The following is a 57,671-nucleotide window of genomic DNA, read 5'->3' on the forward strand; positions in this document are numbered from 1 at the left end:
ACCTGCATGTGGCCCTGGGGCTGCATGAAACCACCCATCACGCCGAACGGCCCGATAGCCTTGTCGCCACGGGTCAGGAAACCGGGAATGATGGTGTGGAAAGTCCGCTTGCCGGGGGCGAGCACGTTGACGTGGTCCGCGTCGAGACTGAAGCCGTGACCGCGATTCTGCAGCGAGATGCCGGTATCCGGCACCACCACGCCGGAACCGAAGCCGTGATAGTTGCTCTGGATGTAGGAGACCATGTTGCCGTCGCTGTCGGCGGTGGCGAGGTAAACCGTACCACCGGCCTGCGGCTGACCGGGCTCGGGGTCGATGGCGCGCTCGCCGATCAGGCGGCGGCGGGTCGCTGCATACTCGTCGCTCAACAGCGAGGCCACGCTGGTGCGCATGTGTTCCGCCTGAGTGATGTGATGGTGGCCATCGGTATAGGCCAGCTTCATCGCTTCCAGCTGGCGATGCAGCAGTTGCGGGTCGTCGCGTACAGTGACGTCGAACCCTTCCATCATGCGTAGCGCCATCAGCGCGACCATGCCCTGACCGTTGGGTGGGATCTCCCACACGTCATAGCCGCGATAGTTGACCGAGATCGGCTCGACCCACTCGGGCCGATAGTCCGCCAGATCGTCGGCACGAAGATAACCGCCAGTCGCCTGCGAGAAGGCATCGATCTTATTCGCCAGCTCGCCGCGGTAGAAGCTGTCGCAGCGGCTTTCGGCCAGTGCTTCGAGGGTACGCGCCTGAGCCTCGTTGCGATGGAGTTCGCCGGGACGGGGCGCATGCCCGTTGGGCGCAAAGGCGTCGAGCCAAGGCGCGACGGCCGGGTCGTCGGCCTTGGCGCGGAATTCGATCTCGGCACGCTGCCACAGCTGACTGATCACCGGGGAAACCGGAAATCCTTCCCGGGCGATACGGATCGCCGGTGCCAGCAGAGTGGCAAAATCGAGCTTGCCGTGCTGCTTCGAAAGCTCGGCCCAGGCCGCCGGAATGCCGGGCACGGTGACCGGTGTCCAGCCGTGCAGAGGCATCCCGTCATGGCCCGCGGCCTTGACCGCTTCCGGTGTCAGCCGCTTCGGCGCGTGGCCACTGGCATTGAGACCGTGAAGTTTGCCGCCGCCATCGTTGCCCTCGGCCAGCCATACCAGGGCAAAGGCATCGCCACCGATGCCGTTGCCGCTGGGTTCGACCACGGTGAGGACGGCCGCCGTCGCGATCGCGGCATCGATGGCGTTGCCACCTTGCGCCAGCACGTCGCGACCGGCCTGGCTGGCCTGCGGCTGCGAGGCGGCGACCATGCCGCGACTGGCATAGGTAGCGCTACGGCGAGAGGGAAAAGGATTGTTGTGATCGAAAGCGAGGGTCATGAGCGGTTCTCGATTTATTCTTGGCCGGTTCGTGGGATGCCGTAGGTCGTGCGTCGAGGCGGTCTTGCCGTAGGAAAGTCTTACGGTAAATCTATGTGAATCGTTTATATTGTGGAAAATCGATTTTTTACTATTACGTCGATCTTGGCCGCAGGTCAAGCGCTGGCTGGGCAAACCACGTCGGGTCGGCACACGAATCTCCGCCATTGCGAATCTCCGCCACTGGATTAGAAGGTCAGACATTATGGGAGCCGAAGTCTCCTCCGCGAATACGGCCACCAGCCAGTTGTACGTGGCCTTGAAGCGCGACCTGATCAACGGTCGTTTTACCGCCGGTCAGAAATTGGCCATCACCACGCTCAAGCAGCACTACCAGGTTGGGTTGAGCCCGCTGCGCGAGGCTCTCAATCGGCTGGCGGCCTACGGCCTGCTGGAGCAGGAAAATCAGCGTGGTTTCCGTGTTCCCGCGCTGGAGCGAGCGGAACTCGATGATATCGCCGACCTGCGCAGCCGCTTCGAAGGCCAGGCGTTGGAACAGGCGCTAGAAAACGGGGGCGCCGAGTGGGAGGCGGGGCTGCTGGCGGCTTTCCACCGGCTCAAGCGCGCCGATGAAGCGCCGGGGCAGCTCGATCACTGGGAGCAGATGCATCTGCAGTTCCATCGTCATCTGCTCGAACCCTGTGAGTCGGCGTGGTTGCTGCGCTTCATCGAACAGCTGCACGACCAGTTCGACCGCTATCGACGCATGGCCCCCGCCAACGACGCAGTACGCACGATCCTCAACGAGCAGCACGGGCGGCTGGTCGAGCTGGCGTTGGCGCGCGACATCGCGGCCGCGCGGGCACTGCTCGAAGAGCACATTCGGCTCTCCTACGAGGTGGCGCAGGGGGCGTGTCACGAAAGCCGGGTGGGCGAAAGATGAGGGCGGAACCGGAGGTAAGGGAGCCGGCGATCCCGGTGGCGTGATCAGAGACGGGTAAGCGCGCCCTTGAGTCGCTGTTCGAGCAGAGCCAGCGAAACGCTGTCGTCTGCCGGCCAAGCCAGTGTCAGCCGTGGACCGTGGCTATCGTACTCGGCATCGGTGATGGGAATGTCATGTTCCGTCAGCCAGTGGCGGGCTTCGGCCTCGTTGCTGAAATCGACCTGGATCGCCACGACACGCCGTTCGGTGAATTCGCGCCGGGCGAGCGTCTCCAGCGCCTTGAGCACCGCCTGGGTATAGGCGCGCACCAGCCCGCCGGTGCCCAGTTTGGTGCCGCCGAAGTAGCGCGTTACCACAGCGCCGATCTGGCCCATGCCGCTGCCTTCCAGCGCCTGGAACATCGGTCGACCCGCCGTGCCGCCCGGCTCACCGTCATCCGAAAAACCGATCGCGACCTGCTCCCCGGGCGGACCGGCGATGAACGCGGAACAGTGATGGCTGGCATCGGGGTGCACCGTGCGCGCCTCGGCCAGCAGCGCCTCGAAGGCCGCGTTATCGGGCGCATGAGCGATCCAGCAGAGGAACCGACTCTTCTCGATCTCGACACTGTTGGTATGTCGCGCCTGCGGCGCCAGATCGGGAATCGGGTAGCGCATCAGGCGGCTTGTGGCGGATTGCGCATCACGCCCATGACCAGACCGAGCACCTGAACGTCTTCATTTTTCAGAAAAATCGGCGGCATGGTGTCGTTGGCAGGCTGCAGACGAACGCCGGACTTCTCGATGAACAGCTTCTTCAGCGTCACTTCGTGGTTGTTGATCAGCACCACGGCGGTCTCGCCGTTTTCCGCCGATTCATAGCGTTCGATGATGATCACGTCGCCGTCGAAGATATTGCTGTCGATCATCGAGTCGCCACGGACGCGCAGGGCGTAGGTATTGCGTCGGACCAGCTTCGCCGGAACGTGAACGGTGGCATTGTCGAGGCAGGCTTCCATCGGCAGGCCGGCTGCGACCTGGCCGAGCAACGGGATCTCGACCATGTCGGTCGCGTCGATGGGTTCCCAGTTGCCGTCGATCAGCGGCAGATTCGGCTGGCGCTGTAGATAGCTCGGTGCGGCGTTTGTCATCGTCTTCTCCCGAGGTGGTGGCGCCATCATAGCAAGGCAAGCGCCGGCGACAAGTCGATACCTTGCTCCACACCGATATTGCGGTTGGCTATTCCGCGACCCTGGCACTGGATATCGACCACGTGGTGCCTTAGGCTCTGCCGAATCCTGCGTCGAGGCCGCCGTCGTTGGCGGCGCCGACGCCTATCGGATCCAGGAGCTTCACTGACCGCATGCGCCTCAAGTCCATCAAACTGGCCGGTTTCAAGTCGTTCGTCGATCCGGTCACGGTACCGTTCGACGGCAACATGACCGCCATCGTCGGACCCAACGGCTGCGGTAAATCCAACATCATCGATGCGGTGCGCTGGGTCATGGGCGAGTCCTCCGCCAAGACGCTGCGCGGCGAGTCGATGACCGATGTCATCTTCAACGGCTCCACCGGCCGATCACCCATCGGGCAGGCCTCCATCGAACTGGTTTTCGACAATCGCGAGGGGGACCTCGGCGGCGCCTACGCCGGCTACAACGAGATCGCGGTCAAGCGCCTGGTCACTCGCGAGGCGCAGTCCAGCTATTTCCTCAACGGCCAGAAATGCCGCCGTCGCGATATCGCCGACATTTTCCTGGGCACCGGCCTCGGGCCGCGCTCCTACGCGATCATCGGTCAGGGCATGATTTCCCGGCTGGTCGAGGCGCGTCCGGAGGATCTACGTAACACGCTGGAAGAGGCGGCGGGCATCTCCAAGTACAAGGAGCGTCGGCGGGAAACCGAAAACCGTCTGCGGCGTACCCAGGAGAATCTGGAGCGTCTCGACGATATCCGCGAGGAGCTCGACAAGCAGCTCGAACGGCTCAAGCGTCAGGCCGAAGCCGCAAGGCGTTATCGCACCTTGAAAGCGGAAGAGCATCGCCTGCGTGGTGAGCTGGCGCTGCTGCGCGAACGCGCCTTGCGCAGTCAGCAGCGCGAGGAAGAAACGCGCGTGCGCGACTACGAACTCCAGGTGGAGCGCGAGATTCTGGGCCAGCGCCAGTGCGAATCCCGGCTGGCGGAAGGCCGGGAGACGCACGACGTCGTCGCTGCAGAGCTGGAAACCCATCAGGCCGCTTTCTATCAGACCGGCGCCGACATCGCGCGGCTCGAGCAATCACTCGAACATGCCAGGCAGCGTGAACGCCAGCTCTCCGGCGATCTCGACAGCGCCCGGCAGGAGCGCGATGCGCTGGGGCAGCTGGTCGAACAGGACGAGACGCGCCGTGCGGAGCTCGAGACCCGGCTCGAGACGCTGCTGCCCGATGCCGAAATGGCAGACGAGGCGCTACTGACCCTGGAGGCCCAGCTCGAGGACGCCGAGGCCTCGGCTCATGAACGTCAGCAGCAGTGGGAGGCCTTCAGCGAGCGGGATCGAGAAGTCCGCCACCGGGCCGAGCGCGAGCAGGAATCGATCCAGCGCCTTGAACGCCAGCTCGAGCAGTTGACCCACGAGCTCGAGCGGCGCCGGCAGCAGCGAGCGGAACTGCCGGATATCGGCGATCTCGAAATGGAGCGGGACACGGTCGAAGAGACACTGGCGGTGCTGGACGAACGCCGCCAGACACTGGAAATTCGCCGCGACGAGCGCCGTCAATCGCGGGAGCAGGCTCGGGAACGTCAGGCGGAGATACAGGCCGCCCGGGATAGCGAACGCGAGCGCCAGCATCGCTGCCAGGGGGAGATCGCCTCGCTCGAGGCGCTGATCAAGGCGGCACTGAATGACGACGATGCCAGTCTCGCCGAGCACCTCGCCGATCATCCGCTGGCTGACGCACCGCGGGTCGCCGAGCGGCTGGAAGTGGAAGCCGGCTGGGAGCGCACGGTGGCCTGGGTACTGGCGCCGTGGCTCCGGGCGAGGCTGGCGACCCCTGAGAGTGCTCGTGCGCCTCTGGAGTCGCTGTCCAGTGGCGAGCTACCGGTGGTATCGGATCACGCGCCGGATCCGGCGCCCGCGCACTCCCTGGGCGTCAGGGTCAACGGTGCCGGCGCGCTGGCGACGCTGTTGTCGACGATCTACTGCGTCGACGATTCGGCGACAGCCTGGCAGAGGGTGGCCGATCTTCCCGTCGGCCATAGCGTGATTACCCAAGAGGGGCTGTGGCTGGGTCGCGGCTGGGCCAGACGGCTGGGCCGAGACGATGCCAACGCGGATAGCGTCCTGCTTCAGCGCCAACGCCGCGACGCACTGGTCGAGGAGCTGGCATCGCTAGACGATACCCTCGCCGAGCATCAGGCGCAGATCGCCGATTGGCAGTCTCAGGGCGACGCCAGCGACGCGGCGCTGGAAACGCTGCAGCAGGAAGAGCGCGAACTCGCCGAGCAGCGCCAGGCGCAATCGACGCGGCTGGCGACCCTGGCAAGCCGGCTCGAGCACGTTGGCTCGCGGCTTCGAGAGTTCGACGCCGAGCAAGCCCAGGGGCAGGATCGACACGCAACACAGACCCTGGAGCTGGAAAGTACGCGCGAACGCTGGCAGCAGGCGCTCGATCGGATCGAAGCCAACAGCGTCGAGCGTGACACGCTGCAAAGGGCGCGTGAGCAGAGCCAGACCCGACTGGGAGAGCTTCGTCAGCAGCAGCAGCAGACGCGTCAGGCGCAGCAGCAGCTGGCCCTCGAGCGCCAACGTCTTGAAGCACAGGGGGGCGAGCTTCGACAGCAGGCCGAGCGCAGTCGGGAGCAGCTGTCGCGACTCGACGAACGTGTCGAACTGCTGCGGGAACAGATGGGCACCTTGCGAGAACCCGACGGGGATCAGCGCGAACGTCTGGAGCAGTTGCTCGAGACGCGATCGCAGCAGGAGGCCGCGCTCGACCGCTGCCGGGACCGCGCCAACCAGATCGGCGAGACACTGCGTCAGACGGAGATCGACCGCCAGCAGCACGAGCGTCAGCTGGAAGAGTGGCGCCAGCGGTTACAGGAGGCGCGAATGCAGGTGCAGGCGCTGACCCTCAAGGCGGATGCCCAGCGCGAAGCGTTGGCGGAACAGCAGCAGGATGCCCCCGCCCTGGAGGAAAATCTCGATCCCGATGCCACGGAGTCCGCCTGGCAGACTCGCCTGGAAGCGGCCGGTGAGCGCATCCGACGGCTCGGTGCCATCAACCTCGCGGCGATCGAAGAGTACGAGCAGCAGGCCGAACGGCGCGACTACCTCGAAGCCCAGCATGCCGAACTGAGCGAGGCGATCGATACACTGGAGCGGGCGATCAAGCGGATCGATCAGGAGACGCGGGCCCGTTTCAAGCAGACTTTCGAGCAAGTGAACCAGGGTCTGATGGCACTTTTTCCCCGAGTCTTCGGCGGCGGGGCCGCATGGTTGACGCTCACGGGGGAAGATTTGCTGGAGACGGGCGTGGCAATCATGGCACGTCCCCCGGGCAAGAAAAACAGCACCATTCATTTGCTTTCCGGAGGCGAAAAAGCGCTGACGGCACTGTCGTTGGTGTTTGCCATCTTCCAGCTCAATCCGGCCCCTTTTTGCATGCTCGACGAAGTCGATGCGCCACTCGATGATGCGAACGTGGGGCGCTACGCGAAATTGGTCAAGGAAATGTCCGAGAGCGTGCAGTTCATCTTCATCACGCATAATAAAATTGCAATGGAAGCTGCCGAGCGATTGATGGGCGTGACCATGCAGGAGCCGGGCGTCTCTCGTCTGGTATCAGTGGGTGTCGATGAGGCGGCATCGATGGTGGAGGCGTCATGATGTCGTGGAAAATAGCCAAACCGGCTAACGACGTAATAGGATAGGAAAGATGGGATGGAATTGAAGGGTGATTGCTGATGGGCGAAACTTCACTTGACAAAGAAAAAAAGTAGCCCATTTTTGACAAATCACGCTATGCTAGTGCCAACATGCGATAAGCATGTTGTCCTCTTCCAGCATAGTGGCACCGCGAACAGGCAAGACGACCCATGGAACTAAGAGAGTGGCTGATCATCCTGGGGCTGGTTTTGGTGGCGACCATCGTGATCGATGGCTTCCGTCGCCTCCAGCGCCAACGTCGGGTTCCGCGCCTGGATCAGGCGATCGGAGAGCGCGAAACCGACGACGGGTCCGAGGTGGATCCGGAACAGGCGGCCCGTGAGGCCGAGGTCAACTGGGAATTGCCCAATGGAGGGGCACGTGTCTTACGTCCGGCGACGTTCGAGCGCCAGGAGGCGGAGCCGGTCAGGCCTTCCGAGCCCAAACGACAGGAGCGCATTCCGCCCGAGGAGTTGCAGCGCAGCATTCTCGATCGCGGCAATCGGTCCTCGTTCGCTGACATGCAGCACAAGACCGATATGCAGCAGCGAGTCAGGAATGCCGTTCGGGCCGGTGCCAAGCGAGTCAGTGAATCGGCTCAGCGGCTGAGCCACAAGCGCGACGACGCCAGGCGCGACGTCGAAGAATCCCGTCTTCATGATGAGCATCATGACCGGGCGCATCAGGAACCGCGTCTGACACCGCAAGACGCCGAGGCCGCCGACGCGCCGAATCGTCTGCAGATCACCACGCTGGTGCCGCGGGATGGCGAGTGGACATCGGAGCAGCGCGAGCCGGTGGCAGAGCCCGAGCCCCCTCTGTCAACGGATCTGGCGACGCAGTCGCATCGCGAGCCTGCCGTTGCCGTTGACGAGCCGACCCCGGTCGCCGCGTCGGCGGAGGACATCAGCGAGGCCTCGCGTAACGATGTGGTGACCCAGCATCCGGCGGTCGAGCGGGCCAAGCGGCATCATGTCAGCGCCGCGCGTGCCCGTGAGACGCTGGCTCATGCCGAGGAAATCATTGTCATCAGCGTGCTGGCGCGGACCGAGGACGGCTTCGATGGTGCCGACCTACTGAACCTGATGCTGGCGTGTGGATTGCGGTTCAGCGAAATGGGTATTTTCCATCGCTACGAGACCGAATCCGATGACAGCGAGCTGCAGTTCTCGATGGTCAATGTGCTCAAGCCGGGCGTATTCGATCTCGATAACATGCAGGAAATCGTGACGCCGGGCGTCACCTTCCTGATGCCGCTCCCCGGTGCCAACGATACGTCAGTCGCCTTCGAGGCAATGCTGGAAACCGCGATGGTGCTGGTGCGCAATCTCGGCGGTGAGCTCAAGGACGAGAATCACAGCGTGATGACCGCCCAGACCATCGAGTTCGCACGTCAGCGTGTGCAGGAGTTCGAGCGTCGCCATCGGCTGCGTCGTTATCAGGCCAACTGATCCGAACGAGCAGCAGATCCGAGCATAGCGATAGCGAACGACGGGGCCTACGGGCCCCGTCGTCGTTTTCATCTGCAGCATTCTCCTGCATTAGCGCAGCCGAGACCGGCTTCCGCTACAATGCGGGCACACTTTGTGCAGCGATCGAACCGAGCGTCATGAGCCAGATCCCCCAAGCGGTCCGCAAGAGGGCCGATGCCCTGCGCCAGCAGTTGGACGATGCCAACTACCACTATTATGTCGAGGATCAGCCGCAGATCCCAGATGTCGAGTACGACAAGCTGCTGCGCGAGCTGCAGTCGCTCGAGACCGAGCATCCCGAGCTGGTAACGCCGGATTCGCCGACCCAGCGTATCGGCGCGCGCCCGGCCGATCGCTTCCACGAAGTGACGCATGCCGTGCCCATGCTGTCGCTCGACAACGCCTTCAGCGAGGAGGAGCTCGCGGCGTTCGTCAAACGGGTCGCCGACAAACTCGAAAGTGACGGTGAGACGCTCAAGTTCTGCTGCGAACCCAAGCTTGACGGGCTGGCGGTATCGCTGGTTTACGAAAACGGGCAGCTGGTGCAGGGGGCGACCCGCGGCGATGGCCGTACCGGCGAAGACGTCACGATGAATCTGCGCACGCTTCACTCCATTCCGCTCAAGCTTCGCGGCAAGTCGGTACCGTCGCTGATCGAGGTGCGCGGCGAAGTCTACATGCGCCATTCCGGTTTCGAAGCGATGAACGAGCGCGCCCGCGAGAATGGCGACAAGGTCTTCGCCAATCCACGCAATGCCGCTGCCGGTAGTTTGCGTCAGCTGGACTCGTCGATCGCCGCCAAGCGGCCACTGGAATTCTGCGCCTATCAGGTCGCCCGGCTCGAGGGCGACGATGATGCACAGTCGCATTCGGATTATCTGAAGCGGCTGCGCGAGCTGGGTTTTCGCACCAGCCCGCTGCTCGACGTGGTTGAAGGGGCCAGCGGCGTGGTCGAGTTCTGCCATACGTTGGGCGAGCGCCGCGAAGGGCTCGATTACGATATCGACGGGGCGGTACTCAAGGTCGACAGTCTGCGCGACCAGCGTGAGCTGGGCTTCGTCTCCCGCGCGCCGCGTTGGGCCATCGCCTATAAATATCCAGCTCAAGAGCAGACCACGACGCTCAACGACGTGACGTTTCAGGTCGGCCGCGTCGGCACGCTGACGCCGGTGGCCAAGCTGGAACCGGTGCAGGTGGCCGGGGTGACGGTGTCCAATGCCACGCTGCACAACATGGACGAGGTCGAGCGGCTCGGGGTACGTATCGGCGATACCGTGATCGTGCGGCGCGCCGGTGACGTGATTCCCCAGATCGTGGGCGTCGTCGAGTCGCAGCGCCCGAAAGAGACTCGCGCCATTGAAATGCCCACCGAATGCCCGGTCTGCGGTTCGCAGATCGAGCGGCTCGAAGGTGAGGTCGCCGCGCGCTGTTCCGGTGGCCTTTACTGTCCGGCACAGCGCAAGGAGGCGTTGAAACATTTCGCCAGCCGCCGTGCCTTGGATATCGACGGCCTTGGCGAGAAGCTGATCGACCTGCTGGTCGAACGGGAATGGGTCAAGAGCCCGGCGGACCTGTTTCGGCTGAGAGCCGAGCGGCTCGCCGAACTGCCGCGACTGGCGGAAAAATCCGCCAACAATCTCGTCCAGTCGCTCGAGGCGGCCAAGCGAACCACGCTGGCGCGCTTCATCTATGCGATCGGGATCCGTGAAGTGGGCGAAGCGACCGCGGCCAGTCTGGCGCGCCACTTCGGCGCGTTGCAGGCGCTGCGTGATGCGCCATTGGAGGCGTTGACGGCGGTGGACGATGTCGGCCCCGTGGTCGCCCACCATATTCATACGTTCTTTCAACAGGTGCACAACCAGGAGACGCTGGACGATCTGCTGGCGGTGGGCGTCACCTGGGAAGAGGTCGAAATTGCCGAGCGCCCCCAGCCGCTGGACGGGCAGACCTGGGTATTGACCGGTAGCCTGGAAGGTATGACCCGCGACGAGGGCAAGGAGCGTCTGCAGGCACTGGGCGCCAAGGTCGCCGGCAGCGTCTCCAAGAAGACCGCCACCGTCGTCGCCGGGCCTGGCGCCGGCAGCAAGCTGGCCAAGGCCGAGGAGCTGGGAGTCGAAGTGATCGACGAAGCGACGTTCGTCGAGCGCCTTAACGAATGGGAGACAGGAGCATGAGCGGACGTTTTATCGAAATTCCGCCCCGCATGTTGCCCGCGGAAACGCTGGACGCGCTGCTCGAGACGTTCGTCACCCGGCAAGGCTACGACACCACCGATGTGGCGACGGACATGCACGATTGGGTGCGCGATCTCAAACGCCAGCTGGAGCGTGGCGAACTGTTGATCGTCCACGATCTGCAGACCGAGAGTACCGAGGTGATGACGCTGGCCCAATGGCGCGGATTCGGCCGTGATATCGCCGATGACGAGGAAGAGGGCTGAGAACGCGCGTTCGCCAGGGCAGCTGAAGAGACGAAAACGGCGCCCCGTTCGAGAACAGGGCGCCGTTTTACATGGCCATTCGTCTGAACTGGCCGTTGCTGCCGGATCAGGTGAAGAACAGCGGTACCACGATGCTGGAAATCAGCAGAATCAGTGCGCCACCCAGGCGTGACGAGATCTGCGCGAATGGCATCAGCTGCATGCGCTTGGCGGCGGACAGTACCGCCACGTCGCCCGTGCCGCCCATGTTGGCCATGCACAGCCCGGCGGTGATCGCCGACTCGATCGGATAGAAGCCGACCAGCCTGCCGACGAGACCGGCACCGAAGGCGGCTCCGGCGACGACCGCGAGGACGATCAGCACGTAGGTGATGGAGATCGCATCGATCACTTGGCCGAGATCGGTGTAGGCGATGCCGATGCCGAACAGCAGGGCGAAGGTCCAGTTCTTGGCGACGAACTGGAACCACTGCGCTGCGGCTTCATTGACCGATTCCGGCACGATGTTGGTGATCTTGAGCACGGCAACCAGAATGATCATCAATGCATACGGGTGCAGCGGAATCACGCTACCCAGAATCTCACCGGCGACGAAGAAGGTGAGCGCGGCGATGACGCCGATGCCCAGCTTGGAAAGGTCCGGCTTGCTCTCGCGCTCTTCGATCTCGACGCCCGGCATCATCTGGCCGTTGCCGGTCAGGCTCGGCATGCGATTGGCCAGGCCGTTGAGCAGCCCGGCGATGATGATCGCGAAGACGTTACCCAGTGCCAGTGCCGGCACCAGAATCGAGATATAGTAGCTGGCCGGCTGGCCCAGCAGCTGCTCGTAGATCTGGCTCATGGGGACCGCGCCGGCGCCCATGCCACCGCCCATGATCGGCAACGCGATGACGACTACCGCGTCCTGCGGCGAGAAGCCCATCACCCAGCCAACGGCGATGGCGAACAGTGCCGCGAACAGCACGGCGCAGATCAAAGGCAGCGCGTAACGCGAGCCCACCTTGACCAGTACCTTGGAATCCATGCCCAGAATGCTGCCGGTGATCAGCGCGGCGATATAGAAATTGAGGAAGCCGCCGCCCTTCATGAACTGGGTCACGTTGTCGACGACACCGGTCGGCAGCCACTGCACGTAGACCAGTGCCGCGGCGCCGAAGATGGCGAGAATGGCGCCGCCACCCAGATAGCTTTTGACGATCGGCAGCCGATCGCCGATAAAGCCCAGGAGTTCGCCGAAGATCATCATGACCAGCAGGGCGCCGATCATGCCGGTCGGGATCGTGTCCGTCGCGATGGAAAGGATCAGCACCGCGGTGGCGATGGCAAAAAGCGGTAGAGGAATGCCGAAGATCGGCGTCGTTAGCCAGCTTTCTCGGCGGCTAGAATCGGCCGACGCGGTTGGCGTCACGGTTGAAGTCATGGTTGGCTCCCCAAGGATTTTCGCCCAAAGGGCGTAAGCGGTATGTTCGCCCGGTGGGCGGTACGCAGCCGAGGATAGAGGCCTGGTGGTGTCGACCAAGTTTTATGAAATTATTAAAGCCTTTATAAACTATTGAAAGAAATGCAGGGCCAGCCCGCATACCCGCAGACGCCGGGGTATACCACCTTGGTCTAAATTCGCAGTGATTCAGCGGCCACCGACGCCGCGCGCCCGCACGGTGTCCGTCTAGCGTTGATCGGCCTGTCGATGTCATGCAATAGCGGCACGTGGCATATGGCGACAGTGGCGCGTGGCACGTAGTAATGGATACTGGACGTGGTAATGGGGAAAGGGCGTAGTAAAGGGTACAGGCGTAGTTGAATGGGGACAGGGAGTCACAGATGGAGTCCGGGTCAGGCTTACGAGAGGCGATATCCACTGACGAGGATGGTTGTCTATCACGCCGGGGGAGTGTTGCATGAAGCGGCTGCGCCTCAGTGCTCAGATATCGATTCTGGTCGCCAGCATGATCGTGCTGACGCTGGGTGTAGCGCTGCTGCTGTTCAATTATCAGCTGCGCGCCAATCTCGAGGAGGCCCAGGGTGAGCGGGTGATGGGGCTGGCGGCGGTGCTGGCCGACCGGGAAGACGTCAGGGTGGCGCTTTCAGCCCGGCCGATCGTTCACGACGCCAGTTCGCCGCTGCGCCAAGAAATCGAGCGGCTGCGCGAACGTCTGGGTGTGGACTTCATCACCGTGATGGATCTCGACCATCTGCGTCTGACCCATCCCGATCCCGATGAGGTCGGGCGGTATTTTCGCGGCGGCGACGAAGATCCCGCCCTGGCGGGCGAATCCTACGTTTCTCGCTCCGAGGGTACGTTGGGCGTCAGTATTCGTGGCTTCTCGCCGGTGATGAACGACAACGGTACGGTCATCGGCGCCGTCTCGACCGGCGTCACGCTGACCCGTGTCGGCCTGCTGCTGGCCGAGCGCCGCCAGAGCCTGCTGCTCGGCATCGTGCTGCTGATGCTGGTGGGCGCCGCGAGCGCCTGGTGTCTGGCGCGCTATATCAAGCGGATTCTGCTGGGGTTCGAGCCGCATCAGATATCCCAGTGGGTTCGCGAGCGCCAGGCGATGCTGGCATCACTGCACGAAGGGGTATTGGCGATCAATGGCGCCGGAGAGATCACCCTGGTCAACCCGGCGGCGTGTCAGTTGCTGAATCCGCTGGGAGCCGATGATGGTTCAGGCATTCCGGCATCGACACTGAAGGAGCTTTTCGACAGCGCCATGCCGACGCTCGATCGGCGGCTGACGCTGAACGGGCGGGCGCTGATCGTCAACCGCGTGCCGATTCGCGGCGAACGCGGCGCGGGTGGCAGCGTGGTCACGCTGCGCGATCGCAGTGAGGTCAACCGGCTCGCCGAAGAGCTGACCGGCGTCAGTCGCTACGCCCAGGCGTTGCGCGCTTCGACCCATGAGTTCAAGAATCGACTGCACGTCATCCTGGGGCTGGTGCAACTGCGCGATCTGGGGCGTCTGGAGCGCTACCTGCGCGAGCTCGACGACACCCTGATCGCCCCGGCTGCGGCGCGGATCGCGGGAGTCAGGGATCCCGTTCTGGCGGGATTTCTGCTGGCCAAGGGCAGTGAAGCCCGGGAGCGCCGCGTCGCCTTCGAGATCGAACTGGAAAGCGAGATCCCGGCACCCGAGGATAGCGAAATCCTGCATCTGCTGGTCTCCATCATCGGCAATCTGGTGGAGAACGCCTTCGAAGCGGTTGCTGGCCGCGAATCGCCGCAGGTGAGCCTGACGCTGGGTGTCGATGGCGGGGCGCTGTCGTTGCACGTGTCGGACAACGGCGGCGGCATGAACGAGGACCAGCGGCAGCGTGCCATCGAGCAGGGCGTCTCCTCCAAGGGCGAGGGGCGCGGCTACGGGCTGGCCATGGTCAAGACCCATATCGAATCGCTGGGGGGCGCGCTGGCGCTCTATTCCACGCTGGAGCGTGGCACCCTGGTCGAGGTGACAGTACCCTATGGGATGGTCGTAACGCAGGTAACCGATGGAGTGACGTAGTCCATGCGCGTGCTGGTTGTGGAAGATGATCCGATGGTGATGCGTCTCAACGTCGAGTTTCTCAATCGCCTCGACGGTGTCAGTCTGGTCGCGCAGTGCGAGGACCTGCCGGCGGCGAGAGAGATACTGGCGCAGGAACCGGTGGATCTGTTGCTGCTCGACGTCTACCTGCGCGAGCACAACGGGCTGTCGCTGGTCCGCGATCTGCGTCGGCAGGCTCGCGATATCCAGATCGTGCTGATCACGGCGGCTTCGGAGATGGAGACGGTGCGCGAAGCCAAGCATCTGGGTGTCAGCGACTATCTGGTCAAGCCATTCGAGTTCGAGCGCTTCAAGGAGGCCCTGGCGCGCTGCCTGGACACACACCAGCGTCTTTCCCGGTTGCCCGCGCGGGCGCATCAGCGCGATCTGGACGCGCTTTTCCGGGAGACGACCCCAGGCCAGCCGGCGCGTCCCGGCGATCTGCCCAAGGGGCTGACCTCGAACTCCCTGTCCCAGGTAGCGAAAGCGGCCGCCGATCAGGGCACTTCGCCATTCACCACCGAAGCGATGAGCGAGAACACCGGCATGTCACGGGTATCGGTGCGCAAGTATCTCAAGCATCTCGTCGATCGCGGCGTGCTCGAGGAATCCTTCCATTACGGTCAGATCGGCCGCCCCTCCTTCACCTATCGCTGCCTCGACGACGACGCACTGGCCCGACTGGGCGAACCCGGTACCCCCAGCTAGCGTTGCTAAGACGCGTTGCCGCCATCCTGAGTGCGTGACGAATCGTGTCTTGATGAATCGTGTCTTGAAGAAGCGTGCCGCGTCAGCGGCCGCGGATTAGATCGGCGATGATCCGCCGGCCAGGATGGAGATGATCGACCAGCTCGCGTTCCAGCGGCAGCGGTTCGTCGTGAATCCGCGAAGCGATCAGCTCGGCGCACAGCGGCGCGCTGACCATGCCGCGAGAGCCGTGGGCCGTACTCACCCATAGTCCCGGATAGTGCTTGCCGGGGGCATCGAAGCGGCGCTTGGCATCCTTGCCCAGCGCGGCGTAGTCGGCGCGCCAGCGTCCGGTCTCCGGCAGCGGTCCGGCGTAGGGGGTCTTGTCCGGGCTGGCGGCGCGAATGCTGGCACGCCCGCCGCAGTCATCCGGAGGCAGTCTGGCCAACTGCTCGGCCAGCGCCGGCGCCGTTCGCGCCAGCTCCTCGAGATTGCGTTGGTGATCCGACTGGCGCAGCTCGATGTCGTCGTCGTTGGGGGAGAAGGTCGCGCCGAAGGTGAGCTTGCCGTCACGCGCCGGCATCACGTAGCCCTCGGCGCAGAGCACGCGCCTCAGCGTCGAGGCATTATCGACATCGATATCGATGTCGGCGTGCGACGGTAACGAGAGCGTGGAGATTTGACCACGGACGGATTGCAGCGGCAGCCCGTCGAGCCAGTCGCGGCTGGCGTGGCCAGTGGCGAACACGACCTGATCGACATCCAGCGTTTCATGGTCGAGCTGCAGTCGCCAACCGCCTTCGGTTTCTCGCAGGGCATGGAGTTCGGCCTGATGGGGGGTGACACCGGGCGTCGCCGCCAGCTGACGACATAGCGCGATCGGATCCACCCAGCCCGCCTGGGGATAATACAGCGCGCTCTGATCGACCCCGGTGCCGGCCAGTCTCGTGGCCTCTGACGGATCGCTGGCAGCGACGACGGACGGTGGCAGGTCGTAGTTGGCCAGAAACCGCTGCCGACGCGGATCGTCTCCGGCCATCTGCAGCAGCCCGCAGTCGGACCACCAGCGGCGTTCCGGGTCGAGCCGCGCCAGCCAGCGCTGCGTGTAGAGCAGTGCGGCGAGATAGAACCGGCTCTGGAGATTGGGTTCGATCGCCAGTTTGACGTAGAGCGCCGCCTGGGGATTGCCCGACGCCCCGCTGGCGATACCCGCCCGATCGATCAGAGTGACCTGGCTACCGCGGTGGGCCAGTGCCGCGGCCACACTGGTCCCCGCGATTCCTCCGCCGATGACGGCGATATGGCTGGCGGCACTGGCGAAACCGACTGGCGGCGGCTGGAACCACGGCGTGGCGGCCCGAGGGTCGGGGTGCGGCGTCTCATCGCGTTCACCGCGGAGCATTTCGCGCTTGCGGCCGAACCCCGGCACCTTGTGCCAGCGAAAGCCGGCCGCCGCCAGGCCACGTCGCACGAAACCCGCGCAGGTGAACGTCGCGAAGGTGGCGCCCGGCCGGCTGGCAGCGGCCATGGCCTCGAACAGCTCGGGCCGCCACATCTCGGGGTTCTTCGAGGGTGCGAAACCGTCAAGAAACCAGGCATCGACTTGGCCGTCCAGGCGCGACAGACAGTCCGCCGCGTCGCCGAAGTGCAGATCCAGGGTGACGCGATCATCCAGCTGCAGCCGATGGATACCGGCCACGGCCGGCGGCCACTGATCGATCAGTCGCGCCGCCTGACGCGCAAGCGGCGGCCAGAGGTTCCAGGCGCGCTCCAGCGCTTCACGGGTGAGCGGATGCATCTCGGTCGAGACCAGATGGAGCCTGGCCCCGGCGGGCGCGTGCTCGTCGAAGCAGGCCCAGGCGCACAGCATGTTGAGGCCGGTACCGAAGCCGGTTTCGCCGATCGTGAACGCCCGCCGATGGCGCCAGTCGGCGAACCGTCGTGGTAGATCGTTGTTGTCGAGGAAGACGAAGCGGGATTCTGCCTGGCCGTCCTGACGCGAGAAATACACGTCATCGTAAGCGGTCGAGAACGGCGCCACGAGGTCGCCATCGTCGGCTCGCCAGTCGAGCTCGGCGTGGCGAATGGCCTGGCGATGAGGATTGACCTGGCGATGGGAAGTGACCGACTTGCCGCTCATGGTTTCAAGGCCTGGGCCTCGTCGAATGGCCCTGACCTACCGGACCGCCGAGGCGTTGTATGAAATTTGATCGCTTTTCGCCAGGCGGCGGCTTATCGGCTACCGGGGAAGCCTTCCGCCGGATCTCAACAGTGTTATCCACAGCAAGTGTGCAAAACCTTCGCGTGAGCGGCTGTGGATAAACGCAGGCAAGGTGGGGCCGAGCCGGTGACGGGAATCGCCAAGTCAGGGCAGCACGCGTTTGAACGGTTTGACCCGCACCTGGGAATAGACGCCGGCCGCGACGTAGGGGTCGGCATCGGCCCAGCGCTGGGCGGCCTCGAGCGAATCGAACTCCGCCACGATCAGGCTGCCGCTGAAGCCGGCGTCACCCGGATTGTCGCTGTCGATGGCCGGATGCGGGCCGGCCAGGATCAGACGCCCCTCGTCTTTCAAGTTTTCCAGCCGCTTGACGTGTTCCGGGCGAACCGAGAGTCGCTTTTGCAGACTGTCTTCGACGTCGTCGCTGATGATGGCGTAGAGCATCAGGAGCCTTCCTCTGATTGGGATGATGAAAGATGGCGTGCCAGGAACACGGCTTGCCCGATCACGAACAGCAGCGTCAGGCCCAGCATGCCGAAGAGCTTGAAGTCGACCCAGGTCGCCTCGTCGTAGTAGCTGAAGACGTAGACGTTGAGTGCGGCCATGGCGAAGAAGAATAGCACCCAGGCCAGATTGAGGCGGTGCCACGTCGCCGCGGGGAGCGTTACCGCCTTGCCCATCATCCGCTGGGTCAAGGTCTGGCCGCCGAACAACGGCGACAGCAGAAAGGCGACACCGAACAGGGCGTTGATGACGGTTGGCTTCCACTGAATGAAAGCGGGATTGTGGAAGGCGATGGTGGCGCCGGCCGAGACGATCACGATGATCGAGGTGATCAGCAGCATCTTCTCGATCCGTCGCTGGCGCCACCAGACGATGCCCAGCTGCGCCAGGGTGGCGGGAATCAGCACCATCGTCGCTGTGATGATATCGCCGCTCAGATGATAGACGACGAAGAAGATCGCGATGGGCAGGAAATCGAACAGCAGTTTCATACGGGCAAGGCCTCCGGCGAGTGGTGACGACGCAGACGTTTGACCCGGCCCGTCGCGCCCGTCACCATAGTCGATCTATTCTGACAAAGACGCTGGCTGGCGTCATGCCCATGAGCGTTTTTCCCACCGATGATCTCGAAATCCACCCGATGAAGCTGGCGGATACGCTCGACGGCATCCGCGGCGTCGATCTGCACCTGCACTCCACCGCCTCCGACGGCAAGCTGTCTCCTTCCGAACTGGCGAATCTCTGTCACGCGCGCGGTCTGACTCACGTCGCACTCACCGACCACGACACGATCGAAGGTGTCGAGGAGGCACGGCGGCAGTGTGAGCATCATGGGGTCAGCCTGATCGCTGCCGCCGAGCTTTCCTGTCAATGGCGCGGGATCGGCCTCCATATCGTAGGGCTATTGCCCCAGGGCGTGTCGCCGGCGTTCGAGTCGGGGCTGGAAATCCTGAGTCGGGCGCGCGACAAGCGCTCCCGCGAGATCGCTCACCGCCTCGAGAAGATCGGGTTGGAAGACGGACTGGCCAAGGCAAGGCTCGAAGCGGGTAGTGAGCGCCCACTGGGGCGGCCGGATTTCGCCGCTGCGCTGGTCACGGCCGGTCTGGTGCCGGATCGCAAGGCGGCATTCAAGCGCTATCTCGGCACCGGCAAGCGTGGCGACGTCAAGATGCACTGGCCGGAACTGGCTACGGTGGTGGGCTGGATTCGCGACGCTGGCGGTATCGCCGTCGTCGCTCACCCGTTGCGTTACGGCATGACCCGACGCAAGCGCGATCTGCTGTTCTCGGCGTTCATCGAGGCCGGCGGCGAGGCGGCGGAACTGGTGAGCGGGTACCAGAACCCGGATACGACTCACGATCTGGCCCGGCAGCTCGACTTCCATGGCCTCTACGGGTCGATCGGCAGCGATTTCCACTATCCCGGCGGGCCGCTGTCGCCGGGAACCATCAGTCCGCCGCCACGCTCCCACGTCAAGCCGGTGTGGTGCCATCCCGCCATGCGCCGCTTTGCCAACGGCGAATAGCGTCAGGTCTGGTACTCTCACCGTTAGCCATCACGTGTCACCGGTCGTCGCCGTCAGGCGGTGCGGCAGAGGTTTCTACAGAGGCTTCAGAGCAGGTTTCAGAAGCGATTCGAGGAGAGCGTGAGATGACCCAGTTTTTCCAGATTCATTCGCAGAATCCGCAGAAGCGGCTGATCGATCAGGCCATCGGCATCTTGAATCAGGGTGGTGTCATCGCCTATCCGACGGATTCAGGCTACGCCCTGGGTTGCCGGCTCGGCGAGAAGAAGGCGATCGAGAAGATCAAGTGGCTGCGTGAACTCGACGACCGCCACAATTTTACCCTGGTGTGCTCCGATCTGTCGGAGATCGGCACCTACGCCAAGGTCGACAACAGCGTGTTTCGGCTGCTCAAGTCGCATACGCCCGGCGCCTACACCTTTATTCTGACTGCCACCAGCGAAGTGCCCCGGCTGCTGTTGCATCCCAAACGCCGTTCGATCGGCGTTCGGGTGCCGGATCACAACATCACGCACGCGCTGCTCGACGCCCTGGGCGAACCGCTGATGAGCGTGACGCTGATACCGGTGGGGGAGGCCTGGCCGATGACCGATGCGGAAGAGATCCGCGACCGCTTCGGCGCGCATCTGGATGCGATCATCGACGGCGGCGCCTGTCAGCTCGAACCGACCACCGTGGTTGATTTGCGCGAGATCCCGCCGGTAATAGTCCGCGAAGGGCGGGGCGATTCCTCGGCTTTTCGCTGAGTCGAGCGATCTGTCTCAGTCCCGCGGTTTGTCGGCGTCATATGACGAGACCGCACTGCTGAAACGAGGCTGGGGGCGCGGGCATTCAGGTCGGATGGGCCCCCGCCGTGGGCCGGCACCGCCTCACGTTCCACTCGCCGCGCCACTTCCTGCGCCAACCGGCGGGTCACTTCTTGCGCCCGACGGCTCAAGCCGGGAGCGGTGACGTCTTCTGTCGGGGAGCATCGGTGGCCGACCCCGCATGGTCGGGCTGGTCGGGCTCGGGCACGATGTCCGCCCCCCCAGCTGTCGGCTTCTGGTCTGGCGCCACGCTCGGCGGCGCCGTCAGTTTGAACGCATCGCAGCGCTCCTGCTGGCGTCGAGCACGGACATCCAGAGCCTGCGTTGCCTGCAGCGTTCTCGCGGCCAGCGTCACATTGCGCTGGGTTGCGGCGTCAATGGCACTGATGGCCTCATCGACCTGGCGGATGCCATCGCGTTGCTGTTGGCAAGAGAGGGCGATGCCGTCCAGCAACTCACCGAGTTGTTGGCTGGAATGCACGGCGGTGGACAGGGTTTCGCCGGCCTGATTCAGGACGCGAGTGCCTTGCTGTACCTGGCGATGCGTTCCTTCGATCTGTTCGCGAATCGTTCCGGCAGCCTCGGCGGAGCTCGCCGAGAGGCGTCGGACTTCTTCGGCAACCACCGCGAATCCGCGGCCGTGTATGCCGGCGCGGGCCGCTTCTACCGACGCGTTGAGTGCCAGCAGGTTGGTCTGGAAAGTCAACGAATCGATCATGGTTATCACCTCCAGAGACGCCTCGGAGCGTGCTCTGGCAGCCTGCATCTCGCTGATCGCCGTCGAGACCTGTTCGCCGCTGGAATCGATCCAGCGCTGATTTTCGGCGGAAAGCGTTCGTCCATGATCCGCATGTTCCGCCGTGTGCGAGACGGTCGCGGTAATCTCTTCCATGCTGGCTGTCGTCTGTTGAAGCGCCTGGGCCTGGTGTTCGCTCTGATCGTTCAATGTATGGCTGGCCTGTGTCAGTTCGAGGGCGTCATCACGCAGGGCCCGGCTTTCCTGCTGCAACTGGGAAACCAGTTCCAGCAGCGACAGACGCATGGCATCGACACCGCTCTTGAGCTCTGACATTTCACGTACGCCATGGGGCGACAGACGCTGACTCAGATCACCTCGGGCGATATCGGCGCAATGGCGTCTCACGTCATCAAGCGGTCTCAGCAGCTGGCGTTGAAACAGATAGAAGACAAGCCCGACCAACAGCAGGGCGATCATCGCCGTCGCCGGCAGTCCCAGCTCCAGGTAACGAACGTTGCGGTTCATGGCGGCAGCGCCTGCCGTCGCATTGGTTTTGGCGGCAGCCGTCAGCGTCGCGAGACTCGCATCCAGCGAGGCGGTCAATTCGTTGGCCTTCTGCACGTTGGCCTGATAGGCCGAGACATCCCACGCCTTGAGTGAATCGAAGCTGGGTCGTATCCCTTCGTCGATCAGGGCATGAAAGCGGCTCGCGATGGCTTTATCCATTGAGACGCCATCATCTCTTGAGAAGCCATCGCCCGTGGAGATGCCATCGTCCGTTGAGACGCCATTGGTTGGCAGAGAACTTGTCTCGGTAAGCTCGGAAAGCCTTTGTTGGGCACGGTCGAACGTGGCTTCGGCCTGCGCCCAGGTCTTTTTGGCAGGTTTGACGCGCAGGCGATTGTAATCGGTTTGATAGCTGTCCAGCAGCACGCGGGTCTGCATTAACGCGGCATAGACTTCACGCGCGGTGCCGAGTTGAACGACGTTGAGGGCGTAGACCGAGTCGAAGGCATCTCTGGCTTGCTTCATCGCCAGGTAGCTGCCACCGCCGATCACCGATATCAGCAGCGCGAACATGAGCAGCGTGGCGATAAGGCCGCCTCGAAGAGTAAGACGAAACGATTTCATGACAACACGGACTCCCGGTGAATGCGCGCCGCCTGACGCGGCCTCGTGGGAGTCTGTATTGGTTGTGTCACAAAATGATGACAAAAGTTAACGTTTTAGCGGCTCCCCGTCACCCCGACGACTGCCGGCTCCCAGCCGTCAACGTTCGTCGTTACTCTATTTCTCACCGGGTTTATCACCCGGTTTTCCCTAGTCGTGTTTCCCATGGACACGTTTTTTATCGTCATCCGCTGACGTCTCATCGTCGTCGGGGGCATTCGGGTCCTGCGTTTCTTCATCGAGCCAGGAGCCGCAGAAGCGACAGTATTTGGCATCTTGCTCATGACCTTCACGGCCGCAGCCGGGGCAGGCTTCCTCGGAATAGCGCTCGCGCTGGATCGAACGGATCACCTCGGCGGAGAAGACCCCGGTGGGGACGGCGATGATCGAGTAGCCCAGCACCATCATGAAAGCGGAGATGAATTGCCCTAGCGGCGTCACCGGGGCGATATCGCCGTAGCCGACCGTGGTCAGGGTGACGACCCCCCAGTACATCGCCCGCGGCATGCTGGTGAAACCCGCCTCCGGCGGCTCGATCATATAGATGACGGAGCCGAAGATCGTGATGATCAGCAGTATGGTGGTCAAAAACAGCAGGATCTTGCGCTGGCTGCGCTGCAGCGCTTCCACCAGCATGCGGCCCTCCCCGACGAACTCCATGAGCCGAAGCACACGAAAGACCCGCAGCACCCGCAAGACTCGCACCACCAGCAGCGACTGCGCGCCCGGTATGAAGAGAGCGAGCCAGGTGGGGAGGATCGCCAGCAGATCGAGAATGCCGTAGAAACTGCGCAGATAACGCAGCGGCCGGTCGAGACAGTAGAGCCTCAGGACCAGCTCCAGTGTGAAGATCAGCGTGAAGCCCCATTCCACCACATAGAAAATCTCGCCGTATCGCTGGTGTAGCCCTGGCACGCTGTCGAGGAAAACCGTCGCGACACTCACCAGAATCAGAGTGATCAGGGTGATGTCGAAGGCCTTGGCTAACGGGGTGTCGGATTCGAAGATGATCTGAAACAGCCGTTTGCGTAGCGATGAGCCGCCCGATTGCATCAATTGAGTTCCTGTCCTGGTGGCCGGCTACGCGATGAGACGCGTCCGATAATTCATTTAAATGACGTTCAATTTCCTGGCGCGGACGCCGATAATGCCAATAATACTTCGGGTTCGCCGAGGTCAGTCGACCGTCAGCCCGGGATGGGGCAGGGCTTAACGAGTCATTGCGAGTTTACAGTGTTACGCAAGGGCGTGACCTGACGCGAGGGTAGTCCTTCCATGATCGGGTTGATTCAACGCGTTCTCATTGATCATGTCGAGAGCCACTACGGTGAAGCCGCCGTGGATCGGATCGCGGCCCAAGCCGGTGTGTCGTCGCCGGGACGGCGTATCGATACGGATTACGACGATGCCGACACGCTCGCGTTCTTCGAGGCCGCCGGCGATTATCTCGAGCTCCACCATGAGGCGTTGATGACCCTGTATGCCGATCTGTTTATCAACTGGACGCGTCGACACTACCCCATGTTCTTCTCGATGGCCGATTCGGCGCAAGCTTTCCTCGGCCGACAGCCGGCCATTCATGCCTCGCTCGGCGCCGGTATTCGTGATCCCGACCTGCGTAGCCGGGTGAACGACAAGTTCCGGGTCGTCGACCAAAGCGAGGGCGCTCTGATTGTCGAGTATCGCTCGGCCAACGGGCTCTGTTCGCTCTATCGTGCGCTGTTCGCGCGCGTGCTCGCAGAGTACGCGCAGTCCGGCGAGCTCGCGGAGACCCGCTGTCGGCATCGCGGTGACGACTGCTGCCGCTTCGAAATGACGTTCGCGACCGGGCCGGGATCACTGTCAGGGAGCGTGGCATGAGCGAGGCCTCCTCGACTGTGACGGATGACCGTGAACGTCGTCTGATCGCGCAGGTCGACTCCATCAGCAATCAGCTGTGTCAGGCGGTGGACGGCGGTTTCGAGTTCCATGTCCACACCGATAGTGACGAGATCGCGCTGCAGAAACTGGCCCAGCTCAATAATTTCGTGCTCGATTCGGTACGGCGGACGATCCGGGATCTTCAGGCATCCCGGGACGAGCTCGAAATCCGCGTCGACGAACGCACCCAGCGACTCAATCTGGTGCTGACCGCCACCAACGACGGGGTGTGGGAATGGGACATCGACAGCGGCAACATCACCCTGTCCCAGCGCTGGTCGAGCATGCTGGGACTGCCACTTGAGGGCGGCCAGCGCGGTCTCGATGATTGGCTATCGCGGATTCACGACGATGACCGCGCCGAGGTCCAACGATCGCTCTACCAGCATCTCGATGGACTGACGTCAGCAGTCAATGTGGAGTACCGCATTCGCGATGCCCGGGATGCCTGGCGCATGGTGCTGTGTCGAGGGCTGTGCCAGCGCAACGGCGATGGCGTGGCCATCCGCATGGCCGGCACCCAGACCGATACCACGGAACAGCGGCTCGTCGACCCGTTGACGCGGCTGCCCAACGGCGCCTATCTCGATCTGCTGCTGCAGGGCCGACTGGCGCGAATACCCTTCGCAGCGATGGCACTGGTCAAGTTTCAGCTGCTCAACGTGGCATCGCTGTTCGATGGTGTCGCGGTCGATATCGCCGTCGCCGCGCTGCGAGGCCTGGTACAGCGAATGCGCCGCCAGTTGCCCCCGAAGGTGGCGTTGATCGCGCTGCCGGAACACACCTTCGCGATGATTTTCGAAACTGATGCGGCAGACCGGTTGAACGACGCGCTGGAACCTCTCGAGGCGCTGCTTGCACAGCCGGTGGAGATCGACGGCCAGCAGGTCTGGTTGTCGCATGTCAGCGGAATTGCAGCATTGAACCCGGCCGAGCCGGTGAGTGTCGACGAATGGCGCCATCGATCGCGTCTGGCGCTGGCCAACGCGCGGCTGTCGGGTGTCGGCTCCCGGCGCTACTACAGTGAGTCGCTCCGCCATTGGGAGCGTCAGACGAGTCACGCGGAGCAGCTGATTCGTGGCGCGCTGGCGACCCGCGGCGTGCGTTGTTTCGTGCAACCGATCGTCGACGCCACGACCGGCGAGGTTCGCTGCTTCGAAGCGTTGATGCGCTTGCGCGAGCCGAACGAAGGCATCGTCGCACCGGTCAGCTTCATCGAGGTCGCGGAACGCTCGGGATTGATCGCCCCGCTGTGGGAGATGCTGATGGAGCAGGCGCTGCCGATGCTCAAGGACGAAGCTATCTGCGAGCGCTTCGGCGACAGCTTCTCGCTGAGCGTCAATCTTTCGCCCCGGCAACTGATGGACCCCCATCTGCTCGACACCATGATCGCGATACTCTCGCGCCACGGCGTGTCCCCCCGTCGGCTACAGATCGAAGTGACCGAGACTTCGGTGCTCAGCGACCCGGCCAGGGCGTTCCGTATCCTGGACCGGATCCGGGGTGCCGGCATCAGCGTGGCGCTGGACGATTTCGGCAGCGGTTACTCGTCGCTGGCGCAATTGACCTCGATGCCGATGGACACGGTCAAGATCGACCGCGAGCTGGTCATGAACGTCAGCACGTTGCCGCGCAAGCGTCATGTGCTGTCGGCGGTGATCGCCCTGTGCCAACGCCTCGACTACCGCATCGTCGTGGAAGGCGTCGAAGAGCGCGAAACCCTGAACATCCTGTGTGACTGGGGGGTCACCGATATTCAGGGCTATCTCTATTCCCGTCCGTTACCGCTGGATCGGCTGGTCGTGGATTTCTCGCCCCCCAGGCCTTGTCGCGTCAGGGGGGCGGGTCGTGCCGCCAGTGGCTCGTCGTTGCCGGCAGCTTGAATCCTATCCCGCCTTGGCGCCGCCTTGGCGCAACGTCAAGCACCTTCATGTCTGAGAAGCAGCCAGTCCTGCCCGCGCCAGGGAACGACGCCCTGACCCAGATCCGCCAGAATTCGTTCGGCCGCCTCGATGCGTTCGTCATGCTCCCGGTGCGGGGCACTCCGCCGCGTTTTCCATTGCTGAACGAGCCGATCGCAACGGTCTCTGGCGCTGGCGAGCCAGGCGGGGTGCTGGCTGTCCTGCCAGTTGTCGATGGCGTCGATCAGGGCGTCCACCGAAACCGTCTCGATGACGATTGGCGCGGGCCAACCGCTGCCCAGGCAGCCGGCGCGGCTGGCCTTGCTGTGGTTGGCCGGACGCGCCGGTAGCGTCGTGGCGTCTGGTGCCGAGGGTTCGCACAGGCGCTGCGCCAGTGCCCACAGTTGCTCCGGACGACCGTGTTTGAGCTCGAGTTCGAGCTCGCAGATCGGCAGGCGGGCATCGCCGGCGTGAATGGAGCCCTGGTCCAGCGCAATTTCGATATCGCTGCCGTCGATCCGGTAACGCCATAGCCGGCGCTCGAAGTCGGTGGTGAAGACCGGGCGTAGCGTCTCCAGATCCAGTCCGCAAAGGGCGGGGTGGTCGAGTTCGCGAAGTCCGTTCAAATCGAGACCGGCGGCATTGCACGCGGCGTTGTCGATCGACCACTCCCACTCGCCGCGGCTCGACAGGCCCCCTTGGCTTTCGGCCGCGCTCTTCAAGGTCTGCAAACGGCGATCGCCTTGCCGGCGAACCCGCAATGCGACGCGACGCGACTGCAGGATTCCCTCGGCGGTGTCGTAATACTGATTTCCCAGCGTGACCGTTTGCGATGCCAGCGTCTTGAGTAGCGGGTGACCCATGAGTTGCGCGGGGCCCTGGGGCGACAGCGCCAGTTTGAGTTCGATTTCGTCGCTCATGCATGCTCCGGCAGTGGCTGTCTGATTTGAATGTAGGGCAGAAGTTATCGCGACAGGACCTACCTCTGCCATGATGGATTCTGGCGTCATGGCGGCATAGGGTGATGTCTCGAATCGAAGACAGATGGTGGACGCTCATGTGAATTTTTCATGACGCATACTGGCGCAATCATTATACTGACGCCGCCACTTCCAACGCATCCAGGCCACGCTTTATGGTGAGTACCAACCCGTTCTCCGCGCTGTTCGGACGGTCGCCGTTCCAGCCGCTACTGGCTCATATCGTCAAGACCAGTGAATGTGCCGGTCAGCTGTTGCCGTTTTTCGATGCCGCGCTGGGTGGCGACTGGGACGAGGCGCGCAAACACCGCGAGACGATAACCCGGCTCGAGCACGAGGCGGACGAGCTCAAGACGCAGCTGCGTCTCAACCTGCCCAACACCATGTTCCTGCCGGTCTCGCGTTCCGACCTGCTGGAGCTGATCAGCGTTCAGGACAAGATCGCCAACAAGGCCCGCGACATCACCGGGATCATGTTGGGGCGTAACATGAGCATCCCCGAGCCGCTGGCGGAGCCGATGCGCGACTATCTGCGTACCGCCGTGGAGACCGTCGACCAGGCGCGCAAGGCGCTCGAAGAGCTCGAGGATCTGCTCGAATCCGGCTTCGGTCGCAATGTCTCGGACGTCATGCACGAACTGATCAAGGAACTCCACGATCTCGAGCACAAGGCCGACGACCAGCAGATCGACATTCGTCGCCGGCTGTTCCAGCTCGAGTCGGAGCTGCCGCCGGTCGATGTCATCTTCCTCTATAAAATCATCGAATGGATCGGTGAACTGTCCGACCGCGCCGAGCGCGTGGGCAGCCGCCTGCAAATACTGACGGCCCGCTGATTGCGGGTCTTCGCCATTCTACGCCTTCGTCACGCCACTCAAGCGAACAGAGCCTATGTCCATCATTGCGCAACACGGTGATGTCTTCATCATTCTCGCCTGTGTCTTCGGCTTTTTCATGGCATGGGGAGTTGGTGCCAACGATGTCGCCAACGCCATGGGAACCTCGGTCGGCTCCAAGGCGATCACCATCAAGCAGGCGATCATCATTGCGGTGATCTTCGAGTTTCTCGGCGCCTGGCTGGCCGGCGGGCAGGTCACCGAAACGATCCGCAAGGGCATCATCGATCCCGCGCTGCTCGAGAACGATCCGCAGATGCTGGTCTACGGCATGCTGGCGTCGCTGCTGGCGGCCGGTTCCTGGCTGATGATCGCCTCGTTCAAGGGCTGGCCGGTCTCCACCACGCACTCGATCGTCGGCGCCATCGTCGGCTTTGCGGTGGCGGGGCTGGGCGTCCAGTCGGTCAACTGGGGATCGGTGGGCACGATCGCGCTGAGCTGGATTACCTCGCCGCTGATCGCGGGCGTGTTCGCGTTCATGCTGTTCCGCTCCGTGCAGGTACTGATCTTCGACAGTCCCGATCCGTTCGCGGCCGCCAAGCGCTATGTGCCGGGCTACATCTTCCTGGTCGGCTTCATCGTCTCGATGGTAACGCTGGTCAAGGGGCTGTCCCATGTGGGCCTGCATCTGAGCTTCGGTGAAAGTCTGCTGCTGGCGGTGGCGTTCGGCGTGGTGATCATGATGTTCGGCCTGCTGCTGGAGAACCGGATCAACCGCGGTGATCGGCGGGCCCGCAGCAATTACGACTTCTCCAGTGTGGAGCGCATCTTCGGCGTGCTGATGATGTTCACCGCCTGCGCCATGGCCTTCGCCCACGGCTCGAACGACGTCGCCAACGCGGTCGGCCCGCTGGCGGCCGTGATCAGCGTGGTCGAAAACGGCGGCGGCGTCTCCGGCGCGGCGGCGATGCCGTGGTGGGTATTGGTACTCGGCGGCGGCGGGATCGTGGTCGGTCTCGTCACCTACGGCCACAAGGTCATCGCCACCGTGGGTACCGGAATCACCGAACTGACGCCGAGCCGCGGTTTCGCCGCGACGCTCTCCGCCGCTTCCACCGTCGTGCTGGCTTCCGGCACCGGCCTGCCGATCTCGACCACGCATACGCTGGTCGGTGCCGTGCTCGGCGTGGGCCTGGCCCGCGGCATGGCCGCGCTCAATCTGCGCGTGCTCGGCTCGATCGTGCTGTCGTGGCTGATCACGCTACCGGCGGGCGCGCTGCTCTCCATTGCCTTTTTCTTCATGTTCAAGGGCATGTTCGGCTAGATTCGCCGGATTCGACGCCGGCCCGAAACCGCCGGTGGCGGTCTACCGGCTTGAAGACGCTCTGGTATAGTTGAGGCGGACCCCATTCACGTCTTTGTCTCATAGCCGGAGCGTCAACCTCTTGGACTCGCGTTTCCCCTTCGTCGACTGGTTTCGTCACTCATCGCCCTACGTCAATGCCCACCGCGGCAAGACTTTCGTCATTCTGATCGAAGGCGAGGCGATGGCGTCGTCGCGACGAGGCCAACTGCTGCAGGATCTGGCACTGCTGCACACGCTCGGTGTCCGGGTGGTGCTGGTCTACGGCATCCGGCCGCAGGTCGGCGCGGCGCTGGAGACCGAAGGCATCACGCCGCTGCGGGTCGGCGGACGCTGGGTTGCCGATCGCCCGATCATGGATCATGTCGAACGCATTGCCGCCATTCAGCGGCTCGAACTCGAGGCGCAGCTGTCGCTGGGGTTGCCCAACACGCCGCTGCATGGCGTCGAACTGACGGCGGTTTCCGGCAATCTCGTAACGGCCAAGCCGTTGGGCGTCCGCGGCGGGGTGGATTTCGATCACAGCGGCGAAGTGCGTCGCGTGCGCAGCCAGGCCATCGAAAGCCTGCTCGCCGGCGGCAATCTGGTGATTCTGCCGCCGCTGGGCTATTCCCGCACCGGGGAGATCTTCGATCTCGACGCCTCGGAGATCGCCCAGCACGTGGCGGTCTCGCTCAGGGCGGATAAGCTGATCCTGCTGGGCGAGTCGGCGGGGCTACACGATGACAGCGGTCAACTGCAGCGTCAGCTGACGCCGGATGAGGCCGATACCCTGCGCGAACAGGCGGATCCGGGCAGCGAGCTTTTCCGGCACCTGGGCGCCGCCTGCGGCGCGGCCCGGCATGGCGTCGAACGTACCCACCTGCTTTCCTGGCGCGATCACGATGCACTGCTGGGCGAGCTGTTCACTCGCGATGGCGTCGGCACCATGATCACCCAGAATCGCTACGAGCTCTTGAGACAGGCGGTCCTGGACGATGTCGGCGGCCTGCTGGCTCTGCTCGCACCGCTGGAGTCCAGCGGCATGCTGGTCGCTCGGACTCGCGAGCGGCTCGAGCACGAAATCGAGGATTACGTGGTGATCGATCGCGATGGCATGGCGATCGGCTGTGCGGCGCTGCACGGTTACGCCGAAGCGAAAATGGGCGAGCTGGCGTGTCTCGCCGTCCATGACGACTATCGCCGTGGCGCGCGAGGGGAGACGCTGCTAGCCGAAGTCGAGCGTCGCGCGCGTCGGCAGGGGCTCACGCAGCTGTTTGCCCTGACGACACACACCACGCACTGGTTCGTCGAGCGCGGCTTCTCCCTGACAACGCCGGAGGCGCTGCCCGACCTCAAGCGCGGGACCTACAATCAGGCCCGCCGCTCCAAGGTGTTGTTGAAGTCGCTATAAGGCGACACCTGGGGCGCCGCGATTCGGACTCGGGTGTCTCCAAATTGAGACTATTCAAATAGCTGATTTGAATGGATTTATTATTATTGGCCCCAAAAGTGTCTGTTTATGAAGACGTTTTTGGGGCCATTTCGCGTCTTCACGGCGTCAACGCTTACCTTCCTCCTAGTTCGCGCTTGACTGTTGATTTCAAGTATTTGATTTTAATGAATTATTAAGGAGTTGGCACGCGGATAGCTATAGTCTTTGGCGAGAGCGACGAGGTGGCCTCTCCGGAAGTCATCTCGCCGAATCTTGTAGGGCTCCTAACTACCCTGTGCGGAGCCAGCAAGATTCGACAGCGTCTGCTCCACGCGATGTGTGACTTAGGTTGCGATGAGACGGGTGTGGCCCATCGGGCATGGAGATACACCATTCGGGCAAGGATGCCCCGGCAAGGATGCCGTCCCCCTCGCAAGAGGGGATCCATTGTGACCGGCCGCGGGATTTCCAGGATCGAGTATCCGGACTCCAGGCGACCGGTTCAGAAACGAAGCGGGCGGTTCGCCGTCACAGTACTCGATAGCCCCTGAATGGCTTAGTCGGACACTGGCTTCGGGGCCTTCTGGCCCACGGGAGCGATCTCGAAATCGCTGATTCAGGCAGTGTTTCTAGGTCGTTTTCGACCCTTCAGTTCCCTGCGTACCTTGGGCCGGCTCTGCCGGCCCTCTTTTTTTGTCAGGCTTTTTTGTCGGGCGTTTTGACATCCGATTCTCGACAACGCCACTTCCAGGCCCGATCGACTATCGACGCATCGTGGCTCGAATAGGCGTTCAACAATAATGTTATCCTTGCGGAACGATCCATGACCCCAATGGGCATCCTGCATAGAGCGATCTTCATGACCACCGAGCTCTCCCGACGTTGGCGTCCTCGCTCGCTACTTCAACTGGTACTGCTGGCCTTCGTCGTTGTGATGTTGCCGATCGCCGTGCTGATGTTTCAGGCCGGTCAGGCGCTTTCACAGCTATCGACGCTGGCCGATCAAAGTGCGCGCCAGGCTGTAGAGGAGACGCGCCGAGCGCGTATGCTGAGTTCGCTGGCGCTGCAGATGGAGCGCAGCGCGCGCCAGTATGCCGTCATCGAGGAAGAGGGCCTGCGCGACATCTACGACCAGAAAGTCAATCAGTTCGGCGCTCTGTTACAGCAACACGAGCCGCTGATGGGCAACAATCCCGATTTCCAGTCCCTCTCCAAACGCTTTCAACGCCTGCGCGTCCTTCCCCCGGCGCCGGTAAAGGATATGAGTGGCTTCCTGGAAGGGTTCTCCGGTTTTGCCTCCGAGTCCGAAGCGGTGCGTGACGATACCAACGAGCTGATCGACGCGCGGATCGCCGATATTCGCCAGCAGGCCAATTCAGTCAAGACACGTCTGTGGATGCAGACCGCCGCACTCGTCTCCGCCAGCCTGATCCTGATGCTGTTCTTCACCTGGCTTATCACGCGGCCGATTCGCCAGCTCGAGCGGCGGATCTTCGGGCTGGGCAGCGGCGACCATAGCGATGTGCCGACCCGTATCCAGGGTCCGGCGGAACTGGTCCAGCTCGGCGATCGGCTATCGTGGCTGTCAGGCCGCCTGTCCGAACTCGAGGCGCAGAAGCAGCAGTTTCTGCGCCATATGTCCCATGAACTGAAGACACCGCTGGCCAGTGTTCGTGAAGGGACTGCCCTGCTCGGCGACGGCGTGGCCGGAGAGCTCAACGAGCGCCAGAGCGAAGTGGTGAGGTTGATCGACGAAAACGGCCAGGAGCTGCAGACGCTGATCGAACAGCTGCTGGATTACAATTTGCTCCAGAACAGCCGGCGGATGAAGGTCACCCAGTTCGATATCTCAACGGTGATTCAGGAGGTGCTGTCCAAGCATCGGCTGGCGCTGGACAACAAGGACATGCAGGTCACGAGTCCGCACCATCCGGTGATGTGGCAGGCGGACCGCGAGCGGACGGCGAGAATTCTGGACAACCTGATCTCGAACGCGATTGCCTACGGCAACGATGGCGGCCAGTTGATGATTCGCACCGCGCAGCAACGTGACGAGCTGATGCTGGATGTGGCCAACAGCGGCGATCCCATTGCCGAGGCCGATCGCGAACACCTGTTCGAAGCGTTCTATCAAGGCAGCGCGCGGCGCAAAGGGCCGTTGAAGGGCTCCGGTATCGGCCTTTCGGTCGCGGCCGACTGCGCCAAACTGCAGGATGGGCAACTGGCGCTGGTCGAGGATGCCGAACTGCCGGTCTGCTTTCGACTCACGTTGCCATGGGCGAATCGCCCGGTACGCGTTTCGCAACAGGATAGAGCGCCACACGATGATAATGACGCCGCACCGGGCGAGCCGGCTCGGAGCGGTGAGGCAAGGAAGAAAACATGGTCAGTCAGATGAAAACCACGCTGTTATTGCTGGGAATGATGGCGCTGGCGGGTTGCCAGTCGCTCTCCCGTGAATCCATCCCTGCCGGTTGCGGCGACATTCCGAGCTACGCCGACAACGTCTGCCTGGTCGATTCCTGGGTGGCTTTCGGTCTTCAGGCGCAACGCGGTGACGACGACTGGCGCCAACGGACGCTGGACAAGGTCGGCCAGCACCGCATGGACCAGAAGGCCGTGCGGGCACTGGTGCTCTCCTGGGATGGCCCCGGTGAGTGGCAACGCGCTGCGGACCTCTACAAGGCCTCGATCGACTCGGCGCCGACCCGGCTCCAGCCGCTGCTGCAGCAGTGGCTGAACGAACTGGAAGAGCGTCGCAAGCTCTACGCTCAGCGAAGCACGAGTACGAGAGCGAGTCGGCAGGGTGGCCACAGCAATACGCAGGCACTGAAGCGCGAAAACGAGAAGCTGAAACAACAGCTCAAGGAGATGTCGGACAAGCTCGACGCCTTGACCGATATCGAGCGGACGATCAACGCGCGCGACTGATTTCTGGAACGTTCACGACTGATAGCAAAAACGTCCACAACCGATCTCCGAATTCCCGCAAACGTGCTTCGGAGTCGGTAACGCCGCGTGATCATCAATACTCACGAATAACCAAGCCAACCGTGCGATTCGAGGTCGATTGACCACATCGATACCGCGCGACCGCGTCACGGAGAGCGTGACACGTCCTTGCCGACAGACAGGGCGAAGCGGCGGCAGAGAGGTGCCTATGTCATTGAATACTCAGGATTCACCAGCTTCCAAAACCCGGGCGATCCGAACGCCAGCCATGGAGCCGGGCAGGAACAACCACACCGCTCACATCCTGCTGGTCGACGACGATACCAGCCTGCTCAAGCTGCTGGGCATGCGTCTGGAAAGCCGCGGGTTCCGGGTGACGACGGCGGAAAGTGGCCGCGAAGCGCTGACCCACATCGAAGAGACGGCGCCGGACCTGGTGCTATCCGACCTGCGCATGGACGAGATGGACGGCCTGGCTCTGTTCCACGAGCTGCAGCGTCGCCTACCGGGGATGCCGGTGATCATTCTCACCGCTCATGGCTCGATTCCGGACGCCGTCAGTGCCACGCGCCAGGGCGTGTTCAGTTTCCTGACCAAACCGGTCGATCGCGACGAGCTGTTCGAGGCGATCGACGAGGCGCTCAAGCAGACGCCGACCGCGCGTGGCGAAGGCGGCGAAGCTTGGCGTTCGAAGATCATCACCCGCAGCCCGCAAATGGAGCGCATTCTCGAGCAGGCCTACATGGTCGCCGCCTCGGATGTCAGCGTGCTGCTGACCGGCCCCAGCGGTAGCGGCAAGGAGCTGCTGGCCAACGCCATGCATCAGGCCAGCCCGCGCGCCGACAAGCCCTTCGTCGCCATCAACTGCGGCGCACTGCCGGAACAGCTGCTGGAAAGCGAACTGTTCGGCCACGCTCGCGGCGCCTTCACCGGCGCGGTCACTCAGCACGACGGGCTGTTCCTGGCCGCCGACGGCGGCACGCTGTTCCTCGACGAGATCGGCGATATGCCGCTGCCGCTGCAGGTCAAGCTGCTGCGCGTACTCCAGGAGCGTCAGGTTCGTCCATTGGGCAGCACCAAGTCGTTTCCCATCGACGTGCGGATCATCTCCGCCACCCATCGCGATCTCGACCGTGCCATGCACGAAGGCGATTTCCGTGAGGATCTCTATTACCGCCTCAACGTGGTCAACCTCAAGCTGCCGCCGCTGCGCGATCGTGCCGAGGACATCCCGCTGCTGGCCAAGCACATGGTGGCGCAGGTCTCGGCGCGGCATAAACCGTTCGTCAAAGGTTTCTCGCCGGAAGCGCTCAATCTGCTCGCCTCCAGCGGCTGGCCGGGCAACGTACGCCAGCTCGTCAACGTGGTCGAACAGTGCGTCGCTCTGACCAGCACACCGATGATTCCCGAAGCGCTGGTCTCTCAGGCGCTGGTCGCCGAGGAGAATGCGCTGCCCTCGTTCAGCGAAGCGCGTGCGGGTTTCGAACGCAGCTATCTGATCAAGGTGCTCAAGATCACCGAAGGCAACGTCACCCAGGCGGCGCGTATCGCCGGGCGTAACCGCACCGACTTCTACAAGCTGCTGTCGCGTCATGATCTCGACCCCGGCACCTTCAAGCCGAACGCGATGCCGGATCCGGCAGGCTGATCGCGGCCAATCGACAATGACCCGATCCGGCAAGGACTGCCTGATCGGGTTTTTTATGTCGCCGAGGCAGCGAATGCTAGATCGGATCGGTATCCGCTTCACCTGCCGTGCGGGGGATCAGCTCGATAATCCGCTGACGTAGCCATCGGTGAAGAGGATGGGTCGTGGTGCGGTCATGCCACACCATTGCCATGTCGAAACCGGGCACGGAAAGCGGGGGATCCAGAAGTCGCACTCGGCCGACGCGGTCATCGGCGACCCGTGTGGGGACCAGCGCGATCATGTCGCTACGCGCAACGATCTCCGGCACCACCAGGAACCCCGGCGCCGACAGGGCCACGCGGCGGGACCGGCCGACGGCGGCCAGGGCATCGTCCACCGGGCCGTGAAAGCCGCCGCCCTCCGGTGAGACGATGACGTGGTCCAGTCGGCAAAAAGTGTCGAGATCGAGTGGTCCCGGCAAGGCCGGGTGGTCGGGGCGAACGATAGCCACGTACGCCTCGCGATAGAGCGTGCGCATGCGCAGTTTGTCCGGCGCCGTCCCGGGCGTCGTCAGGGCCAGATCGACCTCGCCGCGCACCATCTGCGTATCGAGAATCCCGGTGTCTATCGTCCGCCAGGCGACGCTGAGGCCCGGGGCTTCGCGACGCAGAGCCAGTGCCAGCGGCATCAGAACCGAATACTGCACGTAATCGCTGGCGGCGATGGCGACCGTAGCCTTGGCCGTGGCCGGGTCGAACGGGCTGCCCTCGGCGACAACCTGGCGTACACCCTCGAGGGCGGCGTGGAGCGGCGCCTGAAGCTCGAGCGCCCGTTGGGTCGGAACCATGCCGCGCTGCGCGGGCAGCAACAGCGGATCGCCCAACAACTCACGCAGTCGGGTCAGCCGGGTCGAGATGGCCGGCTGGCTGAGATGCAGTCGCTTGGCAGCGCGACTGACATTGCGCTCCACCAGCAAGGTGTCGAGTGTCACCAGCAGATTCAGGTCTAGCCGTTCGATATCCATTTCTTTGATACCAAGACATAAAATAAACGATTTCTACAATACCAGACGGCGCGTCAGGATCATGGGCCGAACGTGATCATTCCCCGATCATTTCCCGATCATTGCCACAACACAATGAGGAACCGGCCCATGAGTCATATTCTGATCGTCCATGCCCACCCCGAGCCCCAGTCACTGACCAGCGCCTTGAAGGATCTGGCGCGAGAAACCCTGCGGGCGCAGGGGCATGAAGTTCAGGTTTCGGATCTCTACGCCATGCAGTGGAAGTCGGTCGCCGACCGCGAGGACTTCATCGACACCGTCGACTCGGCTCGCTTGAGCTACATCGCCGAGTCCCGCCATGCCTATGCGTCGGACACCCAGACCCTGGATATCGCCGCCGAGCAGCGCAAGTTGCTGTGGGCCGATGCCGTTCTGTTCAGCTTCCCGCTGTGGTGGTTCGGCATGCCGGCGATTCTCAAAGGGTGGGTCGACCGGGTATTTGCGTTCGGGTTTGCCTACGGTGTCGGTGAACACGGCGGAGAACGGTGGGGCGATCGTTATGGCGAAGGCATGCTGGCCGGCCGTCGTGCGATGCTGATTCTGCCGATTGGCGGGCGGGCGCCGCACTACAGCGATCGTGGCGTCAATGGCAGCCTGGAAGAAATTCTGTGGCCGATACACCACGGCACGCTGTTTTACCCGGGTCTAGAAGTGATGCCGCCGTTCCCTGTCTATCAGAGCGACCGGCTCGATGAAGACGGTTGGCAGCAGGTCGTGGCCAGTTTCAAACACCGTCTCGAGCACTTGTTCAGCGATGCACCGATTGCCTTCCGGCGACAGAACGGTGGGCACTACGATACGGATCAGCGTCTCAAGCCCGGCCTGGGCGAAGGCGAGGGCGGAACGCGGATCCACCTTGTCCAGCCGGGGGATCCTGAAGAGCGGTGACCTATCGCCAATTACCGAGCGGTAATTTTTCGCGAAATTTGGCGGTTAAACGCCGGTTTATTCCCGAGCGGTAATTTTCCGATTCTGGCCTGCTTCAGCGCTTCAAGCGACGCTTCACTTCCAGCTTCAGGCGGCCTTCGCCGAGGCGGGCGGTCAGTGTTTGACCGGGTTGGGTCTGGCTGGCGGCGCGGACAACCTGGCCGCTGTCGTCCTGCAGGATCGAGTAGCCGCGGCCCAGCACGGCCAGCGGGCTGACGGCGTTGAGCTCACGGGCGATCCCCTGCAGGTTCTGGCGTTCCTGGTGCAGCCGACGACGCTGAGCGGTGTCGAGCCGCTGGCGAAGCTGGTCGATCCGTTCCCGCGACTGGCGCAGCGTGCGGCTGGGGTCGTGGAGCGCGAAGCGTCGGTTGGCGGCGTCGAGCCGTTGCCAATCCCGCTGCAAGCGCTGGTGCATCGCCAGTTGCAAGCGGCGATCCAGCCCCGCCAGATGTTGGCGCTGCTGGGCGAGCCGCTCGCCGGGATGGCGCAGCCGGGCGCGTAGATGATCGAGGCGCTGGGATTCGGCATTGACGCGCCCTTGCCAGGCGCGGATCAGGCGCTGGCGCTGCCGATTCAGCGTCGCTTCGAGATCGCGGCGATCCGGCACCAGCCGCTCGGCGGCGGCGGAGGGCGTCGGGGCGCGCACGTCGGCGGCGAACTCGGCCAGGGTCACGTCGACCTCGTGGCCGATGGCGGCCATCACCGGCAGCCTGGAGTGGAAGATCGCCCGCACCAGATGCTCGTCGTTGAACGCCCACAAATCTTCCAGACTGCCGCCGCCGCGGGTGATTAGGATCGCATCGAAAGGATCGCTTTCGTCTTCCCGCCGCGCATGACGATTAATCAAGGCCAGCGCGCGGATCAGCGCCGGCGGCGCGTCTCGACCCTGAACCACAGACGGGAACACGCTGACGCGGATCATCGGCCAGCGCGCCTGCAGCACCGCCAGCACATCGCGAATGGCCGCGCCGGTGTTCGAGGTGATCAGTGCCAGATGGCGAGGCGGGTAGGGCAGCGGCCGCGCGTTGGCGAACATGCCCTCTGCCTCCAGCTTGCGCTTGAGCCGTTCGTAGGCCGCCATCAGCTCGCCTTCGCCGCTGGGCTGCACGGCATCGACGATCAATTGATAATCGCCGCGCGGTTCGAAGATCGACACCCGCCCGCGCACCTTGATCCGATCGCCATCCTTCAGCGGTGTGCGCGACAGGCTCGCCCGATTGCGGAAGAACGCACACTTGAGCTGGGCCTTGGCGTCTTTCAGGCTGAAGTAGATATGCCCGGAAGCGGGGCGCGCCAGCCCGGAAATCTCGCCCTCGACCCAGCAGTCGCCGAAGCCGCGCTCCAGCATCTGGCGGGCCTGGCGATTGAGGTCGCTGACGGAGATCGCCTGTGGCGACGGTGAGGTGAACGCAGGCATGGGCTGACCCGGACGGAAACGGTTATGAATGGTCGAAAGCCTAACACGAAGCCGGCGGCCCTAGTGCTGGTGAGAAACGGCGCTGGTCAGAAACGGCGCTGGTCAGAAACGGTGCCGGTCGAATACCGCGCCGATCGAGCCCCGAACCCCTGCTTGCCATTGAGAGGCAACGGCCAAACGACTATAATGCGCGATTAACTTTTCGCGGCCCCGGTCCATGCCGGTCCACACTGCAAGGACCGTCTCCAAGGACACTCGCGGTGCCGCAGGCTGTCACAGGCTCCCCACCACCTGCCAATTGGGTTTCCGACCATGCTACGTATAGCGCAAGAAGCTCTTACGTTCGACGACGTATTACTCGTACCCCGCTACTCGGATGTCCTGCCCAGAGACGTCGACCTCAAATCCCGCCTGACCCGCAACCTGACCCTGAACATTCCGCTGCTCTCTTCCGCCATGGATACCGTGACCGAAGCGCGTCTGGCGATTGCCATGGCGCAGGAAGGCGGTATCGGCATCATCCACAAGAGCATGTCGATCACCCAGCAGGCCGCCGAGGTCCGCAAGGTCAAGAAGCACGAGAGCGTTATCGTCAAGGACCCGGTCACCGTGGGCCCCAACGCCAAGCTGCAGGATCTGCTGGAGATGGCCAAGGAGTACGGCTATTCCGGCTTTCCGGTGGTCGAGGGCGAGACCCTGGTCGGGCTCGTCACTGGGCGCGACATGCGCTTCCAGCCGGATTATAGCGACAGCGTCGAAGCGATCATGACCCCGCGTGAAAAGCTGGTCACCGTGCCGGAAGGCACCTCGCTCGACGTGATCAAGACCAAGCTGCAGGAAAACCGCATCGAGAAGATCCTGGTCGTCGACAAGGACTTCCACCTGCGCGGCCTGGTCACCGTGCGTGACATCGAAAAAGCCCGCACCTACCCGATGGCCGCGAAAGACGCCGATGGCCGCCTGCTGGTCGGCGCCGCCGTCGGTACCGGCCCAGAAACCCCGGATCGCATCGCCGCACTGGTCGAAGCCGGCGTCGACGTGCTGGTCGTCGATACCGCCCACGGCCACTCCAAGGGCGTCATCGATCGCGTGCGCTGGGTCAAGGAACACTATCCGGACCTGCAGGTGATCGGCGGCAACATCGCCACCGGCGACGCCGCCGTGGCGCTGGCTGAAGCCGGGGCTGACGCGGTCAAGGTCGGCATCGGCCCCGGTTCCATCTGCACCACCCGCGTCGTCACCGGCGTCGGCGTGTTACAGATCACCGCCGTCGCCAACGTCGCCGAAGCGCTCAAGCCGTTCGACATCCCGCTGATCGCCGATGGCGGCGTGCGCTACTCCGGGGATATCGCCAAGGCGATCGTCGCCGGCGCCAGCACCGTGATGCTCGGCAGCATGCTCGCCGGTACCGAAGAGTCACCCGGTGAAGTCGAGCTGTTCCAGGGCCGGACCTACAAGGCCTATCGCGGCATGGGCTCCATGGGCGCGATGTCCCAGACTCAGGGCTCCTCGGATCGCTACTTCCAGAGCAAGGACGAAGGCGTCGAGAAGCTGGTGCCGGAAGGGATCGAAGGCCGCGTGCCCTACAAGGGCCAGATGAGCGCCATCGTTCACCAGATGATGGGCGGCCTGCGCGCCTCCATGGGCTACACCGGTTGCCACAACATCGACGAGATGCGCACCCAGCCGGAGTTCGTCAAGATCACCGGCGCCGGGATCACCGAATCCCATGTGCATGACGTACAGATCACCAAGGAAGCGCCGAACTACCGCGGCGCCTGATCGTTCGTGATTCAGGAAACCATCTGCGCTCGCTCAGGCTTTGTTGAACGGCGGCTCGATATGCTCATTTACCAACACGTAAACTCCGCTATCTCGCCGCCGTTCGCCTCCCCTGAGCATCGCTCGAAAGGTTTCTTCCCATGGTTGAGTTCATCTTGCATTGGCTCGACCATCGAATCAGTTTCTAGCCATTTTCGGCTTCATCAGCGGCGCCTAACAGCGCCGCTGCTTGTTTTAGGTTCACTTCCAAGGCTCATCCGATGACCGACATCCATTCGCACAAGATCCTGATCCTCGACTTCGGCTCCCAGTACACGCAGCTGATCGCGCGCCGCGTGCGCGAGATCGGCGTGTTCTCCGAGATCCGCGCCTTCGATATCACCGAAGAAGAGATCCGCGAATACAATCCCAACGGCATCATCCTCTCCGGTGGGCCGGAATCGGTCTCCGAGCTGGGCTCGCCGCGGGCGCCGGCATGCGTGTTCGAGATGGGCCTGCCGGTCTTTGGCATCTGCTACGGCATGCAGACCATGGCCGAACAGCTGGGCGGCGCTACCGAAGGTTCCAACAAGCGCGAGTTTGGCTATGCCCAGATCAGCGTCGCCTCGGAAGACGACCTGCTCGGCGGTATCAAGGATCATGTCGGCAAACGTGGCGACGCCCTGCTCGACGTCTGGATGAGCCACGGCGACAAGGTCGCCCGCGCGCCGGATGAATTCACCATCACCGCCTCCACGCCGAGCTGCCCGATTGCCGCCATGACCTGGCCGGAAAAGCGCTTCTACGGCGTGCAGTTCCACCCGGAAGTCACCCACACCACCCAGGGCCAGCGCATCCTCGAGCGCTTCGTGCTGGATATCTGCAAGGCGGAAAAGCTCTGGACCCCGGCGCAAATCATCGAAGACCTGACCGATCGCGTCCGCGAACAGGTCGGCGACCGCCACGTGCTGCTCGGTCTTTCTGGTGGGGTGGATTCGTCCGTGGTCGCGGCGCTGCTGCACAAGGCGATCGGCACGCAGCTCACTTGCGTATTCGTCGACAACGGGCTGCTGCGCAAGCAGGAAGGCGACCAGGTGATGGAAACCTTCGGCCAGCACATGGGCGTCAAGGTGATCCGCGTCGATGCGGAAGACGAGTTCCTGGGCAAGCTGAAAGGGGAGAACGACCCAGAAGCCAAGCGCAAGATCATCGGCAACACCTTCATCGATGTGTTCGACCGTGAAGCCGCCAAGATCGACGGCGTCGAATTCCTCGCCCAGGGCACCATCTACCCGGACGTGATCGAATCTGCCGCCAGCAAGACCGGCAAGGCCCACGTGATCAAGTCGCACCACAACGTTGGCGGCCTGCCGGAGACCATGAAGCTCAAGCTGGTCGAACCGCTGCGGGAACTCTTCAAGGACGAAGTGCGCAAGCTCGGCCTCGAACTCGGCCTGCCCTACGACATGGTCTACCGTCACCCGTTCCCTGGGCCGGGCCTAGGCGTGCGCATTCTGGGTGAAGTGAAGAAGGAGTACGCCGACATCCTGCGGGAAGCCGACGCCATCTTCATCGAAGAGCTGCACAACTTCGACTGGTACCACAAGACCAGCCAGGCGTTTGCAGTGTTCCTGCCAGTGAAATCGGTCGGTGTCGTCGGCGACGGCCGCCGCTACGAGTGGGTCATCGCCATCCGCGCCGTCGAAACCATCGACTTCATGACCGCCCGCTGGGCGCATCTGCCGTATGAGCTGCTGGAGACAGTCTCCAACCGCATCATCAACGAGATCAGTGGCGTCTCCCGCGTGACCTACGACGTCAGCAGCAAGCCGCCCGCGACGATTGAGTGGGAGTGAGGGGCGGCTACGCGGAACGCCTCACACGGCTAAGCCGATCGAGATCAAGGGCCTACCAGAGGTAGGCCTTTTTTTGCGGTTTGTTACAGTTTTGGTTGACACGGATTAAACTTGCATCGACGGCGCGGATAAAACCTTGGACTACATCGGTGGCACAGCATGGCTGCAGATTCATTAGAGGTCGTACCCGTTGCTTTTCTGTTCGTCGCTCCTCTTAGTTCTGAAGAGGCAGAGGAGTGGCTGGACGAGGCATTCCTTCGTGCGCTGAAAGTTGCCGATCCGGACGATACGGTGGAGACACGGGTCTATCGTGGCGGTGTGCTGCTGGCGCAGCTCTCCTATAAAGTCGCAGCGATCGAAGCTAAGCCTGCCAAGCTCCAAAAATCTGATAGCCTCACGACCTCCCAGACCAGCCGAATCGAGCATGCTGACCAGGGTCTTTATGCCACCCTCGTTGGAGATTTTGTTGAGTCGAGCCTTGAGCGTTGGCATACGGTAGACCGGAAGAGCTTTTGGGACAAAGTCGGTCGCCGTTCACTCGACGCCACGTTCGTGCCAGCGCTTGCGCCGGATATCGCCGCACGGATGGACCAGGAGCTGCGCTCCCATCCACTCTATATTGGCGCTATTTCGCCTGATATAGGCAATCCGCTTCACCGCTATCTATTTATTGAGGTGATGTTCAAAGATGCATTTCTTCGTAGTGGCCGCGTATATGTGGAAGGCGGTTATCCTGGAACGGTTGATGCCGACTTCATTGGTGCTGAGGAATTTTCTCCCTCTGGGCTGGGTATCGTTCCCTACGATCAGTTCAATAATGCCGCGCCACCGCTCGTTCTTCCTGCAGCTCTTAGTGCCCGTGGCCTAGTCAGCAAAATGAGGATGGAGCGACGGATGTCGCTCGATGTTCATCAGAAGGTCATGCACGACTTAAGTTTTAGCAGGTCACTACGCGATCTTGGTCGGGAGTTCGAGTGGAACCTTTCTCAGCTCCCCGATGCACTGGAAGAGGTCAATGTGCAGGCCTGTAAGATTGCAGACTATCTTCTCAATCCTGACCATGAGGGCAACCGGGGCAAGGCGAAATTCTTTGAAGATCACCTTGGGATCACCAAATCTGACTGGGCCTATCTCCATAGCCAGCTTGTGGACGGTCTTGGTCATGCCACGTATGAAGATGTGCGAATTGATGCTTATGGTGTACGCTTTACGGCGAGCCTGCCAATTATTGGAAAGAATGAGGATACTGCGACTATCGAAACAGGCTGGATTGTGCGCCCCGGTGAGCGTGCCTCATTTGTTACCGCCTACCCTGGCAAGAAGAATACTGAGCTTGAAGAGAAGGCTAGTCCGCCGCCGCTGGTCTACGATCGCCTGAAAGGTGACGCATGCTGGCAAGAGCTGTACGGCCTTGCGCATGCTGCCGGTTTGGAGGCTATGAAGGCGTGTGTACCCAAGCCACTTGTTGTAGAAAATCAGGTCTATATGGAGGGGGATTGTGGCGGCGCCACTATCGTTCTTGAAGATGGACGAAAGTCGTTCGCGCGCTGGCTCAAAAAGAATGGACATGGCTACCGCCACTACAAATCCGGCCACGTAATTTCTGCTGAACGCATCGGACAGTCGGCCGAGAGTGCAATGGCATATGCGAAAGCCTTTTCACGAGTGCTGCGCCGCAACGGTATAGGTTGCCATTCTGAAATATATTACTCCTGAGTGTCTTTTCAAACGTAAAATTTTCAACTCCCATGAATGATGTAAGGGGACAAGGCGATTGAAATTGATCATCCAGTCGCCACATTTAGAAAAATTAAGGGTGTTCCGAACGTTTCAGCTATGAACGTGATATAAAGTATTGCGGCACCGAACAGCCGGTAACCTTTCTGTAACGCATGCATGTTGATTATCGCACTCTTCCAGAGCTGCCGTCGCGATGCTCTCCCAGCGGAAACCGTTTGTGTGCCACTTTCTCCGCGGGGGGCCGCTGCTTGTATTGGGGCGGTGAGTCTAGGCCGGTAGGCTAGGTGTTAAGTTCGGCCTGCTCTATGACATGGTTTAACGCTAGCCCTTTCTGGGGCCCGAACCCGGTCGCTCGCATTCTCGGCGAAGTAAAAAAGGAGTACGCCGACTGGTACCGTACGACCTGCCATGTCTCGCCGTGTTTATGCCGATGAGATCCGTCGGCGTGGCCGGCGGCGACCGCCGCGACGAAGGGGTCATCGCCATTCGCGCCGTCGAAATCGTAGATTTCATGACCGCCCGTTGGGCGCATCTACCGTATGAGCTGCTAAAGAAAGTCTCTGGACGCATCATCAACGAGATCAGCGGTGCGTCGCGTGTGACGTACGACGTGAGCAGAAAGCCGCCGGTGACGACCGAGTGGAAGTAAGTCACAAGATTAAGAGTTTTTATGAAACCCGCCGGAGGCGGGTTTTGAAGTTAAAGTTTTGAAGCTGAAAGTAAAAAACTCTAGGTCTTACATAGCATTCCTAGCGCTAGAGGACCTGACTGGTATAATATTTTTACTCTAGCTGACGCCCTCGTTTAAGCATCTAAGTCTGTGCACATCTTTCTGAAAAGCCTGGCTCTTGTAACTCTGGCTTTTCTATTATTTGTTCCTTGGTACATATAAGAATAGTATTCTCCGAACTCATTTCCCGAATTGTTTTTGTTTGACATTACTTTTTCCTCAAGTTCGTCAAGTCTTTTTCTGAAATTGTTTTTGAGGTATTTTCCGTTTAATGATATTTCCACCACTAAAGTAAAGAAGTTGGATTTTCTGAACCACATGGAATCTTTTGGAAGATCAAGTGATTTTATGTACTCAAGCGTCTCTACTAGCGATTTTTTGACCGCTTCGCCATTTTTGTACTCTTCGTTGAATTTCTCTATCATTGGTTCTACTTCCGCATCTTGTGAAAAATACCCCCCTGTTTCTAACGTTGCGATAACTAATAATATAAAATGCAAGTCAGCCATTCTTGAGAATTCATTCTCGCGAAAAACTCCGAAGATTGAAAGCTCAGTATGGTCTATAATTTCCTTGGCTGTTGAAATTAATGCGCCATCATATACCGCATTATGTATTTCGATGCTATCAAGCTTAAATTTAGTCAGGTTGATCCTTCGGAATACTTCTTTAACAGTGTCGTCGTCGATCTTGCCCAAATCCCTAACGACAATTTCGTAAGATAAAAAATCGGATTTCTCATCATCAGAAAGCTCGGAATAAGCTTTTATTTTCGAAAGTGGCTTTTGAAAAAAATTGGAAATGTAGTTTCGGATGGTCGTTAGGCGCTGTTGACCATCAATCACATGCCTAACCGTCTTCATGGCTTCAATGTCAATGCTGCCACTTGATACATATATTTCAGGGAAGGGAAATCCCTTAAGAATTGTGTCCAGAAACTCTTCTTGGTGCGGTTGTGTCCAAACAAATCTTCTTTGAAAATCCGGTGCCAACTTCAGAAGACCGGCATCGATCTCGTTGTAGAGCGTTGCAATGGTGGGGTTCGTCACGGAAGGTCGGATTTGTTTGCTCATTTAGGCATTTTCCGGTAAGGTGATGTTTTGTTGCATATACTTTACGGAGTTTGTTGAATACTTTTCTAAGTACATGTGGTTTCTGAAAATTCCAGCATTTACTTTATAGTCTCCGGCTTCCGACCTGCCATAAGATATAGAGTTAAAAAACTCGAACCAATCATTTTTGAATGAGGACATTTGAAGATGTTGTGGTATTAAGTCCGGTCTAACCCAACCTATAGCCATAAACTTCAAAAACCGGTGGTACTTTTTCAGTTGTTCGTTATGGAAAGTGATTTGAGCGTTTTTTCTAGCATACTCTAACTCCATTCCCATTTGAAAAACCTTTTCCCATAACTCTTCTGATACTATAGCTATATCAACGTCTGAGTCTAAAGAGAAATGTGTTTTTTTAATGGGGCTAAATCCCAGTTTGGCAGATCCGACTAAAAGAATTTCAGTGTGATGAATTGTAAATTTTTGACATATTCTCTCTTTGAAGTTATAGAGTTCCTCTTCTCTTTCATAAAACAGGTAAGGCGTGCCGTGCAAAATTTTGCGTATGGCGAAGTCTCTCAACGCAGTCTCATTATCTACGCACCTAAGCTCTTCTAAAAATTCTTCCAGTGCCATGCGATTGTAGCCATAAAAGTTGTTTTCAGGAAGTTGGCATAAATCGTACGAAATATCAATACCCTTCTTTTTGGGTCAGAGGTAATAGATGTATATATCTATATGTAACGCGCTTGTCATGCTACACTGTTAATTTTAGCTTGATTTGGTTAAGCGCATGCTGATCTTAGCGCACATGCGGCAGTCCGCTTTTAGCATAGACGCCCCCCTGAGTAAACGTAGATCTTCGATGCCCCAAAATATCCTTAAAGTTCACTTCAGCAGTAACTTTCCTCGCGTACGGCTCACTAGAGACGACCGTTAGTAACGACCCGGCAAGTGTGTTATTACCAGCCCATTACTAAATAGGTAAGGAGATATCAGACGCTAAAAATCAGAATTTCTCTTTTGATCGCTAAAGAAGTGTGACGACGAGCGCCTTTAAGAGCCTGCATGCACTTTAAGAGAACGTTGATTAATGAGCTTCAACACACTTGCCGCCCTCATGGGCACTTGCGCTTCGATGAGCTGTCGGACCGCGCGGGCTGTGTCGGCTGGTTGCAGGGCGATGGCACGATAGCCGTTAGTGAAGACAACGGTCTCGTCGTCGTAGCCAATCCAAAATCGCCGGCGCACTGGGTCGCACAGTTGGCCCCGGAAGGTTCAAAAACGTCTTCCACCACGAGGAGTTGGCTGAAGAGGCGACTATTAAGGGGTTCTTAGTCGTTCGACAGGAAGGTCGCCGTGCGGTGCGCCGTAAAGTCCAGCACTACAATCTCGGTACCATCATCTCCATCGGATAACGCGCCAATTCTCGATATGCGGTTCGTATCCACTAATGGGCGACGCGAGTTCTCCGAGAACATCTCAACCAGGGCTGGATGCTACACCAGCAGCGCTTCGAGGCGAATTCGCTGAAGCGGCTCCGCCAAGGCGGTTGGGACTTCGGTATCACGCTCGATGCGGAGCCGTCCTTGATACTGAAACCACACCAACACTCGCTTCATGCCGCATCATGAGCCTGATTCATCTTGGCCTGAAATCATATCGCTTTTCATGCATCCAGCCTCTCTGGCATAAAGAGTGCATCCGCTTCGCTGACAGCCGCCATGAGCCTGTCGGTCGATACGCCAGATATTGCATTGATGGGCGCTGGGCCTTCTGACGGTGCCAGCGCCTCTCTATTACCAGGGTGCCTGTTCGCGATGAGTCACGATTTCACATTCGATATCAAGAGCGTGCGGTTCGACGAGCATTACCGTCCGGCCGAGAACACGCGCACGACCACCAACTTCGCCAACCTGGCAAGAGGAGAGCGTCGCGAGGAAAACCTGCGCAATACCCTGACCATGATCGACAATCGTTTCAACGCGCTGGCGCATTGGGACAACCCCAAGGCGGATCGCTACGCCGTCGAGCTGGACATCATCACCGGCGAGCTGAGCGTGGGGGCTGAGGATGAGGACGACACCTTCCCGGCGATCGAGATGCTCAAGACGACGATCATCGATAAGCACACCGGCAAGCGTATTCCGGGCATGGTAGGGAACAACTTCTCCTCCTACGTGCGCGACTACGACTTCAGCGTGTGGCTGTCGGAGCACAACCAGGATCGAGCTGAGTTCGGTATCCCCGAAGGGTTCGGTGATCTGCACGGCAAGCTGTTCAAGCGGTTTGTCGAGTCCGACGCTTACCAGGCTTCCTTCAGCAAGGCGCCGGTCATCTGCCTCAGTGTCTCCAGCAGCAAGGTCTATAGCCAGACCGACAATCGCCACCCGGTGTTAGGCGTGGAGTACGAAAACGACGAGTCCTCGCTGACGGACTTCTACTTCGGCAAGATGGGCCTGCAGGTGCGCTACTTCATGCCGCCGCATGCCGTCGCGCCGCTGGCGTTCTATTTCTCCGGCGATCTGCTGGCCGATTACACCGATCTCGAGCTGATCAGCGCCATCAGCACCATGGAAACGTTCCAGAAGATCTATCGCCCCGAGATCTACAACGCCAATTCGTTGGCAGGCAAGATCTACCAGCCCAGCCTGAAGCATCAGGACTACTCGCTGACGCGTATCGTCTACGACCGCGAAGAGCGCGGCCAGCTGGCCGTCGAGCAGGGCAAGTTCACCGAGCGGCACTTCATCAAGCCCTACCGCCATGTACTCGAGCAGTGGTCGGCCAACTACTCCCTTTGATCGACTCGTTCCAACGACTCTTTTTGGTCAACCCGTTACAACGACATTCTTTGATCAACCCGTTATTAAGGTCATTTTTGTATGAAGACTTTGTTGCCCACGTCGACGGCCGGTAGCCTGCCCAAACCCGCCTGGCTGGCCCAGCCCGAGACGCTCTGGTCGCCGTGGAAACTGCAGGACGAGGAGCTGGCCGAGGGCAAACAGGATGCGCTTCGGGTCTGCCTGCACGATCAGCGGCGGGCCGGGATCGATATCGTCAGCGACGGCGAACAGACGCGTCAGCACTTCGTCACCACTTTCATCGAGCACTTGAGCGGCGTCGATTTCGAGCAGCGCGAGATCGTCAAGATCCGTGACCGATACGACGCCAGCGTGCCGTCGGTGGTCGGCCCCGTGGCGCGGGAGAAGCCGGTTTTCGTGGAGGATGCCAAATTCCTGCGCCAGCAGACCGACCAACCGATCAAGTGGGCGCTGCCCGGCCCGATGACCATGGTCGATACGCTCTATGACGGCCACTACAAGAGCCGCGAAAAGCTGGCCTGGGAGTTCGCCAGGATTCTCAACCAGGAAGCCCGCGACCTGGCCGCCGCCGGCGTAGACATCATTCAGTTCGATGAGCCCGCCTTCAACGTCTTCTTCGACGAAGTGAACGACTGGGGCATCGCCGCGCTGGAAAAAGCCATCGAAGGGGTCGAGTGTGAGACCGCCGTGCATATCTGTTACGGCTACGGTATCAAGGCCAACACCGACTGGAAGAAGACCTTGGGGTCGGAGTGGCGCCAGTACGAAGAGATCTTCCCCAAGCTGCAAGCGTCGAACATCGATATCGTCTCGCTGGAGTGCCAGAACTCTCACGTGCCAATGGAGCTGATCGAGCTGATCCGCGGCAAGAAGGTGATGGTCGGGGCGATCGACGTGGCCACCAACACCATCGAAACCCCGGAAGAGGTCGCCGAGACGCTGCGCAAGGCGCTCAAGTTCGTCGATGCCGACAAGCTCTACCCGTGTACCAATTGTGGCATGACGCCCTTGTCTCGCCGGGTAGCCCAAGGCAAGCTCAGCGCTCTGAGTGCTGGCGCGGAGATCGTTCGGAAGGAGCTCGCGGTTCGATAGCGGCGTCCTGTTCGGCGACGGCGACTTCGATCTGTTGCTCGGATAACGTGTCGATGCGATGCCTTCGATCATCGCTTGTGGCCCAGCATTGCGCGAAGAATGATCGCCCCGATTGTCAGATCAGCGGCTTGTGCATGAGGTAAAGATCGTCGTGCGGATACTGAACGATGCCAGTGTGCTGCCATCCGTGTCGGGTGTAGAGGTTGTGGCTGTCTTTCGTCGTCAAATAGATCATCTTTTCACCTAGTCGTCGCGCCGCCTGTTCCACCGCCCGAATCAGCAAGCCGGCGACGCCGTTGCCACTGTGATCGGGATGAACGAAGAGGGCGGCGAGCCAAGGCCGGAGATCAGGTCGAAGCTCGCAGTCGTCTTCGAATAGGCTCGTCATGCCGATTGGTCGGTCATTGATGTGGGCAACGAACGTGAGCGGGATTTCCTGATCACGGGCCGATCGCCTGAAGCGCTCCAGAGTGCTTACGGGTGTGCGCGTCGAACCGACACCCGGCCTTAGGTCCAGGCCGCACAAGCATCGATAAAGTCTGGCTTATCAACGAGCGAGCTGATTGTCACAGGCATGGAGATCTTCAGGATTCATTCTCTGAGAAGTTGGAAAAGCACGTTCCCACCGGTATTTCCGCCATAATCCACGCTTGCGCTATTGTTGTTTTAGCTGTGAGAGTCGTTGGTTTGCGGCTCGGTCATGAAATCGACGAAAGCTCTTAACGCGCTGGGCATGTGCTCGCGGTGCGGATAGTAGAGGTAGAATCCTGGAATCGACGGCGTCCATGAAGAGAGGACGCGCACCAGCTCACCGCTGTCGAAATAGGGTTGCAGGTGATTTCCGGGTAGATAGGCGAGTCCGGTGCCTTCCAGAACCGTCGCGACGATCAGGCTGGTGTCATTGAGGGTCAAGGCGTGGCGAACCTGTAGGTCGAAGCGTCTATCGCCCTCCTGAAAGGTCCAGGCATACAAGGCGTTAGAGTCACTCCAGCGGTAGTTGATGCAGACGTGCTCGTGAAGATCTGCCGGGACCTCCGGTGGCGAGTGTCGAGCGAAGTAGCTTGGTGCACCTACCACGGCCATGTTCAGTGCCGGCGTCAATTGTCTGGCGACCATCTCCTGTTGCAAGCGTTCGCCCGAGCGAATGCCCGCATCGAAGCCTTGCGAGACGATATCGGTCAGCGTGTCGTCGATGACGAGATCCACATCGATACGAGGATAGCGCTCCAGGAAGGCCCGAAGTCGTGGCACTAGCACCAGCTGGGCCGCGATGCGCGGCAAATTGATCCGGATCGTGCCTTGCGGTGACGTCTGAAACGCTGCCGATTCACGCACGGCCTGCCGGATATCGCTGATCGCCGGCTCCACACGCTCCAGTAGCCGTTCGCCTGCCTGGGTAAGCGATACGCTACGGGTGGTGCGACTCAAGACTCTGACGCCCAGCCGCGTCTCCAGTGAGCGGATGGTGTGACTCACCGCCGATGGTGACATTCCCAGGTGTGATGCAGCACGGCGGAAACTCTGCGATCTGGCAACCTCCATGAATGCGATGAGTTCGGCAATCTCCTTTCCGTTCATATCGTGTTTCCGTTCATATCGTGTTTCCGCTCATATTGCTGCCTCTCATTCATCACTGTGTGTCGATTGATGCGTATTATAGTGCGCTCGCCGTCGTGGGATAGTCTCGCCACGCTGTCGACGACGACCGTCGGCACCCCTTGATGGAGCCAACATGATGAAAACGATACGGCGTTGGGAGATGGACGCGATCGGTCGTGAGAGACTGACACTGGCCACCTGCGAGAAGCCACGCCCCGCGGCGGGCGAGGTACTGGTCAGGGTGGCGGCCGTCTCGCTCAACCACCGCGACAAGATGGTGATCGAGAGTGGCAGGGGGCTGTCGCTGGTTTATCCCTTCACGCCCGGTTCCGACATGGCCGGCACCATTGTCGAACTGGGGGAGCAAGTGAAGGGGTTTGCCGAGGGAGATCGGGTCATCTCCGTGTTCACGCCCGACTGGATCGATGGGCGTCGACCGGGTAATGCGCGAACACCGGCCTATCGTACTTTGGGCGGATTCTACCCCGGCGTTCTAAGCGAATACGTGACCATGCCTGCCGCCTGGCTGGTTCATGCGCCGCGCACTCTGGATGATGCCCAGGCCAGTACCTTGCCCTGCGCCGGGCTGACGGCCTGGTTTGCGCTCGTTGAGAGAGCCGGCGTCAAGGCTGGCGATCGGGTGCTGATTCCGGGTACCGGTGGCGTGGCGCTATTCGGTCTGCTCATCGCGAAGATGAGCGGGGCAGAGGTGATCGTTGCCACCCAACCGGAGAAAGGTGAACGGGCGTTGGCGCTGGGAGCCGATCATTGGGTGGATCGTTCCCGCGATGACTGGATGGAAGCGGTATACGCGCTGACCGATGACGAGGGCGTGGATCATGTGCTCGACGTGGTTGGTGGCGATAATCTCGGCGTCTCCGTCCAACTGGCTGCCGTGGGTGGGCACGTATGCCAGATCGGGGCGTTGGCCGGATTCGATATCGCCTCCCCAGCCATGCCGCTGATGCTCAAGGACGTCACGATCCACGGTATCGGCACCGGTAGCCGGCGAGCGCTCGAGCGCTTCGTGCGGGCGGTGGATCAAGCCCGGCTCGAGCCGGTCATCGAGGCGCGCTATACCTTTGCCGAGCTGCCTCAGGCGCTGGATCATCTGGACCGCAGGCCGTTTGGCAAGATCGTGATCGACGTGCATGGCGACTGAGATCGGTGCGGTGGGGCGCGGGTCTATGAAACCGGCTTGCTCATGCGGCGTCTGACGACATTACGGCTCGAGCGCGTCGCGGAATGGTGGCGCCATCCACGGAGCCTCAAGATCAGGCGTCGTCTCCTTGCGTTGGCGGATCGATATCCGCGTGTCTGGCTGCGCAGGTCCCATGGGACGGGGTGCGTTCGCCAGTGACCATCGCCCCCCTCGTCAATCCGGGTGTGAAGCGTTGCACGTCAGCCTTTCCTTCTGATCGCATCAGGCGCCCGGCACGGTACCATGCACGTAAGCCGACGCCCGCCTTCCGAGACCGGCGCCTCACTGCCTGCCGGGAATCCCTGCCATGACGACCGTTGCCATCTTCGTCGACACCCAGAACGTCTACTACACCGTGCGTGATGCCTACGCCAAACAGTTCGACTATCGCCGGTTCTGGGCGAAGGCGACGGCGGGCCGGGAGGTGCTGACCGCCCGCTGCTACGCCACCGATAAAGGCGACGCCAAGCAGCGCGGCTTTCAAAATACGCTGCGAACGATCGGCTTCGAAGTGAAGCTGAAGCCGTTCATCCAGCGTGCGGATGGGTCCGCCAAGGGCGACTGGGACGTCGGCATCACGCTCGATGCCATTGAGTTCGCGGCGCTGGCGGACGTCATCGTGCTGGTTTCCGGCGACGGCGACTTCGACCTGCTGGCGCGGAAAATCCGCGAGGTGCATGGCAAGCGCGTCGAGGTTTACGGCGTACCTCGGCTCACCGCCAATTCCCTCATCAATGCCGCGAGCCAGTTCATACCCATCGAGGGCGATCTGCTGTTGGGTTGAGCTGGCGCCGGCAATTGGCGGCCGGTGTCATCGAGCGAAACGTGAATGCCTCTATTTTAGCCGAGCTGATTGTCACCGGCATGGAATGCTCCACGAACGACCGAGGAATTCTCGACGGTTCTCGGTTGATAGTGCCAACGCCAAATCGAACTGCTCAGGAATCCTTACTCGTTCGATGACATCGGTGGGCCACCGCGCATCGCCGTCTCCTCACCGATGCACCCAGTCCAGATGCTCGAACGCGCCGCGGGCGTGATCCTCGCGGAATATCGCGTGATCGCGGCGCACGCGGTCGGCGGATTCGGTGGCAAATTCCACCATGTCTTCGATGAATAGTGCCGCCGGGCCGATGGCGTCGACGATCGCAGGCTCGACGTCGTAGTCGATCCTGCCGGACTCATCGGAGAGGGCGTGCACGCGGGCGAGCACCCCGCCGCAGATACGGGCGTACTCCTTCCACTCGCTCTTGGAGAGATCGTCGAGGTCGATATCGTCCCGGAACGGGGCGCGCTCCCGCGACATGTAGCTCTGCCCGTCGAAGCGAGCATGACCATAGAAGACATCGCCGCGCACGAGATGGACGGCCTGGGCATGGCTGATGCGCTCGGCAAGCGTGTCCATCTCGTAGACGGAAGGCGGTACCAGGCCGGAAAGGGCGGATCGCCGGGCCTGCTTGTACTCGATGATCAGGTCGTCCGTGCCGTCGCGTTGTGGGCCTTCGATCAGCACGTAGTAGCGGTTGAGCCCCAGCGAGGCGGTGCCCTGGTCGAGACGTATCGCCACGTCCTTCACGTGCATACCATTCTTATCTCGCTCTCGGGCACGTGCCGGCACGTCGATGTGGTTCTCCTCGATCAGCCGGTCGGTAATCGCCTGGAATTCGTCCCGGCGCGACGAGATCGGTATCAGCTTCTTGGTCGGGCGGAACCCGCTGCGTGTCTCGTCGAGATAGTCATCCATCAGCCACTCGGCGCGATTTTCGTCGGCGTCCTCGAATAGCTTGCGAATCAGCTTGGGGGCGTTGTCGAAGCGCATCTCTTCGTCCTGCTCGTGGCCGTCGCGGGCCAGGCGCTGCATCGCGTCGATGTAACCCTTCACGAAGTGGCGCACGACCTTGATCCGGTGCTTGTGCTTGAGCTCGCCTTCGGTTTCCGCGGCGATCATGAAGCCGACCGCGCCGCGCTTGATGTCCCAGGTGAAGGGGGCGTAATAGGCCTCGTCGAAATCGTTGACCGAGAAAATCGGCACGTTACTGGCGTTGGGCATGACGCCGAAGTTCTCGGGATGAACGTCGCCGAGCGCCAGCACGGTCGGCATCCAGGCATCGTCGCCGGCCATGTCGCGATAGAACAGCAACGCGGTGCCGCGAAAGAACGAGAACAGCGAATCCGACAGCTTGGCGAACTTGACGCCGGCTTCTTCGGAGCCGTTGGCGATGCGGGTCTGGTGATCTTCGCGCAGCGTCTGGCGCACGTGCCGACGACGCTCGAAGCCCGTCAGTACGCGCGGGCGCAGCACGAATTCGCCGTCGGCCACGGCTTCTGCCAGACGTTTGAACGTCTCGAAACGCGTCGCGACTTCGGGGGCCGGTTCCTTGGGCGCGGGTTCCTCAGATGAGTGCCGCTCCAGCGCCGCCGCCAGTTCTTCCTTGCTCATGGAAGAGCGTCCCGGGATATCACGCTGCTGAGCGCGTTCGTAAAGCGCTTGGCGCGTGGGGTTCGCTTGCTGGGTCATGGGCGCTCCTTGCCTGTCCGGTTTGCGTCTGATGTCGATGGATCGTGATGTGTCCAGCATGCCCGAGTTGAAGGGACAACGCATGTTTGCCCCTTGCAGCAGCGAAGGCGCCAGGTATCCGTCGAAGGAGCACCTCGGCGGACAATGTTCGACTAAAGTCACGATCTCCCGTCCGCTTTTCTGCGAGGGGAGTTGATACGCTACGTTCAAACGGTCTCTTTCTCATCGCCGTCTGCGGCGAGCGTCTTTTTCATCGCTCGCGAACCGAGCGTTTCTTTTCACCGCTCCCGAATCGAGCGTCTCTTTCATCGCTCGCGAACCGAGCGTTTCTTTTCACCGCTCCCGAATCGAGCGTCTCTTTCATCGCTCCCGAATCGAGCGTAAGGCGAATCCATGATCATTTCAGGCCCTTCCGATTACCGGCGCGCCGCTCAGCGGCGTGTTCCCCGGTTTCTGTTCGACTATCTCGACGGCGGTGCGGTGACCGAAAGCACCATGCGCGGCAACGTCGAGGCACTGCAGGCGATTCCGCTACGCCAGCGGGTGCTGCAGGGCGGCGGCACGCCGACGCTTGAAACCGACGTGCTCGGTAGCCGTTGGAAGATGCCCGTGGCGTTGGCGCCGGTCGGCGCCACCGGGATGTATGCCCGTCGCGGGGAAGTGCAGGCGGCGCGCGCGGCGGAGAAAGCGGGTGTTCCTTACACGCTCTCGACGGTGTCGGTCTGCTCGATCGAGGAGGTCGCGAAAGGCGCCCAGGGCGAGCTGTGGTCCCAGCTCTACGTGCTCAAGGATCGTGGGTTCATGCAGAACGCGCTGGAGCGTGCCTGGGCAGCCGGCATGAAGACGCTGGTGTTCACGGTCGACATGCCGCTGCCGGGCTCGCGCTATCGCGACCGCCACTCCGGCATGTCCGGACCTCACGCCAAACTTCGCCAGGCAGCTCAGGCGTTGATGCATCCCCGATGGGCATTCGATGTCGCGTTCAAGGGCAAGCCGCTGTCGTTCGGCAATATCGAAGCCTACACCGGCCGCCAGATGAACATGGACGACTACATGGGCTTTCTGGCCAAGAACTTCGACCCCTCCATCAGCTGGAGCGAGCTGGAGTGGATTCGGGACAGCTGGAAGGGAGACCTGATCATCAAGGGATTGCTGGACCAGGAAGATGCGCGGGATGCGGTACGCATGGGCGCCGACGGGATCATCGTCTCCAATCACGGCGGGCGCCAGCTCGACGGCGCGATCCCCACCGCCCAGGCGCTGCCACGTATCGTCGAGGCGGTCGGGGACGAACTGACGGTGCTGGCAGATTCCGGCGTTCGCTCCGGTCTCGATGTGGTCAGGATGCTGGCGCTGGGCGCGAAAGGGGTGCTGCTCGGCCGCGCTTACGCCTACGCGCTGGCGGCCGAAGGGGAGCGGGGCGTCTCGCATCTGCTCGAGCTGATCGCCGCCGACATGCGCGTGACCATGACGCTGATCGGGGCCCATTCGCCGGCGGATATCAGCGCCGATCATCTGGAATCGGTCGCGAAAAAGCTGAAGAGCGAGCAGCGCCCTGCGGTCGCGGAGCCAGATACAGCGGCGTTCTGACTGGTGGCGCTCGCGGGCGAGCGGTAATTCGCTGGTCGTCGACGCCAGTGCTCGGTAGACGACGTCAGCGAAGTCCCCGAAGTTGCCCAAGCGGCGCGGCACGGAAAGTCTGGCTTTTTCGGCGCTGAACGGTGATGTACTGATAGGCGAAAAAGTGCAGTTTCAGACGGTCTGCGTCATTGAACGCTACCGATATCGCGATCGGCTTCGGTACCCTCCAGCATCAACGTAGTTTCCTCGACTCGTAGAAAGCGCCCGTCTATATCCAGTTCCGCGAACAGGTAGACCTCCTGCACGACGTGGGTGCCGTCGCGTCGTGCAATGTAGACCCGGTGGCGGTCGGCGTAGCGGTTGCCATCCCGTAGTTCGTCCAGCATCTCGATTCGAGCCGATGCGACGATTTCGCGAAGTTTCCGCGCGTGGCGGGTAAATCCTGCGCGATCGTCCCAGCATCCGTTGGTGCGCTGGCGATAGGCGGGGCTGAAATGGCGGTCAATCACCGCTTCCAGCGGGAGGTCCTGGCGGTTGAGCAGTTCGTCTAGAACGGAATGGATGTTCGTAGCCGACATTTTGTTTTCCTCAATGTGAGCTGAAGTCGATACTCTAGGTGAACTGGAATGGCGCCTGTGTGCCATAAAGGACAATCGATACGCTTTTGGCGCCAACCATAAACGACCCGCTGATTTCACCGATTCAGGCTTCCGGCGATGATGGCCGGCTCTTGCTGGCGGTCTCGCGTCACGACGGAGCGCCTCGCACCACACCTCGCCACCAGCATGGCCGAGGGCAATTGCTGGGTGCGACGCGAGGGCTTCTGTCGATGGATGCAGGAAATAGCCACTGGGTGGTACCGGCCACACACGCCGTCTGGATATCCCCGAACGTGGCGCATCGATGCGCTCTCGCTATCCGAAGGCATAGCGAGAGTCCGCAAAGCAACCTGCGATGGGTCGCCACAAGCGCTTCGAAGGCGCGCCGATACTGTGTCGTCAGGCGCCGAAGCGATCGTTCAGAACGGCACCGGCGATGACATCGAACAGTCGGTC

General features: G+C 61.5%; 45 protein-coding genes and 1 pseudogene (2 of these 46 running past the window's edge). 27 read left to right on the forward strand and 19 right to left on the reverse strand.

Going from position 1 to position 57,671, the window contains the following annotated elements; all coding sequences use genetic code 11:
• A protein-coding gene (locus tag DOM58_RS08910) for a gamma-glutamyltransferase family protein (RefSeq protein ID WP_110692546.1) crosses the window boundary here: on the reverse strand, positions 1 to 1,364 show its 5' portion. The gene continues 268 nt to the left of window position 1, outside the view; the window shows 1,364 of its 1,632 coding nt (coding positions 1–1,364); the start codon lies at positions 1,362 to 1,364; its stop codon lies off the left edge, out of view.
• Positions 1,365 to 1,608: 244 nt separating this feature from the next.
• Between DOM58_RS08910 and DOM58_RS08915 the strand changes: the two genes are divergently transcribed.
• Complete coding sequence (locus tag DOM58_RS08915; protein WP_110692547.1) at positions 1,609 to 2,286, forward strand: GntR family transcriptional regulator; 678 nt, start codon at positions 1,609 to 1,611, stop codon at positions 2,284 to 2,286.
• A gap of 44 nt (positions 2,287 to 2,330) precedes the next feature.
• Here DOM58_RS08915 and DOM58_RS08920 read toward each other — a convergent pair whose 3' ends face one another.
• Positions 2,331 to 2,942 carry an IMPACT family protein gene (locus DOM58_RS08920; protein WP_110692548.1) on the reverse strand — a complete coding sequence of 204 codons (612 nt, stop codon included), beginning with the start codon at positions 2,940 to 2,942 and terminating at the stop codon, positions 2,331 to 2,333.
• The gene (locus DOM58_RS08925; protein ID WP_075562436.1) at positions 2,942 to 3,415 is read right to left on the reverse strand and encodes a LexA family protein; all 474 of its coding nucleotides are present in this window, start codon (positions 3,413 to 3,415) and stop codon (positions 2,942 to 2,944) included. Before DOM58_RS08925 ends, DOM58_RS08920 begins: the two co-directional genes overlap by 1 nt.
• Before the next feature lie 212 nt (positions 3,416 to 3,627).
• Between DOM58_RS08925 and smc the strand changes: the two genes are divergently transcribed.
• The 4 genes from smc (at position 3,628) to DOM58_RS08945 (ending at position 11,082) form a co-directional block, all read left to right on the forward strand.
• Positions 3,628 to 7,131 carry a chromosome segregation protein SMC gene (gene smc / locus DOM58_RS08930; RefSeq protein WP_110692549.1) on the forward strand — a complete coding sequence of 1,168 codons (3,504 nt, stop codon included), beginning with the start codon at positions 3,628 to 3,630 and terminating at the stop codon, positions 7,129 to 7,131.
• Between the two features lie 209 nt (positions 7,132 to 7,340).
• The gene (zipA, locus tag DOM58_RS08935; protein ID WP_110692550.1) at positions 7,341 to 8,621 is read left to right on the forward strand and encodes a cell division protein ZipA; all 1,281 of its coding nucleotides are present in this window, start codon (positions 7,341 to 7,343) and stop codon (positions 8,619 to 8,621) included.
• Between the two features lie 158 nt (positions 8,622 to 8,779).
• Complete coding sequence (gene ligA / locus DOM58_RS08940) at positions 8,780 to 10,816, forward strand: NAD-dependent DNA ligase LigA (RefSeq protein ID WP_110692551.1); 2,037 nt, start codon at positions 8,780 to 8,782, stop codon at positions 10,814 to 10,816.
• A complete protein-coding gene (locus DOM58_RS08945; RefSeq protein ID WP_075562440.1) occupies positions 10,813 to 11,082 on the forward strand; it encodes a YheU family protein in 270 nt (89 codons plus the stop codon). Before ligA ends, DOM58_RS08945 begins: the two co-directional genes overlap by 4 nt.
• Before the next feature lie 106 nt (positions 11,083 to 11,188).
• Here DOM58_RS08945 and DOM58_RS08950 read toward each other — a convergent pair whose 3' ends face one another.
• Entirely contained in the window at positions 11,189 to 12,502 is a 1,314-nt protein-coding gene (locus DOM58_RS08950; protein ID WP_110692552.1) for a 2-hydroxycarboxylate transporter family protein, read from the reverse strand.
• 478 nt (positions 12,503 to 12,980) lie between these two features.
• Between DOM58_RS08950 and DOM58_RS08955 the strand changes: the two genes are divergently transcribed.
• The gene (locus DOM58_RS08955) at positions 12,981 to 14,582 is read left to right on the forward strand and encodes an ATP-binding protein (protein ID WP_075562441.1); all 1,602 of its coding nucleotides are present in this window, start codon (positions 12,981 to 12,983) and stop codon (positions 14,580 to 14,582) included.
• Between the two features lie 3 nt (positions 14,583 to 14,585).
• On the forward strand, positions 14,586 to 15,311 hold the full coding sequence (locus DOM58_RS08960) for a response regulator (protein WP_075562442.1): 726 nt from the start codon (positions 14,586 to 14,588) through the stop codon (positions 15,309 to 15,311).
• Positions 15,312 to 15,393: 82 nt separating this feature from the next.
• Here DOM58_RS08960 and mnmC read toward each other — a convergent pair whose 3' ends face one another.
• The 3 genes from mnmC to DOM58_RS08975 form a co-directional block, all read right to left on the reverse strand.
• Entirely contained in the window at positions 15,394 to 17,430 is a 2,037-nt protein-coding gene (gene mnmC, locus DOM58_RS08965; RefSeq protein ID WP_110692553.1) for a bifunctional tRNA (5-methylaminomethyl-2-thiouridine)(34)-methyltransferase MnmC2/FAD-dependent 5-carboxymethylaminomethyl-2-thiouridine(34) oxidoreductase MnmC1, read from the reverse strand.
• Between the two features lie 225 nt (positions 17,431 to 17,655).
• The gene (locus tag DOM58_RS08970; protein ID WP_075562443.1) at positions 17,656 to 17,955 is read right to left on the reverse strand and encodes a YciI family protein; all 300 of its coding nucleotides are present in this window, start codon (positions 17,953 to 17,955) and stop codon (positions 17,656 to 17,658) included.
• The gene (locus tag DOM58_RS08975; RefSeq protein ID WP_075562444.1) at positions 17,955 to 18,506 is read right to left on the reverse strand and encodes a septation protein A; all 552 of its coding nucleotides are present in this window, start codon (positions 18,504 to 18,506) and stop codon (positions 17,955 to 17,957) included. Before DOM58_RS08975 ends, DOM58_RS08970 begins: the two co-directional genes overlap by 1 nt.
• A 110-nt stretch (positions 18,507 to 18,616) precedes the next feature.
• Between DOM58_RS08975 and DOM58_RS08980 the strand changes: the two genes are divergently transcribed.
• A complete protein-coding gene (locus DOM58_RS08980) occupies positions 18,617 to 19,540 on the forward strand; it encodes a PHP domain-containing protein (protein ID WP_342588588.1) in 924 nt (307 codons plus the stop codon).
• 125 nt (positions 19,541 to 19,665) lie between these two features.
• Positions 19,666 to 20,286 carry an L-threonylcarbamoyladenylate synthase gene (locus DOM58_RS08985; RefSeq protein ID WP_110692554.1) on the forward strand — a complete coding sequence of 207 codons (621 nt, stop codon included), beginning with the start codon at positions 19,666 to 19,668 and terminating at the stop codon, positions 20,284 to 20,286.
• A gap of 187 nt (positions 20,287 to 20,473) precedes the next feature.
• Here the strand turns inward: DOM58_RS08985 and DOM58_RS08990 are convergent, their stop codons facing one another.
• Both DOM58_RS08990 and DOM58_RS08995 read right to left on the reverse strand, forming a co-directional pair.
• Positions 20,474 to 22,216 (reverse strand): methyl-accepting chemotaxis protein, encoded by a 1,743-nt coding sequence (locus tag DOM58_RS08990; protein ID WP_110692555.1) that lies wholly within the window; start codon positions 22,214 to 22,216, stop codon positions 20,474 to 20,476.
• 189 nt (positions 22,217 to 22,405) lie between these two features.
• Positions 22,406 to 23,308, reverse strand: coding sequence for an ion transporter (locus tag DOM58_RS08995; RefSeq protein ID WP_110692556.1), 903 nt, complete (start codon positions 23,306 to 23,308; stop codon positions 22,406 to 22,408).
• Positions 23,309 to 23,530: 222 nt separating this feature from the next.
• Between DOM58_RS08995 and DOM58_RS09000 the strand changes: the two genes are divergently transcribed.
• On the forward strand, positions 23,531 to 24,115 hold the full coding sequence (locus DOM58_RS09000; protein ID WP_110692557.1) for a heme NO-binding domain-containing protein: 585 nt from the start codon (positions 23,531 to 23,533) through the stop codon (positions 24,113 to 24,115).
• On the forward strand, positions 24,112 to 26,058 hold the full coding sequence (locus DOM58_RS09005) for an EAL domain-containing protein (RefSeq protein WP_110692558.1): 1,947 nt from the start codon (positions 24,112 to 24,114) through the stop codon (positions 26,056 to 26,058). Before DOM58_RS09000 ends, DOM58_RS09005 begins: the two co-directional genes overlap by 4 nt.
• A 35-nt stretch (positions 26,059 to 26,093) precedes the next feature.
• Here DOM58_RS09005 and DOM58_RS09010 read toward each other — a convergent pair whose 3' ends face one another.
• Entirely contained in the window at positions 26,094 to 26,996 is a 903-nt protein-coding gene (locus DOM58_RS09010) for a CYTH domain-containing protein (protein ID WP_157957518.1), read from the reverse strand.
• 215 nt (positions 26,997 to 27,211) lie between these two features.
• On the opposite strand from DOM58_RS09010, the gene DOM58_RS09015 reads away from it, so the two are divergent.
• The 6 genes from DOM58_RS09015 to glrR all read left to right on the forward strand — a co-directional run bounded on the left by DOM58_RS09015 (position 27,212) and on the right by glrR (position 35,269).
• On the forward strand, positions 27,212 to 27,892 hold the full coding sequence (locus DOM58_RS09015; RefSeq protein ID WP_110692560.1) for a TIGR00153 family protein: 681 nt from the start codon (positions 27,212 to 27,214) through the stop codon (positions 27,890 to 27,892).
• A 55-nt stretch (positions 27,893 to 27,947) separates the two neighbouring features.
• Positions 27,948 to 29,216 carry an inorganic phosphate transporter gene (locus tag DOM58_RS09020; RefSeq protein WP_075562451.1) on the forward strand — a complete coding sequence of 423 codons (1,269 nt, stop codon included), beginning with the start codon at positions 27,948 to 27,950 and terminating at the stop codon, positions 29,214 to 29,216.
• Positions 29,217 to 29,337: 121 nt separating this feature from the next.
• A complete protein-coding gene (argA, locus tag DOM58_RS09025) occupies positions 29,338 to 30,648 on the forward strand; it encodes an amino-acid N-acetyltransferase (RefSeq protein ID WP_110692561.1) in 1,311 nt (436 codons plus the stop codon).
• 844 nt (positions 30,649 to 31,492) lie between these two features.
• The gene (locus DOM58_RS09030) at positions 31,493 to 33,067 is read left to right on the forward strand and encodes a sensor histidine kinase (protein ID WP_245392205.1); all 1,575 of its coding nucleotides are present in this window, start codon (positions 31,493 to 31,495) and stop codon (positions 33,065 to 33,067) included.
• On the forward strand, positions 33,052 to 33,600 hold the full coding sequence (locus DOM58_RS09035; protein WP_245392206.1) for a hypothetical protein: 549 nt from the start codon (positions 33,052 to 33,054) through the stop codon (positions 33,598 to 33,600). The genes DOM58_RS09030 and DOM58_RS09035 overlap by 16 nt, the downstream gene beginning before the upstream one ends.
• A 289-nt stretch (positions 33,601 to 33,889) precedes the next feature.
• The gene (gene glrR, locus DOM58_RS09040) at positions 33,890 to 35,269 is read left to right on the forward strand and encodes a two-component system response regulator GlrR (RefSeq protein WP_110692562.1); all 1,380 of its coding nucleotides are present in this window, start codon (positions 33,890 to 33,892) and stop codon (positions 35,267 to 35,269) included.
• A gap of 76 nt (positions 35,270 to 35,345) precedes the next feature.
• On the opposite strand, the gene DOM58_RS09045 is transcribed toward glrR, so the two are convergent.
• Entirely contained in the window at positions 35,346 to 36,275 is a 930-nt protein-coding gene (locus DOM58_RS09045; RefSeq protein WP_110692563.1) for a LysR family transcriptional regulator, read from the reverse strand.
• 129 nt (positions 36,276 to 36,404) lie between these two features.
• Here DOM58_RS09045 and DOM58_RS09050 point away from each other — a divergent pair, with 129 nt between their 5' ends.
• The gene (locus DOM58_RS09050) at positions 36,405 to 37,205 is read left to right on the forward strand and encodes an NAD(P)H-dependent oxidoreductase (protein ID WP_110692564.1); all 801 of its coding nucleotides are present in this window, start codon (positions 36,405 to 36,407) and stop codon (positions 37,203 to 37,205) included.
• A gap of 94 nt (positions 37,206 to 37,299) precedes the next feature.
• Here DOM58_RS09050 and xseA read toward each other — a convergent pair whose 3' ends face one another.
• On the reverse strand, positions 37,300 to 38,661 hold the full coding sequence (gene xseA / locus DOM58_RS09055) for an exodeoxyribonuclease VII large subunit (protein WP_110692565.1): 1,362 nt from the start codon (positions 38,659 to 38,661) through the stop codon (positions 37,300 to 37,302).
• 312 nt (positions 38,662 to 38,973) lie between these two features.
• Here xseA and guaB point away from each other — a divergent pair, with 312 nt between their 5' ends.
• The 4 genes and pseudogenes from guaB to DOM58_RS09075 all read left to right on the forward strand — a co-directional run.
• Positions 38,974 to 40,443 carry an IMP dehydrogenase gene (gene guaB / locus DOM58_RS09060; RefSeq protein WP_110692566.1) on the forward strand — a complete coding sequence of 490 codons (1,470 nt, stop codon included), beginning with the start codon at positions 38,974 to 38,976 and terminating at the stop codon, positions 40,441 to 40,443.
• 260 nt (positions 40,444 to 40,703) lie between these two features.
• On the forward strand, positions 40,704 to 42,278 hold the full coding sequence (gene guaA / locus DOM58_RS09065) for a glutamine-hydrolyzing GMP synthase (protein ID WP_110692567.1): 1,575 nt from the start codon (positions 40,704 to 40,706) through the stop codon (positions 42,276 to 42,278).
• 159 nt (positions 42,279 to 42,437) lie between these two features.
• A complete protein-coding gene (locus tag DOM58_RS09070) occupies positions 42,438 to 43,994 on the forward strand; it encodes a DUF6883 domain-containing protein (RefSeq protein ID WP_110692568.1) in 1,557 nt (518 codons plus the stop codon).
• A gap of 301 nt (positions 43,995 to 44,295) precedes the next feature.
• Positions 44,296 to 44,667 (forward strand): annotated as a pseudogene (locus DOM58_RS09075) (GMP synthase (glutamine-hydrolyzing)); the annotation flags it as partial.
• Positions 44,668 to 44,822: 155 nt separating this feature from the next.
• Here the strand turns inward: DOM58_RS09075 and DOM58_RS09080 are convergent.
• Both DOM58_RS09080 and DOM58_RS09085 read right to left on the reverse strand, forming a co-directional pair.
• Positions 44,823 to 45,821, reverse strand: coding sequence for a DUF262 domain-containing protein (locus DOM58_RS09080; RefSeq protein WP_110692569.1), 999 nt, complete (start codon positions 45,819 to 45,821; stop codon positions 44,823 to 44,825).
• Positions 45,822 to 46,436, reverse strand: a complete 615-nt coding sequence (locus DOM58_RS09085; RefSeq protein ID WP_110692570.1) for a hypothetical protein — start codon at positions 46,434 to 46,436, stop codon at positions 45,822 to 45,824.
• A gap of 1,184 nt (positions 46,437 to 47,620) precedes the next feature.
• Between DOM58_RS09085 and DOM58_RS09095 the strand changes: the two genes are divergently transcribed.
• Entirely contained in the window at positions 47,621 to 48,604 is a 984-nt protein-coding gene (locus DOM58_RS09095) for a DUF1852 domain-containing protein (protein WP_110692571.1), read from the forward strand.
• Between the two features lie 81 nt (positions 48,605 to 48,685).
• Complete coding sequence (locus DOM58_RS09100; protein WP_110692572.1) at positions 48,686 to 49,717, forward strand: methionine synthase; 1,032 nt, start codon at positions 48,686 to 48,688, stop codon at positions 49,715 to 49,717.
• Positions 49,718 to 49,832: 115 nt separating this feature from the next.
• Here the strand turns inward: DOM58_RS09100 and DOM58_RS09105 are convergent, their stop codons facing one another.
• Both DOM58_RS09105 and DOM58_RS09110 read right to left on the reverse strand, forming a co-directional pair.
• The gene (locus DOM58_RS09105) at positions 49,833 to 50,243 is read right to left on the reverse strand and encodes a GNAT family N-acetyltransferase (protein WP_110692573.1); all 411 of its coding nucleotides are present in this window, start codon (positions 50,241 to 50,243) and stop codon (positions 49,833 to 49,835) included.
• A 140-nt stretch (positions 50,244 to 50,383) separates the two neighbouring features.
• The gene (locus DOM58_RS09110) at positions 50,384 to 51,295 is read right to left on the reverse strand and encodes a LysR family transcriptional regulator (protein ID WP_110692574.1); all 912 of its coding nucleotides are present in this window, start codon (positions 51,293 to 51,295) and stop codon (positions 50,384 to 50,386) included.
• 154 nt (positions 51,296 to 51,449) lie between these two features.
• Here DOM58_RS09110 and DOM58_RS09115 point away from each other — a divergent pair, with 154 nt between their 5' ends.
• Positions 51,450 to 52,478 (forward strand): zinc-dependent alcohol dehydrogenase family protein, encoded by a 1,029-nt coding sequence (locus tag DOM58_RS09115; protein WP_245392207.1) that lies wholly within the window; start codon positions 51,450 to 51,452, stop codon positions 52,476 to 52,478.
• 346 nt (positions 52,479 to 52,824) lie between these two features.
• Positions 52,825 to 53,301 carry an NYN domain-containing protein gene (locus DOM58_RS09120; RefSeq protein ID WP_110692576.1) on the forward strand — a complete coding sequence of 159 codons (477 nt, stop codon included), beginning with the start codon at positions 52,825 to 52,827 and terminating at the stop codon, positions 53,299 to 53,301.
• A gap of 210 nt (positions 53,302 to 53,511) precedes the next feature.
• Here DOM58_RS09120 and DOM58_RS09125 read toward each other — a convergent pair whose 3' ends face one another.
• Positions 53,512 to 55,035, reverse strand: coding sequence for a DUF2252 domain-containing protein (locus tag DOM58_RS09125; protein ID WP_110692577.1), 1,524 nt, complete (start codon positions 55,033 to 55,035; stop codon positions 53,512 to 53,514).
• Positions 55,036 to 55,428: 393 nt separating this feature from the next.
• Between DOM58_RS09125 and lldD the strand changes: the two genes are divergently transcribed.
• Positions 55,429 to 56,625: an FMN-dependent L-lactate dehydrogenase LldD gene (lldD, locus tag DOM58_RS09130; RefSeq protein WP_110692578.1), complete on the forward strand. Its 1,197-nt coding sequence runs from the start codon at positions 55,429 to 55,431 to the stop codon at positions 56,623 to 56,625.
• 176 nt (positions 56,626 to 56,801) lie between these two features.
• Here the strand turns inward: lldD and DOM58_RS09135 are convergent, their stop codons facing one another.
• Complete coding sequence (locus DOM58_RS09135; RefSeq protein WP_110692579.1) at positions 56,802 to 57,194, reverse strand: nuclear transport factor 2 family protein; 393 nt, start codon at positions 57,192 to 57,194, stop codon at positions 56,802 to 56,804.
• Positions 57,195 to 57,614: 420 nt separating this feature from the next.
• Positions 57,615 to 57,671 carry the end of a TetR/AcrR family transcriptional regulator gene (locus DOM58_RS09145; protein ID WP_110692580.1) on the reverse strand. It continues 501 nt past the right edge of the window, so 57 of the gene's 558 nt are visible here — the last part of the coding sequence; its start codon lies beyond the right edge, outside the window; it ends in the stop codon at positions 57,615 to 57,617.

It is taken from the genome of Salinicola halophyticus (genome assembly GCF_003206695.1).
Classification (GTDB): Bacteria; Pseudomonadota; Gammaproteobacteria; order Pseudomonadales; family Halomonadaceae; genus Salinicola; species Salinicola halophyticus.

Bases quoted from the DNA above. Each gene is read 5' to 3' on its own strand.
- mnmC (WP_110692553.1), bottom strand. From the start codon at position 17,430: ATGAGCGGCAAGTCGGTCACTTCCCATCGCCAGGTCAATCCTCATCGC.
- DOM58_RS09050 (WP_110692564.1), top strand. From the start codon at position 36,405: ATGAGTCATATTCTGATCGTCCATGCCCACCCCGAGCCCCAGTCACTG.
- guaB (WP_110692566.1), top strand. From the start codon at position 38,974: ATGCTACGTATAGCGCAAGAAGCTCTTACGTTCGACGACGTATTACTC.
- DOM58_RS08975 (WP_075562444.1), bottom strand. From the start codon at position 18,506: ATGAAACTGCTGTTCGATTTCCTGCCCATCGCGATCTTCTTCGTCGTC.
- smc (WP_110692549.1), top strand. From the start codon at position 3,628: ATGCGCCTCAAGTCCATCAAACTGGCCGGTTTCAAGTCGTTCGTCGAT.
- DOM58_RS09080 (WP_110692569.1), bottom strand. From the start codon at position 45,821: ATGAGCAAACAAATCCGACCTTCCGTGACGAACCCCACCATTGCAACG.
- DOM58_RS08990 (WP_110692555.1), bottom strand. From the start codon at position 22,216: ATGAAATCGTTTCGTCTTACTCTTCGAGGCGGCCTTATCGCCACGCTG.
- glrR (WP_110692562.1), top strand. From the start codon at position 33,890: ATGGAGCCGGGCAGGAACAACCACACCGCTCACATCCTGCTGGTCGAC.
- DOM58_RS09125 (WP_110692577.1), bottom strand. From the start codon at position 55,035: ATGACCCAGCAAGCGAACCCCACGCGCCAAGCGCTTTACGAACGCGCT.
- DOM58_RS09045 (WP_110692563.1), bottom strand. From the start codon at position 36,275: ATGGATATCGAACGGCTAGACCTGAATCTGCTGGTGACACTCGACACC.
- DOM58_RS09120 (WP_110692576.1), top strand. From the start codon at position 52,825: ATGACGACCGTTGCCATCTTCGTCGACACCCAGAACGTCTACTACACC.
- ligA (WP_110692551.1), top strand. From the start codon at position 8,780: ATGAGCCAGATCCCCCAAGCGGTCCGCAAGAGGGCCGATGCCCTGCGC.
- xseA (WP_110692565.1), bottom strand. From the start codon at position 38,661: ATGCCTGCGTTCACCTCACCGTCGCCACAGGCGATCTCCGTCAGCGAC.
- DOM58_RS09110 (WP_110692574.1), bottom strand. From the start codon at position 51,295: ATGAACGGAAAGGAGATTGCCGAACTCATCGCATTCATGGAGGTTGCC.
- DOM58_RS09095 (WP_110692571.1), top strand. From the start codon at position 47,621: ATGAGTCACGATTTCACATTCGATATCAAGAGCGTGCGGTTCGACGAG.
- DOM58_RS09070 (WP_110692568.1), top strand. From the start codon at position 42,438: ATGGCTGCAGATTCATTAGAGGTCGTACCCGTTGCTTTTCTGTTCGTC.
- DOM58_RS09005 (WP_110692558.1), top strand. From the start codon at position 24,112: ATGAGCGAGGCCTCCTCGACTGTGACGGATGACCGTGAACGTCGTCTG.
- DOM58_RS08970 (WP_075562443.1), bottom strand. From the start codon at position 17,955: ATGCTCTACGCCATCATCAGCGACGACGTCGAAGACAGTCTGCAAAAG.
- DOM58_RS09015 (WP_110692560.1), top strand. From the start codon at position 27,212: ATGGTGAGTACCAACCCGTTCTCCGCGCTGTTCGGACGGTCGCCGTTC.
- DOM58_RS08925 (WP_075562436.1), bottom strand. From the start codon at position 3,415: ATGACAAACGCCGCACCGAGCTATCTACAGCGCCAGCCGAATCTGCCG.
- DOM58_RS09020 (WP_075562451.1), top strand. From the start codon at position 27,948: ATGTCCATCATTGCGCAACACGGTGATGTCTTCATCATTCTCGCCTGT.
- DOM58_RS09035 (WP_245392206.1), top strand. From the start codon at position 33,052: ATGGTCAGTCAGATGAAAACCACGCTGTTATTGCTGGGAATGATGGCG.
- DOM58_RS08995 (WP_110692556.1), bottom strand. From the start codon at position 23,308: ATGCAATCGGGCGGCTCATCGCTACGCAAACGGCTGTTTCAGATCATC.
- DOM58_RS09100 (WP_110692572.1), top strand. From the start codon at position 48,686: ATGAAGACTTTGTTGCCCACGTCGACGGCCGGTAGCCTGCCCAAACCC.
- DOM58_RS08980 (WP_342588588.1), top strand. From the start codon at position 18,617: ATGAGCGTTTTTCCCACCGATGATCTCGAAATCCACCCGATGAAGCTG.
- DOM58_RS09000 (WP_110692557.1), top strand. From the start codon at position 23,531: ATGATCGGGTTGATTCAACGCGTTCTCATTGATCATGTCGAGAGCCAC.
- DOM58_RS08920 (WP_110692548.1), bottom strand. From the start codon at position 2,942: ATGCGCTACCCGATTCCCGATCTGGCGCCGCAGGCGCGACATACCAAC.
- guaA (WP_110692567.1), top strand. From the start codon at position 40,704: ATGACCGACATCCATTCGCACAAGATCCTGATCCTCGACTTCGGCTCC.
- DOM58_RS09085 (WP_110692570.1), bottom strand. From the start codon at position 46,436: ATGGCACTGGAAGAATTTTTAGAAGAGCTTAGGTGCGTAGATAATGAG.
- lldD (WP_110692578.1), top strand. From the start codon at position 55,429: ATGATCATTTCAGGCCCTTCCGATTACCGGCGCGCCGCTCAGCGGCGT.
- DOM58_RS08945 (WP_075562440.1), top strand. From the start codon at position 10,813: ATGAGCGGACGTTTTATCGAAATTCCGCCCCGCATGTTGCCCGCGGAA.
- DOM58_RS08950 (WP_110692552.1), bottom strand. From the start codon at position 12,502: ATGACTTCAACCGTGACGCCAACCGCGTCGGCCGATTCTAGCCGCCGA.
- zipA (WP_110692550.1), top strand. From the start codon at position 7,341: ATGGAACTAAGAGAGTGGCTGATCATCCTGGGGCTGGTTTTGGTGGCG.
- DOM58_RS09115 (WP_245392207.1), top strand. From the start codon at position 51,450: ATGATGAAAACGATACGGCGTTGGGAGATGGACGCGATCGGTCGTGAG.
- DOM58_RS08955 (WP_075562441.1), top strand. From the start codon at position 12,981: ATGAAGCGGCTGCGCCTCAGTGCTCAGATATCGATTCTGGTCGCCAGC.
- DOM58_RS09010 (WP_157957518.1), bottom strand. From the start codon at position 26,996: ATGAGCGACGAAATCGAACTCAAACTGGCGCTGTCGCCCCAGGGCCCC.
- DOM58_RS09030 (WP_245392205.1), top strand. From the start codon at position 31,493: ATGACCCCAATGGGCATCCTGCATAGAGCGATCTTCATGACCACCGAG.
- DOM58_RS08985 (WP_110692554.1), top strand. From the start codon at position 19,666: ATGACCCAGTTTTTCCAGATTCATTCGCAGAATCCGCAGAAGCGGCTG.
- DOM58_RS08960 (WP_075562442.1), top strand. From the start codon at position 14,586: ATGCGCGTGCTGGTTGTGGAAGATGATCCGATGGTGATGCGTCTCAAC.
- DOM58_RS08915 (WP_110692547.1), top strand. From the start codon at position 1,609: ATGGGAGCCGAAGTCTCCTCCGCGAATACGGCCACCAGCCAGTTGTAC.
- DOM58_RS09135 (WP_110692579.1), bottom strand. From the start codon at position 57,194: ATGTCGGCTACGAACATCCATTCCGTTCTAGACGAACTGCTCAACCGC.